The organism is Amycolatopsis halotolerans (assembly GCF_042647905.1).
GTDB lineage: Bacteria > Actinomycetota > Actinomycetes > Mycobacteriales > Pseudonocardiaceae > Amycolatopsis > Amycolatopsis halotolerans.
Map to the genome: position 1 here is coordinate 1 of NZ_JBHRWI010000052.1, position 55959 is coordinate 55959.

Consider the following 55959-nt stretch of genomic DNA (forward strand, 5'->3'; position numbering starts at 1 on the left):
AGGACTTGCCCACAAAGATCGCTCGCATCCACTCTACGGTTCTGAAACACCACACCGGACACCGCTCACCCCACGGGGTGGGGCTGGTGGGTGTGTGTTGTTTCGGAGTGTTTCGGTGGTTTTAGCGTCAGGGAAACGCCCGGTCCCATTCCGAACCCGGAAGCTAAGCCTGACTGCGCCGATGGTACTGCAACCGAAGGGTTGTGGGAGAGTAGGACACCGCCGAACTTAACATAGAAAAAGGGGCGGGGCCCCGGTCGAGAACCTGAAAAGGTTTTCCCGGAGCCCCGCCCCTTTTTTTCATGCCCAAAACAAGCGGGCCGGGAAAACGGCCCGCCATCCTCACTCTGGTCGACGAAGCAAATACGTGTCCATGATCCACCCGTGCCGCTCCCGAGCCGCGGCCCGCGTCTCCCGGATCTTCGTCGCCAGTTCGTCGTCCAATGGACCGGACAGCAGAATCTCGTTCGGAGTCCCGACGTACGCGCCCCAATAGATCCACAACCCCTGGCCCGCGTACTGATCGAACGTGGTGTGCGCGTCGAGCAGGACGAAGACGTCATCAGCGTCACTCGGCCAGCCGTCAGCCAGCCGGCGACCAGTCGTCAGCTGCACAGCACGGCCGATCTGATTCATCGTCGTCCGATGGCGTGCGACCAGTGCGGAGATGCTGCTGATCCCCGGCACGACCTCGTAGTCGAACGCCACATTCCCGCGCGCCAGCACGGCCTCGATCAACGCGATAGTGCTGTCGTACAGCGCCGGATCGCCCCAGACGAGAAACGCGCCGGTCTCGCCGTCGGCCAGTTCGTCGCGGATGAGCTGCTCGTAGACGTCGGTGCGGAGCTGGTGCCAGTCGGCGACCGCGGTGCGGTAGTCGGCAGGCTTCCGGTCGCGGTCCGGGTCCTTCGCGCTCACCACGCGATACCCCGGCCGGCTCACGAACCGCTCCAGTATCTCCTGGCGCAGCTGCACCAGGTCGGCTTTCGCGCTGCCCTTGTCGAGCACGAAGAACACGTCGACGCGGTTGAGCCGGTCGACTGCCTGCACCGTGAGGTGTTCCGGGTCGCCGGCGCCGATCCCGATCGCGTAGATCTTCCGCATCCTTGCAGTCTCTCCCGGCGGGTAACCCGGTTCACCACAGGGTCTCCTGGCGTACTGCTACCCCCTAGGGGTATAAAGGAGCTATCAGCAAGGAGCACGATAGGGAGTGTGGCGATGACTGAAGCGACCTACACCGTCGAGGGCATGACGTGCGGACACTGCGTCGGATCGGTGAAAGAGGAGGTAGGCGGCCTGACCGGGGTGCAGACGGTCGACGTCGATCTCGCCACCGGCGCCGTGAAGGTCACCAGTGCGGAGCCGATCTCGCGCGAGGCCGTCGAGGCCGCCGTCGCTGAGGCCGGCTACCAGGTCGTCGCGTAAAAAGGAGTGACATGAGCACCACGACACCAGCCCCCGTGCAGTCAGTCGAACTCGCCATCGGCGGGATGACCTGCGCGTCGTGCGCTGCTCGGGTCGAGCGGAAGCTCAACAAGGTCGAGGGCGTCAGCGCGAGCGTCAACTACGCGACTGAGAAGGCGCACGTCGAATACCCCTCCACCGTTTCGGTCGACGACCTGGTGGGCGTCGTCGAAGCGACCGGCTACACCGCGCAAACGCCGCGACCGGAGAAGCCGGAAGAGCCCGAGCAGGACGAGACGCGGCCGCTGCGCGACCGGCTGCTCTACTCGGCGATCCTCACGGTGCCGGTGATCGTGCTGGCGATGGTCCCCGCGCTGCAGTTCACGAACTGGCAGTGGCTGTCGCTCACGCTCGCCGCGCCGGTCGTGGTCTGGGGAGCGTGGCCGTTCCACCGCGCCGCGTGGACGAACCTCCGGCACGGCGCGGCGACGATGGACACGCTGATCTCGCTCGGCGTCTCGGCCGCCACGCTGTGGTCGCTGTACGCGCTGTTCTTCGGCATGGCGGGAATGCCCGGCCTGCGGCACGGCTTCGAGTTCAGCGTGTCCGGGGGATCCGGGACCGACAACATCTACCTCGAGGTCGCGGCGGGCGTCACCACGTTCATCCTCGCCGGCCGCTATTTCGAGGCGAGGTCCAAGCGCCGCTCCGGTGCCGCGCTCCGAGCCCTGCTCGAACTTGGCGCCAAGGACGTGGCGGTCCTTCGCGATGGTCGCGAGCAGCGAATCCCGGTCGAACAGCTGCGGGTCGGCGACACGTTCGTGGTGCGGCCCGGCGAGAAGATCGCCACCGACGGCGTGGTCACTGACGGTGGCTCAGCAGTCGACGTCAGCATGATCACCGGGGAATCCGTCCCGGTCGAGGTCGCAGTGGGTGACGGCGTGACCGGCGCGACGGTGAACGTCGGCGGCCGGATCGCAGTACGCGCAACCCGCGTCGGCGCGGACACGCAGCTCGCACAGATGGCCCGGCTCGTCGAAGAAGCACAGAACGGCAAGGCCGCAGTGCAGCGACTGGCCGACCGCGTCTCGGCGGTATTCGTGCCAATCGTCTTGGTCCTGGCCCTGGGCACGCTGATCACCTGGCTTCTGACCAGCGGAAACGTCACCGAAGCGTTCACCGCCGCAGTCGCCGTGCTGATCATCGCCTGCCCATGCGCCCTTGGCCTCGCGACCCCGACCGCCCTGCTGGTCGGCACCGGCCGCGGCGCGCAGCTGGGGATTCTCATCAAGGGCCCGGAGGTGCTCGAATCCACTCGCCGCGTCGACACCGTGGTGCTCGACAAGACCGGGACCGTCACGACCGGGCGAATGAGCCTGGTGGACGTCCACGTCGGGGAAGGCATCACGGAGCGCGAACTGCTGCGCTATGCCGGGGCAGTCGAGCACGCTTCGGAGCACCCGATCGCGAAAGCGGTCGCAGACGGTGCCCGCGAACGAGTCGGTGACCTCCCGACGGCGACAGAGTTCCGGAACACCGAGGGCCTAGGCGTCTCGGGCCTTGTGGAAGGTGCAGCTGTCCTAGCTGGCCGCGCCGCCTTCCTGGCCGACTGGAGTGTGAAGGTCGACGACGATCTCACCAAGGCCAAGACCGCAGCGGAAGACCAAGGCGCGACGGCAGTATTCGTCGCCTGGGACGGCGTGGCACGAGGCGTGCTGGTGGTCGCGGACACGATCAAGCCGACCTCTGCGCAAGCTGTCGCCGAACTTCAGGCGCTGGGGCTGCGTCCCGTGCTGCTGACCGGCGACAACGCAGGCGCAGCGCGTGCCATCGCCGACGCCGCAGGCATCACCGAGGTAGTGGCCGAAGTGCTGCCCGCGGAGAAGGTGGCCGTGGTGAAGCGACTGCAGGACGAAGGGCGAGTCGTGGCCATGGTCGGTGACGGCGTCAACGACGCAGCCGCCCTCGCCCAAGCCGACCTGGGCCTGGCCATGGGCACCGGAACGGACGCGGCCATCGAGGCAGGCGACCTGACCCTGGTCCGAGGCGACCTGCGCGCAGCAGTCGACGCGATCCGCCTGGCCCGGCGCACGCTCGGCACGATCAAGGGAAATCTGTTCTGGGCTTTCGCCTACAACGTCGCGGCTCTGCCGCTGGCGGCGTTCGGCCTGCTCAACCCCATGATCGCGGGTGCCGCGATGGCGTTCTCGTCAGTGTTCGTGGTCTCGAACAGCCTCCGGTTGCGGCGGTTCCGGGCTGCGTGATTTTCCCTGGGAACGGGCCAGTGGCGGGATTTCCGCTGCTGGCCCGTTTCGCGTTCGCTGCCTTTGGCAGCTACGGGTCGCCGCGCGCTGATCTGCTTGGTCACTGGGGAGCGTTGCTCCGTGCGCTGAGAACACCGGACTGCTCGGGCGCTGAGTACGCCAGGCTTACCGACAGCCGCGCACCATGGAACCAGCTGGGGCTTGCCTCAATAGCGCATCAAGCGGGCGTCGGTCAGCACTGTCCGCGTAACGGACTCCGGACTTGCTTCCCTCCGGCATTGGACACGTCGACGCACGGTCCCGAAACAACGTCCGATTACTGCCACCCCGCGCTTTGCGGAACCAGATGGGAGTTACGTCAGGAACGCACCAGCCGAGCGATCGCGTCGGAAGCTTCGCGCACCTTGAGGTCCGCTTCCTCCCCACCCGCGGCCGCCGCCTGGACGACGCAGGTCGCCAAATGCTCGTCGAGCAGTTCCAGCGAGAAGGACTGCAACGCCTTTGTCGCCGCGGACACCTGGGTCAGGATGTCGATGCAGTACTTGTCCTCCTCGACCATGCGCTGCAGGCCGCGGATCTGCCCCTCGATCCGGCGAAGGCGCTTGAGGTAGGCCTCTCGTTCACTGCCGTAGCCGGTCATCGCACATCGTCCCTTTTTCTCGACATCCCCGTTGGTTCACTACCGAGTATACCCACCCGGCGTATCCGAGTCCGGTGTTCAGCCGGTGGTGGTGACCTCAGTGACTCCGACGCGCGGAGCCGCGGCCTTGGTTAGTCACCGGGCGCTGTCCGGCCCCGGGCGGCACTCAGGCCCAGCGGCGGGTCCACGGCCGGGTTCACCAGGTGCGGATCATCCCGGTGACTTCTATAAGCGCGGACACGTGGAGGCACTGGTTCAGCGAGGTGGCATTCGCGGTGGCACCAGCCTTTCGCAACCCGCAGCGTGTCCAAGGCTGGTCTTAAGCAGGTGCCCTCGATGCCTTCGATAAGCGCGCACGTGCGGGGGCGCTGGTTCGGCACGAAGTGGCTTCAGCGATGACTGCCCGCCGAGTAGCCCCGGCGCTGACGAGGGCTGGTGGCCAGCGGGTAGGGGCGGCCTCGGCGGCTGGTGATGGCCGACGTCAGCCAGTCGGTCGGGGCGGCCTCGGTGACTGGCGGGGGCCGACGTCGGCCAGTCGGTCGGGGCGGCCTCAGTGACTGGTGAGGACTGGTGGTCAGCCGGTCGGGGCGGCCTCGGTGACTTCGGTGAGCGCGGAGGTCCGTCGTTGGTTCGGTACGGGTGTGCCGTCCGGGGCGAGGTCGGCGTTCGCGGTGGCCAGCAGTTCGCGCGCGCCGCGCAGTGCGGCCTTGACTCGATGCTGGACAGCGACGAGTTCGGCGACCCGCTGTTCGGCGTCGGCGACGATTCGGGTGGCGTGGTCGGTGGCTTGGCGGACGTGCGCGTCGGCTTCGGCGCGGGCGGTGGCGGTGCGGTCGGCGATTTCGCGGAGCGCGTCGGTGCGGCGGTCAGCCAGCGTGCGCGTGAGGTGTTCTTCGAGCCGTCGGCGTTCTTTCGCCGCAGCCTCGTCCGCGGCCTTGCGTTCTTCGACTGCGCTGCGCAGCAGATCTTCGTGTTCTTCCCGTTGCTGTACGCGGTCCGCGGAGACGGCTTCGACGAGCGCGCGTTCTTTTTCGGTGAGGCGAACGGCTTCCGCCTTGGCGTCGGCGATGATCCGCGCGGCGGTGTCCTCCGCGCGGGCGGTGATCTCCGCGGCTTCCTCGCGCGTCAGCTCGACCATCCGGCGGGAGCGTTCCTGCAATGCGTCCGGCTCGATGGGGGTGCGGCTGATCCGGTCGACCGTCGCGCGCAGTTCGCGATTGCGCTCGGCGAGTTCGGCCGCCTGTTGTGCCGCTGCGTCGCGTTCCGCGGCCAGGCGCCGGAATTCCGCCTCGACCCACGTGACGAATTCTTCGACCTGGCCGCGCTGATAGCCGCGCCACGCCGAGTCGAAGGACGGCCGGACGGACATCAGGTCCTCGCCACCGCCGGGGGCCATGCTCTCACCTCCCATTTGGATGGTTTCTCCTCGGCGCTCGTTTTTCTTGCCGCACCGGGGTTTCCGCACTGCCTCCAGTGTGCCTGAAGTCCGGCGATCCGTGTGAGCCCGGGGCGGGTCAATCTTCGAGCGGGTCTTCGGTGCCCGTCGCGGTGCTTCGCACGCCGGGCAATTCGGCCAGTTCCGCGGTGAGTTCGGGAAGATCGCCGCGCCCCTGCAACTGCAACGTGACGACCGCGATCCGTTGCCCCTCTTCGGAAACTGTTTCGCGGTCGACCGCCACCCGGTGGACGGCCCAGCCCCGATCGGTGCAAGTGGCGAGCACGGCCCGCAGCACGCCGTGCCCGTCGGCATAACTCAACCGGAGGATCGGCGGCTGCCGCCGATGGCGCGCGACGAACCGGGAAAGCGGCGGGAATCCGCGAGTGATCACCACGAGTCCGGCAGTCGTCGCGACGGCCAGCACCGGCAGCCCGGCACCGCACGCGACGCCGACGGCCGCGGCGAGCCAGACCGTCGCCGCAGTGGTGAGACCGCGCACCGCGTCGCGGCGCACGAAGATCAGCCCGCCGCCGACGAATCCGATGCCGGACACGATCTGCGCGGCGATCCGCGACGGATCGAGCGCGACGTGCTCGATGCCGAGCAAATCGGCGAAGCCGTATTTCGACACCAGCATGAACACTGCCGACCCGACGCCGACCAGCGTGTGCGTGCGCAGGCCGGCTTGCTTGTTGCCGACCTCGCGCTCGATGCCGATCACAGTGCTCAGCAGCAGGGCGAGCAGCACCGGCGGCAGCAGTTCCCACTGTTCGCCGGTGGACCAGAGAGCATGCACGGACGTACCTCCTCGTCCGTCACTGTGCCCGGCCCGCGGAGAGCCCGCGCGCCCGGCCCGGCGGGCACGCCTAAGCTCGGGCAATGGCCCGTTACTTCGACGTGCACCCGCAGAACCCGCAGCGCCGCGCCATCGCCCAGGTAGTCGACCTGCTGCGCGACGACGGGCTCATCGCCTACCCGACCGACTCGTGCTTCGCGCTCGGCTGCCGCATCGGCAACCAGCAGGGGATGGAGCGGATCCGCACCATCCGCAAGCTCGACCACCGGCACCACTTCACGCTCGTCTGCCAGGACTTCGCCCAGCTCGGCCAGTTCGTGCACATCGACAACGCGGTGTTCCGCGCGATCAAGGCCAGCACGCCCGGCGCGTACACGTTCATCCTCCCGGCGACGAAGGAAGTCCCGCGGCGGCTGCTGCACGCCAAGAAGAAGACCGTCGGCGTGCGGATCCCCGACCACGTGGTGACCCAGGAACTGCTCGGCGAACTGGGCGAGCCGATCCTGTCGAGCACACTGCTGCTGCCCGACTCCGGCGAGCCCCTCACCCAGGGCTGGGAGATCAAAGAAGAACTCGACCACGTCCTGGACGCCGTGATCGACTCCGGCGACTGCGGCGTGGAACCCACCACGGTGATCGACTTCTCCTCCGGCGAGGCGGAGGTCGTGCGGCATGGGGCGGGAGACCCGTCCCGGTTCGAGTGAGCAGGGTCGTCATCGGTTTCTTGCCTCCTGATGAGTTCTTGTTCGGATCCTGATTCGGGTGGTGCTTACGGGCCGCCCCGGCGCGGGGGCTTTTGACGCGGATTTCTCGGCTCGACGGCTCCCCAGGACAGCTTCTTGACGTGACGGTGCTTGCGACCGCGGCGGCGCAGCTGGACTGCGTGAGGTGAGGGCTGCTGACGACGGCGGCTCGAATCGTCTGCTCTCGGCTCGGAACGCCTGCGGTGACGTTGCAAGCGCAGGTCGCTTGATCCGACGGCCATCAGTTGCGGCCGCCGCAGATGCAGGCGCACGCTGGTGCATGCCCTCCCGAAGTGCCGATCGCAGAGCGGCAGCGGACGGTAGCGCGGATTGCTGGCGAGCGTCCTCCTAACGCAGGCTGTGGATGGTTGTGCGCGGTCCGAGACGGCAAGCGCCGCAGACGCGAGAACCTCGGCGGTGATCGCCTCCGTGGCGAGCAGCGCGATCCGCTGAGGCGCCCGGTGCGAAGCGCAGCTGGTCGCCGCTCCGGCGCTCTTCCTCGGCCCGGCCATGCCTCTCTGGCTTCCGGTTGGCGCGGGCCGCAGCAACGCTCGCTCCGCGTGCAAGAAGCAATCCTCGCTGTCGCTGTCATCAGCGGATGCAATCTCCGTCAGGCGCGGGCCGCGGGTGGGTGCGGGCTGGCACGGTCGCGCGGCTCAACCTGGAGGGACAGCGGCGGATCGCAACCGGTCGATGCCGAAGCGGGCTGGCAGATACCGGCATCGAGGGTCCGCGCTTCCAGATGTGTCCGATCAATGCTCCTCTCTCGCGCCGAATGTGTGGCAGGTCTGGCGCGCGGGGCGGGCGAACCCGGGCACCGCCGAAGTGATCACACGGTTGCCTCCACGGTGGTCTTGAGCAGGCGGGACAAGGCATCGGCAAGCGGGACCTCCGACGTGGAATGCCAGCCGACGACAGCGTCTGGCCGGAGCAGCAGCGCACCGTCGGCAGGCAGCTCCGCCTCGGCCAGCCACGCCTCGTCCGATATCGGAACGAGAGGGAGGCCCAGCCGGTCGGCTTCGGCTGCCCAGCGGACGTTGTCCGGTCCGGTGAGCAAGGCGAGGCCGGGGCCCGCCAAGTCCACTGTGGACGTCGTGGCGTCGAGCCAGGCGTGGGGCACTCGGGTGCCTGGACGACCGGCCGGACCGTACCGGTCTTCCGGTGCGGGACCGCGTCCGTCCGGGACGAACGCACCGTGTTCGTACTGCACGCCGAACAGCGCGGCGAGCGGGTCGATGCGCGGTGCGTCGTCGCTGGTGATCGTGGCGATCATGGTGCCGAGATGTCCGCTCGCCATGCTGGAGAACTCCGCCGTCGCGTACCCGATCGGGTATCGCTCGGCGTGGTAGGTGTCGAGCAGGGCGGGCTTCGCTGTGCCGGCCAGCACCGCGGCGAGCTTCCAGGCGAGGTTGGCTACGTCCGCGATCGCGGTATTCGCACCCGCGGCGGCCATCGGCGGCATCGCGTGCGCGGCGTCGCCTGCCAGGAAGACCCGGCCGGAGGAGAACTGGTCGGCCACGTACATCCCGGACTCCCAGTGCATCCGGCTCAGTACCTCGACCTCGAGGTCCGGCACGCCGACGACGGTGCGCAGCAACTCGCGCCAGCCGTCCTCGTCCAGCGATTCCGAGCCGGGGAAGTCGGAGGTGGAGAAGAGCCACCGGTCGGTGCCGTTGACCGACACGAAAGCGCCGGAAGCGGCGGGGTTTTCGATCTGGCACAGGTTGAACGGTTTGTCCCGGACGAGCTCGGCGAGATCGGCGCGGAAACAGACGTCGAGATTGTCGGCCAGGTGCCCGAGCCCGCTGCGCGTAATGCCGAGCGTGGTGCGGATCGGACTGCGCGCGCCGTCCGCCGCGATCAGGTATTCGGCGCGGACCTGGTACGGCTCGCCGTCGGCCGGGCGCAGTTCGGCGGTGATCCCGGCGTCGTCCTGCTCGAACGACACCAGTTCGGTGCCGAACCGGATTGACACGCCGCGCTCGACAGCGGCCTGCCGCAGCACCGGTTCCAGCACGTCTTGCGGGCACAGCACGCTCGGTGCGGGACTGAGGTCGGGCATTTTCGCGTGCTGGCTCAGCCGTTCGCGCAAGGTGTCGGTGACCTTTGGCCAGGTCGCGTCGGCCAGCGTCGTGCCGGAGAGCATCCCGGTGAACGACGCGAGCGGTGCGCTGGCCCGCTCGACCTCGTCCATGAGGCCGAGCAGGCGGAACACCTCGGTACTGCGCGGATTGAACCGCCGTGCTTTCGGCTGCGGGGACGTGCCGGCGTGTTTTTCCACCAGTACCGGCGCCGCTCCCTCGCGGTGAAGCAGCAGCGCCGCGGTGAGCCCGGCGATCCCTCCGCCGCAGATCAGAACAGGAATTCGTGCAGTCATTTCCCAACCCCCAGGGTCGTGTACGTTGTACATCTTGTGTACGTTGTACATGACGATGTACTATGTACGCAAGCGGGCTGGAGACAGGGAGATGAATGGGAGATCAAGGGCCGACGCCGCCGATTTGGCTGTTGCCTGAACCGCCGGAACGCGGATGGGGCCTCGGGCGAGTCGACATCGTCCACGCGGCCGTGCGCCTGGCCGACCACGGCGGTGCGGAGGCGCTCACGATGCGGGCAGTGGCGAAGGAGCTGGGCGCGTCCACGCCGATGTCGCTGTACCGCTACGTGCACAGCAAAGACGGTCTGGTGGACCTGATGCTCGACTTGGCGAACAGCGAGGTGCACACCCCGGAAGTCCCGGGCGAGGACTGGCGGGGCGAGCTGACGGCTGTCGCGGTCGGCACGTGGACGATGACGAAGCGGCATCCGTGGTACGCGCGGCTCGTGCATCAGCGACCTCCGGCAGGGCCGAACGCGAGCCGGCGGACCGAGTTCGTGCTGGCGACGTTCGACCGGCTGGGTCAGGACCTCTCGTCAGCGCTCGGGTACGCCCGGCTGCTCGACGGATACGTCACCGGCCAGGCGCTGCAGTGGGCGGAAGAGCGGGCGATGTGGCAGCGCAACGCGTTCGTCGACGTGGTGGACGTGCAGCGGCAGGCGCGGGCCTGGTTCGGCGACGTCGTGTCGGAGGACGCGCCGTATCCGTTGCTCGTGCGGGTGCTGGAGAGCTTTCTGGCCGAGCGGCACGACGCGGCTGACGAGACGGCCGAGGTCGGCGACGGTGGTGCTGGTGGTGCTGGTGGTGCCGGATCAGGCGCGGAGCCGGACGCGTCCGGCCGGGTGGCTGGTGGCGGTGGACCGGCCGTTGCGTCGGCCGCGGAGGCCGGAGAGGCTGAGCGGGCGGCTGAGGCGGGCCGCGACGTGGCTGGCTCTGCGCGGGCGACAGAGGCTCGCCGGGGCGGGGCCGGAGCTGGTCGAGGGGGCGGGAGTCGTCCCGAATCGGCTGGGCTTGGTCAGGCGGTCGCCGAGGCAGGCGGGACTGGAGCTGCCGGGGCGGGCAGAGCCGGGAGTGCCGCGACTGGTCGGGCTGGGGCTGCTGCTGGTCAGGCGGAAGGTGCTGCTGGAACGGGGCAGCCGGCGGGTGCGGATGCTGCTGCTGACGCGCGGAAGGTGGCCGCGGCAGCGGCTGAGGACGCACAGTTCGAGCTGGGCCTCGAATGTCTGCTGGACGGCATCGCCGCGCGGCTCCGCTAGGTTGGCGTGCCTGGACCGGGGCGATGGGCTCGGCGGAGGGCGGATCGACCGGGCGACCGGAGAAACCGGGGGACTCGGAACGAAATAGGTCCGGTCAGGCGGCCGGGTTTGTGCGTTCCAGGAGGAATACCCGGATTTCGCGGTGGGCGGCGCGTTCGGCGTAGCGGTCGTAGGCGGGCCAGTAGGAGGCGACGGCGTCCCACATTTCCTGGCGTTCGGCGTCTTTCAGGAGGCGGCCTCGGACGGGGAGGGTGCGGCCGTGGACGGAGACTGTCGCGTCGGGGTGGGACAGGAGGTTTGCCGTCCAGGCGGGATGGTGTTCTCCGCCCCAGTTGGAGCCGATCACGACGTACCCGCCGGAGCGCTCGACGTACAGCAGCGGGACCTGGCGCGGTTCGCCGCTGGTGCGGCCGATCGTGGTGAGCAGGAGGGTGCGCAGTCCGACTGCCGCGCCGACTCCCAGGCGGCCGCCGCTGATGCGGAGGAGCAGGCGGTCGGCGGGCATCATCGCTTGGCCGAACGCGGCGAATGCCTTGCTGCGGCCCAAACCGGCGAACATCCTGCGCAATTCCATGATCGGCAGCCTACGGGGCGGCGCGGGAACCTCTGGCGGGGTGGCATCTCGGGCGGCGGGGGAGGCCGGGCGGGCCGTGGCGAGGGCTTGGTTGGTGCCGGGGGAAAGGCGGCGCTGGGACAGGGTGCGGAGGCCGACGTTGGCGGACTGCGCCGACGGCAGGGCGGTTCGCGGCGGGGCGGGCGCGAAGAAACGGCTCGGGCCGGTGATGCACCAAGCGATGAGTGCTCGGCGGGGGTGGGTGTGAAGAGTCGGCTCGGCGCTAAGCGATGAGTGCTCGGCGGCAGTGGGTGTGAAGAATCGGCTCGGCACCAAGCGATGAGTGCTCGACAGGAGTGGGTGCGAAGAATCGGCTCGGCACCGGTGATGGGCCTGGCGATGAACATCCGGCAGAAGAGGGTGCGGAGAACCGGCTCGGGGTCTGTGGTGGGCCAAGGCAGGAGCCAGGCGGAAGTGGGTGCGGAGAACCGGCTCGGGCCAGTGGTGGGCCTAAGACAGGAGCCAGGCGGAAGAGGGGCTAGAAGCCGCTCGTTGTCAGCTTCAGGAGGGCGTCCGTGATCGCCGGAGCGTGGTCCACCAGGTAGAAATGGCCGCCCGGATACGTGGTCAGGGTGAAGTCGCCTCGGGTGTGTGCCGACCAGGCTTGGACGTCCGGCACTGGGGCGTGGGGGTCGGTGTCTCCGGTGTGGGCGTGGATGGGGGCGGCGAGCGGGCCTGGGCTCGGGCGGTACGTCTCGATGGCCGTGTAGTCCGCGCGCAGGGCTGGCAGGAACAGTTCTCGCAGTTCCGGGTCTCGCAGCACCTTCGGGTCGGTGCCTGCCAGGCCTTCGATTTCGGACAGCAAACCGTCGTCGTCTTGGAGGTGGACTTGGTCGTTCACCAGGCGGGACGGGGCTCGGCGGCCGGAGATCACTACTGCTTCTGGGGGTGTGCCTCGTTCCTCCAAACGGAGGCCCACCTCGTACGCGAGCGTCGCGCCCATGCTGTGGCCGAACAGGACTGTCGGGAGGTCCAGCCACGCCAGGAGAGCTTGCGTGATGCCGTCGGCCAGGGCCTCGATGGTGCGCAGGGCGGGTTCGGCCATGCGGTCCTGTCGGCCGGGGTATTGCACCGCCAGGACATCGACGGCTGGGGACAGCGCCTTCGACAGCGGGTGGAAGAACGGGGCTGCGCCGCCTGCGTGCGGCAGGCACACCAAACGGGCGGGGGCGTCGTCGGCGGGGTGGAAGCGGCGTAGCCACGGGTCCGTCATGCGGGCGATTTTACCGGGGAGAGGGCGGCGTCAAAGGGAAACTCGGCGGAATTCGATCTTTTCGTAGGCGCTGGTGTCGCCGGTTTCGAACAGGACGCCGACGGTGTTGCGGTCTGGTTGTACCAGGTCGGAGTAGCCGGCGGGGGCGTCGGCGAGAACCTCCGCCGGGTGCCAGGTTTTGCCGCCGTCGGAGCTGGTTCGGAGTTGCATGGTGTGGCGGACCGAAACATCGGACGGGCCTGAGTAGAGGAGTACGCGGCGGTTGACGGTTTGCAGGACGCTGCCTTCTACCTTCGGGCCGGACAGGGTTGGTTGCACTTGGTAGGGACGAGTCAGAGTGCGGCCGCCGTCGGTGCTGTACGCGTCTAGGCGGTGTTCTGGGGCGGAGCCTTGGTTGCGGCTGGAGAAATACACCGTGCCGTCCGGAAGCTCAGTGGCGGTGGTTTCGTTGGGGGCGAGGACGCCGTCGGCGGGGTCGTCGGTGAAGCCGATGTGCCAGGTGCGGCCGTTGTCATCGCTGTAGAGGTCGTGGCCGCCGTAGTACTTGGCTTCGGTTCCCACGTCGGCGGAACCCGCGGGGGGTGCGCTGGAGTGGTTGGCGGGGACGATGATTCGGCCTGCGTAGCGGCCGTGGTTGAGGAGGGTCGCGTGGCCGGGGGCGGCGGCGTACCAGCGCCAGGTCGGCAGTTTCGTCGTGGCGGTGATGTCGCGGGCCGGGGTCCAGGTGCGGCCGTTGTCGGGGCTGCGCTGGACGAAGACCCGGCGGGTGTCTTGCGGGGACACCGTGCCGGACATGATGGCTTTTTCGCTGACGGGTCCGTTGTGGACAGTCAGCAGCACCAAGTCGCCGTTGCGGGCCAGTACTGGGGTTGGGTTTCCGGCGGTGGCTTCGCCGTTGCTGTCTACTACGCGCAGCTCGCCCCAGGTGCAGCCGCCGTCTCGGGAGGTTTTGGCGACCGTGTGGATCGCACCGGAGTCGCCGGGGGAGTCGCGGCGGCCTTCGGCGAAGGCGATCAGCGTGCCGTTCCCGGCGCGGACTACGGCTGGGATGCGGAAGGTGTGGTAGCCCTCGGTTCCTGAGACGAACGGGGTTGACGACGTGCAGGTGCCACTCGCGCTGGCGGGCGGGGCCGGGGTGAGGCTCAAGAGGGTTGCGGCGAGCGCAAGCGTGACTGTTCTCGGGAGCACCGGGGGACCGCCTCTCGCTCCGGACATGGGATGTCCGACGTCCTATGTCCGGAGAACTTAGAGAGGCGGTCGCGCCGCGTCAAGACTCCGGATCGGTGGCGGTCGCGCGGATGGTTCCGGTCGCGGCGGTGGCGGCGATCTTTAGGGGGGAGGTGCCGGTGGGGCGTACGCGCATGATTTCCGCGGCTACGGGGGCGGCCAGGTGGGTGCGGAGGGTTCGGCGCAGGCCGCGGGCGCCGTAGATCGGGTCGAAGCCTTCGACAGCGAGGAGGTGGATGGCGGAGTCGTCAACCTGGAGGTCGACGCCTCGGCGGCGCAGCCTTGAGCGCAGCAGGTCGGTTTCCAGGCGGGCGACTTGTTCGATGGTGGTGCGGTCCAGTTCGTCGAAGATCACCGTTTCGTCGATGCGGTTCAGGAATTCCGGGTCGAAGAACGACTGCAGGGCTTTGTCGACGACGGTTCGGCGGGTGTGGCCGCGGTCCAGGAGCGAGCGCCAGCGGGAGCCTCGGCGGCGGGCCAGTTCTTTGGAGCCCAGGTTCGAGGTGAGGAAGACGTAGCTGTTGCGGAAGGAGATCTTCTCCTGGCCGTTCGCGAGGCGCAGGATTCCGTTGTCCAGTACGCCTAGGAGGGCGCGCAGGACGGTGGGGTGGGCCTTTTCGACCTCGTCGAAGAGGACGATTCCGGGGGTGTACGGGTCACCCTCCACAGTGGATCGATCGAAGACGGTGAAGGCTTCCTTGCTCCCGGCGTATCCGGGCGGGGCACCGTTGAACGAGGCGGCATAGTGTTCTTGGGCCAGGGAGTTCATGTCCACTCGACACAGGTCGTCCGGGCCGGACCGGAGCGCGGCGGCGACTTGGCGGACAAGTTCGGTTTTGCCCACGCCGGTGGGGCCCAGGAGCAGGACTGTCGCGGGTGGACGGTCGGGTTCGGTGGCTCCGGCGCGGGCCAGGGTGATGGCGCGGACGACGGCGTCGACGGCGGGGTCTTGGCCGAGGACGCGGCCGCGCAGGCGTTGAGCCAAAGAGTCGGGAGTGTCCGGGGTCGGCGAAACGGGGGCGGGGGCCGGAGCGGCTGGCTGCCGGTTCCGGTTCTGGTCGTGGTACCTGTCGGTGATGAACGGCATGGTGTCCTTTCCCTGAACCGAAAACCGAAAACCGGCAGCCAGCGAGAATCAGGCCTGTTTGGTCTTTTCGACCGGCAGCTCGCCCACCGGGCATTCGGCGACGCCGACGGTGCTGCGCGTGATGGCCTCGACGTTCTCCTGCGCCTTCTGCGCGTCGGTGACCCACGTGCGGTAGAACTCGAACGGGCAATCCGCGACGCCCTTGTCGCCGTCACCGGCCGCGTGCACGCCCGAGTAACCGCGGTGCAGCAGCTTGAACAGGTGGTTCTGCGACTGGTCGTACTCGCGTGCGTCGCGGATCGCCGAAAGCGACAGCTGGGCGAATTGGATGCCGTACTCCTCCTCGCCGGTTTCGCCGAGTGTCCGGCCGTCGAAACCGATGATCGAGGAGTGTCCGAAATACGAGTACACGCCGTCGAATCCGGCAGCGTTGGCGACCGCGACATAGCAGTTGTTGGCCCACGCCATGGCTTTCGCCATCAGCACCTGCTGGTCCTTCGCCGGGTACATGTAGCCCTGGCAGCGGACGATCAGCTCGGCGCCCTTCATCGCGCAGTCCCGCCAGATTTCCGGGTAATTGCCGTCGTCGCAGATGATCAGCGAGATCTTCAGGCCCTTCGGACCGTCCGTGACGTATGTCTGGTCGCCCGGGTACCAGCCTTCGATCGGGCACCACGGCAGGATTTTCCGGTACTTCTGCACGATCTCGCCGTGGTTGTCGATCAGCACCAAGGTGTTGTACGGCGGCTTGTCCGGGTGGTCCTCGTGCTGTTCGCCGGTGATCGAGAAAACGCCCCAGGTGTCGGCCTCGCGGCAGGCGGCGGAGAAGATCGCGGTCTCCTCGCCGGGGACGGTCGCGGCGGTGTCGTACATTTCCTGCTCGTCGTACATGATCCCCTGCGTCGAGTATTCGGGGAAGACGACGAGGTCCATTCCGGGAAGGCCGCTCTTCATGCCGACCACCATGTCGGCGATCTTGCGCGCGTTGTCGAGCACCTCGGCCTTCGAATGCAGCCGCGGCATCTTGTAGTTCACGACCGCGACGCCGACCGTGTCCGGGCTCGAGGAAATGTCACCGTGTCGCATGGGATTTCTCCTTCTGATGGGATGGTCAGGCCGCGGCCGCTGCGCGGTCGTGGACGGAGCGGGGCTGGCCGCGGAATCCGAGCACCGCGGCGAGGGCGACGAGCAGGACGGCGACCGCCGCGGCGATGAGCGCGGCGGTGGCGGTGGAGCGGTAGCCGCCGGTGAGCGCGAGGAACGCGGGCAGCGTGCAGGTCGGCTGGCTCAGCAGGACGGTCGTCCAGCCGGTGAACCGGGTCAGCTCCTCGCGGCCGAGCCCGAGCACGAGGAAGAACAGGCCCCACAGCAGGGCCCAGGAAAGCCAGATGACGCCGAACACCGGATCGTGCTGCCGCCAGAACGCGATGCCGGCGTAGACGATCGCGGCGCCCGCGACGAACAGCGAGAACCAGCCGATGCCCTCGGGTTCGAGCCCGGCGAGATTCGCGATGCCGACGTACAGGTAGGTGAAGCCGAACAGGAACAGCCCGGACGCGCCGAGGATCGCTTCGGAATCCCCGTGCGCCTGGATGATCAGCACCGTCGGCGTCACGCACTGCAGCCCGCCCACGAACAGATTCAGCGCGGCGGCCGACCGCGCGGGCACTCGCCCGAGCAGCATCAGCCCGTTGACCAGCAGTACCGCCCCGACGTAGAGCAGGCCGACGTTGTTCATCGCACGCTCCTCAGTTGGTACCAGATGAAATACTGTCAAGTGAAAATAAATGGACGGACGGCGGCCGTCAAGACCGGAACGCCGGCGGGTCAGAGCCGGGTGATCGGATCGAAGTCGCAGCCGCTCGCGGCGGCGAGGTGCACGTGCTGGGCGGCTTGCTGGCCGTGGAATTCGACGGTGCCGCGCGGTCCGTCGTAGGCGACGCCGTCGATGGCGGCGTTCAGCGCGCGCATGTCCGGAGTGCCCGCGCGGCGGGCGAGTTCGGCGAGCGTATGCAAGCCCTCGTAACAGGATTCGGCCGCGTTGTTGAGCGGCGGCGCGGCCGGGCCGTGCAGGCGGACGTAACGGCCGAGCAGGTCCATCGCGTCCGCGGTGACGAGGGAACGGAAGTACGCGGCGGACGCGAAGAGGTTGCGGGTCGCCTCGGCTCCGCTGGCGAGCAGCATGTTCTCTTCCATCAACGGGCTGAAGCGCAGCATTTGCTCGTGGAGGCCGCGCGCGGCGAACGTGCGGTTGAAGCGGACCGCGTCCTGCCCGACGAACAGCATGAGAACGCCGTCGCACGCCGACGTTTCGACCCGGCGGACAAGCCGCGCCATGTCGCCCGAACCGAGTCCGACGAACGCTTCTCCGGCGATCTGGAGATCGAGTTCCCTTGCGTAGCGCCGGATCGCGTTCGCGGAACCGCGCGGCCACACGTAGTCGTCGCCTGCCACGAACCAGCTGCGCGCGCCACAGTTGTCGCGCAGCCACCGTAACGCGGGCTGGATCTGCACGCGCGGGACTTCGCCGGAACAGTAGATGCCAGAACGACTTTCGCCGCCTTCGTACAGCGACGTGTACACGTACGGCACGCGGTCGGCGAGCACCGGCGCGAGTGCGTTGCGGACTGAGGAAATGTGCCAACCGGTGACCGCGTCGATCTCGCCCGCGTCGACCAGGCGGCGCACGGACGACGCGACCTGGGCGGGGGGCGCACCGCCGTCGACGACTTCCAGCGTCACCTCGCGGCCGAGGATTCCGCCCGCGTCGTTGAGTTCCCGGACCGCGAGTTCGCTGATCGCCTCGCACGAAGGCCCGAAAAGGCCCGCCGGTCCCTGCAGCGGGACGACCAGCGCGACGCGCAACGCGCTCGCGCGGCTGGCGACTCCGAGTCCCATGCCGGCTCCGGGCTTCTTTGCCGGTTGACTTGCTTCCATTTGGAAGTCTTACAATGCGGAGGCATTTGCGCAAGGGCGGGAACGAGGACGGGTGCGATGAGGCAGGCACAGGCGGCCGAGGCGTCGTTGATCCGCGCCCTCACCCGCACCGCACGCGCGGTCACCCTGCGGATCGAGCCGCTGCTCAAAGAAGAGGGACTGTCCCTCGACGGCTGGCTGGTCCTGGACGCGCTCGCCGGGGGCGACGGCCTCACGATGACCGAACTCGCCGGGCACACGCTGGTCACCGGGCCGACGCTGACCCGCGTGGTCGACCGGCTGGTCACCACTGCGGCGGCGTACCGCGAGGTCGACGCGGAGGACCGGCGGCGGGTCCGGGTGTATCTCGCGCCGCGCGGACGCAGCGCGCATCAGCGGGCGACGGCCCGGCTGGCCGAGGTGGAACGCGAACTGGATCCGGACGGCGGCGTGCTGGCGAAGCTGTCGGACGTCGAGGTCGAGTAAGGCGGTCAGTCCCGGCGTTGTGCCCACGGTGTCCGGAAGGCGACGAGACTGCCGAGCAAGGCCAGCGTGAGCAGGGCCGCGCCGCCGTCGGTGATCACTGACGGGAGGATTCCCGCCGGTCCGTAAAGGGTTATGGATGCGTCGAAGACCGCGGGTGGGATCGCGAAGACACCGGCGGCTTGGGTGACGTTGACGGCCACGACGACCCAGAACGTCCACGTCCTGCCCCGCAGCGCGAGCAGGCCGACCGCGTTGCCGACGATGTAGAGGCAGCCGACGGTGCGAAGCCCGATCAAAAATCCCGGCGCGTCGGACGCGCTGGCCCCGGCCGACTGCAGCGCGAGGCGGAGCATGTCGAGGTCGATAATGAGAAAGTTCTGCAGGATCGTGCCGACGGTGAAGACCAGCGAGCAGACGACGGCGGCGATCTGCAGCGGACGAGTCCACGCGGTCGGGCGGAGCTTCCGGACAAGCAGGTGCGACATGCGTCCAGCTTTGTCCGGTTCGTGCTTGAAGACATCCGGCACAAGCCCCGAATGACGACCCCGGAATTCCCTGAGGCTAGGGCCGTTTCCGCCATTCGCGCCGATGCCGGGTCAGCACCTCGATCAGCTCGTCTTTGCGTTCGGCTACTTCGGCGTGGCTGCCCATGATCCCCACCGCGGCGACGGTTCGGCCGTCCTCGACCACGGCGACTGACACGCCGTCCGCCTCGGTCGAAGCGCTGGGCGCGGCGACCAAGCCCTCGGAACGGATCCGCGTCAGGTCCTGCACGAAACGCTCGACCAGTTCGGCATCCGAGGGCGGCAACGCGCCGATCTGCGGCCACAGATCGCGGTTTTCCATGGCTGCCAGCAGGATCCAGCCAGTCGACGTGCGGATCGGCGAGCGGCGCACGAAACCTTCGGCGAGGTAGGCGTAGCGCGGGTCGTGCGAGGCGTAGTCGACGTAGTAAAGGTCGCTGCCCACCATGATCGCCAGCACCGCGGTCATCCCGGTTTCCTCGTGCAGCGCTTCGAGATCCTCGTGCGACACCGTCGTCACCGTGGGGCGGCCGACCAGCCGGATAAGCAGGAACGGGGCCGGGCCGAGGGAGTAGCGGCGGTCGTGCTCGTCGAGGTATCCGGTCGCGACCAGGCCGTTGACCAGGCCCTGGATCGAGCTCATCGGCGCGTCGAGCTCGCGCGCGAACTCGGTGAGCGTGACCCCGTTCCGGGAGCGCGCGGCCCGCTCCAGGATGGTCGACACCCGGTCGATCATCCGGTGGTGCGGCCTCGGGCGGCCGTCCGGCGTGGGGTGCGTCGGCATCGGTGCTTTCTCTCCTCGGGTGATCGGGAACTCTACCCGGACCTGCGGGTTGCGTAAATACGTATTTTGATGCCAGTATGCGTAGCGAGGAGGTGCGCTCGTGAGCATGCCACTGGACGGTGTCGTCGTCGCGGATTTCAGCCGGGTGCTGGCCGGTCCGCTGGCGTGCGTGAACCTGGCCGACCTCGGGGCGACGGTGATCAAGGTCGAGCGGCCCGGTTCCGGGGACGACACCCGCGGCTGGGGACCGCCGTGGACCGAACACTCCAGCTCGTATTTCGAATGCGCGAACCGGTCCAAGCAGTCCGTGGTGCTCGACCTCGGCGATCCGGACGACCTGGTCTTGGCGCGCGAACTCGCCGGCCGCGCCGACGTGCTCGTGGAGAACTTCCGGTCCGGCGCGCTGGGACGGCGCGGGCTCGACTACGAATCCGTCCGCGTGGGTAATCCCGGCATTGTGTACTGCTCGGTTTCCGGCTTCGGCGGCGACGCGGACCTGCCCGGCTACGACTTCCTCGTGCAGGCGATGGGCGGCTTGATGAGCATCACCGGCACCGACGAACCGGCGAAGGTCGGCGTCGCGCTGGTCGACGTGCTCGCCGCGAAGGACGCCACCATCGGCATTCTCGCCGCGTTGCGAGCCCGCGAGAAGACCGGACGCGGCCAGCGGGTCGAGGTGAACCTGCTGTCCAGTTTGCTCGGTTCGATGGCGAATCAGGCTTCCTCGTACCTCACGACCGGACGCGCGCCGCGCCGGATGGGCAACTCGCACCCGTCGATCGCGCCGTACGAAACGTTGCGCTGCAAGGACGACGTGCTCGCGCTCGCTTGCGGCAATGACGGGCAGTTCCGTCGGCTGGCCGAGGTGCTGGGCGTTCCGGAGCTGGCCGACGACGAGCGGTTCGCGACGAACGCCGAACGCGTCCGCAACCGTCCGGAGCTGAGAGCCGCGCTCGAACAGCGGCTCGGCACCGACACTGTGGTCGCGTGGGCCGCGAGGCTTACCGAAGTCGGCGTGCCCGCCGGTCCGGTCGGCGATCTCGCGGACGGGTTCAAGCTCGCGGAATCGCTCGGTCTCGCCCCCACCGTGCCGGTCGGCGACTCGCCGCCCCAGGTCCGCCATCCGATCGGCTATTCGGACACGCCGGTCGCCCGCTATTCCGCCCCGCCCCGGCTGGGGCAGCACAGCGACGAGATTCGCCGCTGGCTCGCAGAGGAGAAGAAATGAGCGCCACGAAGTCCCTGCCGCCGCTGGACCCCCGCGACCCCGCCGGGCTGGGCGACCTGTTCACCGAGGACGAGAAGGCGATCGCGGCCGCGGTCCGCCGGGTCTGCTCCGAGCGGATCGACCCGTACGTCGGCGACTGGTTCGAGCGCGGCGAGCTGCCCGACGTCCGCGGTCTCGCCAAGGACCTGGGGTCGCTCGGGGTGCTCGGCATGCACCTGGAGGGCTACGGCTGCGCGGGGATGTCGGCGACCGAATACGGGCTCGCGTGCCTGGAGCTGGAGGCGACCGACTCGGGCATCCGCTCGCTGGTGTCGGTGCAGGGATCGCTCGCGATGTTCGCGATCTGGAAGTGGGGTTCGGAGGAGCAGAAGCAGCAGTGGATCCCGTCGATGGCGGCGGGCGAGGCGATCGGCTGCTTCGGGCTGACCGAACCGGACGCCGGCTCGGACCCGGGCAGCATGCGCACCCGCGCGCGGCGCGACGGCGACGACTGGGTCCTCGACGGCCGGAAGATGTGGATTACCAACGGAAGCGTCGCGGACGTCGCCGTGGTGTGGGCGCAGACTGACAAGGGCGTGCGCGGCTTCGTGGTGCCCACGGACACTCCGGGCTTCTCGGCTCCGGAGATCAAGCACAAGCTGTCGCTGCGCGCTTCGATCACCAGCGAACTCGTTCTCGACGGCGTGCGGCTGCCCGCCGACGCGGTGCTCCCGGAGGTCACTGGGCTGAAGGGGCCGTTGAGCTGTCTCAACGAAGCCCGCTTCGGCATCGTGTGGGGTTCGGTCGGCGCGGCGCGTTCTTGCTTGCAGGCGGCGATGTCGTACGCCGAGGACCGCACGCAGTTCGGGAAGCCGATCTCCGCGTTCCAGCTGACGCAGCAGAAACTTGTCGACATGACGCTCGAGTACACGAAGGCGTTGCTGCTCGCGATCCACTTGGGACGGCGCAAGGACGCCGGGGTGCTGCGGCCGGAGCAGGTCAGCCTCGGCAAGCTGAACAACGTCCGCGAGGCGATCGAGATCTGCCGCACCGCGCGCACGATCCTCGGCGCGAACGGGATTTCGCTGGAGTACCCGGTGATCCGGCACATGAACAACCTCGAATCGGTGCTCACCTACGAGGGCACCGTCGAGATGCACACGCTGGTGGTCGGTCAGGCGATCACCGGGCAGTCGGCTTTCCGCTGAGGTTTCCGCCGAGGGGCGGCCATGGCCGCCAGTGCGGCGGCCGCGGCCAGCATCCCGAGCCCGGCGAGCGTCCAGCCGAGGAAGCCGAACGTCAGCACCAGCGGGACCAGCACGATCGGCCCGGTGATGCGCGCGAGCGCGGTGCTGGTGGCGAACAGCGCTTGGTATTGGCCCTGATGTCCTTCGGGGGCAAGGCTGAACGCGAGATGCCAGGCACCGGCGGAGGCGGTCGTTTCGGCGACGGTGAGCAGGAGTGCGCCCACTAGCGCCAGGACCACCGGGTGCGCGGAAGCGCCGAGCGAGCCGAAGACGGAACAGGCGGCGATCAGGAAGATTCCGGCTACGGCAAGGGATCGGCGGGCCGTGCGGGCGTCGCGGACCTGTCGGCTGATCGGCAGCTGGAGGAGCACGACGAGGACGGTGTTGGCCAGCAGCACCACCGCGGAAGTCCATTGTGGAGCTGAACTGCGCATGACTATCCACAGTGGCAGGGTGACGCTGAGGATCGGCATGGTCAGCTGGGTGATCGCGGCCAGCAGCGTCAGGGTGACGTAGCGGCGGTCGCGCAAGGCCGGCCAGCCGGTCTGGCGTTCGGTGGGTGCGTCTGGCCCGGCGTGCAGGTAGAGCGCGGTGGCGAAGACGAACAATCCGGCGTCGACGAGGAAAACGGTCACCGCGTTGGTTCCTGCGGCCAGGACGAGCGCGCCGATTCCGGAGCCCGCGCCGATGCCGATGTTGACGGCGGTGTGCAGCAGTGCGCGGGCCCGGACGCGGCCTTCGGGAGCCACCACGGTGGCGACGACGGCTTGGCGGCCCGCCGCGAGCGCGCTCTGCCCGCAGGCGAAGAGCGCGCACGCGGCGATGTACAGCGGAACAGTGTGCGCGACGGCGAAAAGCAGCAGGCCCGCGACTGCGGCGACGGTCGCCGCGGCGAGTGCGCGGCGGGCGCCGATCCGGTCCAGCAGCGTCCCGAACGGAACGGTGGTGGTCAGGCTCGTCGCGGCGCCGAGCGAGAGCCCGAGCGCCACGATTCCCGCCGGCAGGCCGACCCGGGTGGTGAAGTGGACGGCGGACACGGCCAGCACCGCGCCGTCGCCCGCCGAGGTCAGGGCTTGTGCGGTGGCGAGCCGCCGGATCGCCGTGCGCGCGGTGGTCATGCCGGGCTGACCGACCAGCAGCGGGTCGTCACGCCGACCGTGTTCCACATGGTGATCGCGGTGATGAGCGCGATCACCGCCGCCGCGCCTTCCTCGCCGAGTGCCGTGACGGCGTCGGAAACGGTCGACTCGGGCACGTGCGTTTCGGAGAGGCGCGTGACGTCCTCGGTGAGCGCGAACGCGGCCCGCTCGGCCGCGGTGAACAGGCCCGATTCCGCCCAGACCGCCAACGCGTCGACCCGCTGAGCCGTGACGCCTTCCTTGCGCGCGGCCTGCGAGTGCATGTCGACGCAGTACGCGCAGCCGTTGATCTGGGAGGCGCGGAGGCGGACCAGTTCGCGCAGGCCCGGCTCGATGCCGGCGTGGTCGAGCTGCTGGGTCGCGGCGTCGTCCAAAGTGCTCATCGCACGGGAGAAAATCGGGGCCAGAGCGTCGAAATCGAGGCGCTGGGGGATCGGGACCAGAGTGGGGTTCGTCGTTGTCATGGACCTAGATTAGGTCGCGAATGGACCGAATTCCCGGCCAATCTGTCGCTAGGAACTCAGTCCATTTGCCAGCGCGTCGGCGGCCAGGGCGAGGGCGCGGCTGGCCCGGGCGGAGGACACCGCGCCGTAGCCGATGACGACCCCGGCACGGTCCGGATCGCCGCCGGGCGCGCGGTAGTCGGCGAGACCTTCGAGAGCGACGCCGAACTGACGGGCGGCGGCGAGGGTGCGTTCTTCGGCGGCCGCGTTCGGGAGTTCGACCAGGCATTGGAGACCGGCGGCGAGACCGCCCGGTCGCAGGTCTGGTGAGCGTTCGGCGAGGAGTTGGGCGAACAGTTCGCGGCGGGTCCGGAAGGTGGCCCGGCGTCGGCGGACGGCGCGGTCGTACTCGTGGGAGTCGAGGAAGCGCGCGAGGACCTGCTGGTGGAGTCCACTGGGCGTGACGCCGCTGAGGTTGCGCTGCCGGAGCAGTTCGGGGAGAAGCTCGGGCGGGGCCACGGCCCACGCGACGCCGACGGCCGGGGCCAGGGCTTTGCTCGACGTGCCCAGGTAGACGACCCGGTCCGGCGCAAGGGCTTGCAGCGCGCCGATGCTGCGGCGGTCGTAGCGGAACTCGCCGTCGTAATCGTCTTCCAGGATCAGCGCGTCGCGGGAGTTCGCCCATTCGATCGCGGCCCGGCGGCGTTCCGGCGAGAGCGGCACTCCGGTGGGGAATTGGTGGGCCGGGGTGAGGAAGACCGCGTCCGCCTGGGTGTTGGCGAGGTCGGCGCCGTCGGAGTCGACGGGGATCGCGACGATCTCCAGCCCGGACTCGGCGATGATGCGCCGGTGCCGTTCGTGCCCGAACTCCTCGACGGCGATCCGCTTGCCGCCGCGCGCCCGAATGCTTCGGCAGGTCAACGAAAGCAGGTCGCCGAAGCCGCTGCCGATGAGGACTTCAGCCGCGGTGACCGCTACGCCGCGGGTCCGGGCGAGGTAGCCGGCGAGGGTGTCGCGGAGTTCGGTCGCTCCTTCCGGCGGCGCGTAGGCGAACGCGGAGACCGGCATTTCCGACAGCGCCCGCCGGGTTTGCGCGCTCCACTGGCTGCGCGGGAAATCGCCAGCGTCGGCGAGGCCGCCGCGAAGTTCGTACTCCGGCGGCGATTGTCGTTGGGTCGCAACAGGTTGCGCCTGTCGAGGGAAGCCAGCGATCCACGTTCCGGCTCCGACGCGGCTCTCCAGCCAGCCTTCGGCGGCGAGCCGGGAGTAGACCTCGGAAACGGTGCTGCGGGCGATCCCGAGGTCGGTGGCGAGCGCGCGCGAGGCGGGCAGGCGGGTGCCTACCGGGAGCCGACCGTCAACGACCGCCGCGCGCAGGGCGGTTTCGAGCGCGTGCGCGGGGCGGGTCGTGGAGACGGGCAGGTAGAGGTCGAGCCCCTCGGCCACCGATGCGCGCTTCATGGCCGGACTCTAGCCTGGTGCGTCCACAGTGGGCAGACGTCAGCTGAGCAGAGCCTCGACTTCGCGGTAGCGCTCGGGGGAGACCGTCTTCAGTCCAGCCGCCGCGGCCAGCGGGACGGTGCCGAGATCGGTGCCGCGCAGCGCGACCATGACCCCGGACTCGCCCGCGTGCACCGCGTCCGCCGCGCGCAGGCCGAATCGCGTGCCCAGTTCGCGGTCGGCTGCAGTCGGCCGTCCGCCGTCCTGGCTCACCGCGACCGCGCGGGCTTCCTTGCCGGTGTGCCGGGAAATCTCCTCGGACAGCCAAGCCGCGACGCCGTTCGGCACCGGGGATCCTTGCGGGAGCGCCCCTTCGGCGATCACGACGATCGGCGCCCGGCCGCGCTCGAACCGGCGCGTCACCCGGGCCAGCACCTGGTCCAGGTCGAACGGGTGCTCCGGGCCGACGATCACGTCCGCGCCGCCCGCGAGCCCGGCGTGCAGGGCGATCCAGCCGGAATCCCGGCCGGAGACCTCGACGACCAGCGCGCGCTCGTGCGATTCGGCCGTGGTGCGGCACCGGTCGAGCGCGTCGGCGGCGATCTGTACCGCGGTGTCGAAGCCGAAGGTCGCATCGGTCGCCATGACGTCATTGCGGACGGTCGCGGGAACGACGACGACCTGGACTCCGTCGGCAGCGAGCTTCGCCGCCCCGGCAACGGCATCCTCCCCGCCGAGCACGACCAGTGCGTCGAGACCGTGCAGCGAATCGCCCGGCTTGACCGGGCCGTGCGAGGCACCGAGAAACGGACGGTCGCGGGTCAGCGTCTCGTCGATGTCCCGCGACCTGATCGGCACGGTGCGGTTCTCCCGTAACCCGGCCCACCCGTCCCGGATGCCGACGATTTCCCAGCCGTACACCTGAATGCCTTTGCGAGCGAAGGCCCGGACCACCGCGTTCGATCCGGGGCAGTCGAGGTCGCCGGCCAGCATGCCGATCCGCATGAGGCGAGAGTGGCACGACTGAATCGATGAAGCAAGCGGGATGCGGAAACGCCCGGCAGGTTCCACCCGGCCGGGCGTTTCCGTTCTCGTCAGTGGTCTTCCCAGGGGATTACCGTCGCGGACCGGGGTCGCTGAAGCTGGGACGGCCGGTCTCGTTGTGCCCGGCGAACCGGCGCAGGTAGCCCGGCGCGGCGGGGTCGGTCAGCGAGATGTCGAACCAGCCGAACGCGGACGCCGTTTCGCACGGCACCCGCCGGGTTTCGCCAGGGCCGAGCACGATCGTCCGGGCGGCACCGCGGCTGTAGTCGTTGCGCAGCTTGAGTTTCCGGCGCTGACGGCCCGGGTTCGTGACGGTCAGTGTCAGCAGCGGGGCGCCGTAGTTGTTGGTGGACACCGAAACCTCGGGTTCAGTGGTGTCCGCCGTGGTGCCGGTGAACTGGGCGAGGTAGCCGTTCGCGCCGGTCACGCGAAGGTCGTAGTTGCCGTGCTCGTCGGTGCCCGGCGCACCTTCCCAGATGTCGCTGACGGTGTCGTGCGCGGCGACCGTGTAGCGGCGGGGCGAATCGCCGTGCGCGTAAACGTAGAAGTACGCGCCCGCGGTGCCGTTGTTGGTGAACCGCACCGAAATCGAGTGCCCGTCGCGCTTCCCGGCGAGTTCGGAAGTGAACCGGTACGGCAGCGCCCGCGCGGGGCGGACGCCCGCCTCCTGCGTCGGCATCGTCTGCGGCAGCTTCACCGAGAACGGCTGGTTCTTGCTCGGCAACGGAGCGGGCTTGGGCGTCACGACCGGTTTGGTCTGCGGGCGGGAGAAGTCGAACGCCGAGGTGAGGTCGCCGCAGACAGAACGGCGCCACGCGCTGATGTTCGGCTCCGCCACGCCGAAGCGCGCTTCGAGGAAGCGCAGCACCGAGGTGTGGTCGAAGGTTTCCGAGCAGACCCAGCCGCCGCGCGACCACGGCGACACGACGAGCATCGGCACGCGGGAACCGAGTCCCGCCGGGTGCTTGCCGGTCAGCGGGACGCCGGCCGGTCCGCCGCCGGTGCCCTTCGGGAGCTTGTCGAAGTCGAGCGTCTCGTCGGGGAGGCTCGCCGCGAGCGACCGGGAGACGAGCCCGTCCGTGCCGGGCCGGTTGACCAGCGGCGGCATCGGCGGGACGACGTGGTCGAAGAGGCCGTCGTTCTCGTCGTAGTTGATGAAGAAGACGGTCTTGCTCCACACCTCGGGGTTGGAGACGAGCGCGTCGAGGACGAGGTTCAGGTAGTACGCGCCGTCGCTGGCGGACGCGGCGGCGTGCTCGCTGTACTGGTACGGCGGGACGATCCAGGTGACCTGCGGCAAGGCGCCCGCCTGCACGTCGGCACGGAACTCCTTGAGCGTGTGCGTCGAAACGCCCTGCTCGACCAGCGGCCCGGACGCGCCTTCCTGCCGGTGGTACTTCGCGAAGAACTCGAGCGAGTTGTCCGTGTAGTTGTCCGTCGGCTCGCCGGGAATGCCGCTGCCGCCCTGGTAAAGCTTCCAGCTCACGCCGGCCTGCTGCAGGCGCTCGGGGTAGGTCGTCCAGCTGTAGCCGTTGGTGTCCGGCCGTTCCCAGAGCCCGGGCCCGTTCTGCTTGCTGCCGAGGCGGTTCTGCGTGTCGATCGTGCCGGACCACAGCAGGATCCGGTTCGGCGCGGTGTCCGCGGGGACGGAGCAGTGGTAGGCGTCGCAGATGGTGAACGCTTCGGCGAGCGCGTAGTGATACGGCAGCTCGGACCGCTGCTGGTAGGTCATGGTGAACACGTCCTGCTTCTCGTTCACCCAGCCGTCGTAACGCCCGCCGTTCCAGAGCGGTTCGCCACTGCCCCAGCCGTGGTGCGTGCCGGCGATGTGCTCGCTGGTGCGCAGCGCGTCGAGCGGGAACGGCAGCACGTACTCGGCGTCATTCGGCAGCCCGCGCCCGTTGTAGCCGGAAGTGCGCACCTTCGCCGGCGGCTGGTAGAACACCGGCCGCCCGTTGGGCAGCAGGTGCGGCCGGGGATCGCCGTAGCCGCGCACGCCGCGCATGGTGCCGAAGTAGTGGTCGAAGGACCGGTTCTCCTGCATGAGGACGACGACGTGCTCAACGTCCTCGATAGTGCCCGACCGGCGGGCCGGTTCGACCGCGAGAGCCTTCCCGATAGACCCGGGCAGCAGCCCGCCGGCCGCCGCGCCGGCCAGCGAAGCCCCCGCCATGCCGAGAAAATTCCGGCGACTCGTACCCGCCATGGTTCGTTCCTCCACGTGTTCGCGGCGAGACAGCGGTCACCCGGATTTACCGGCCGCCGCCCGCCCGGGAGAGAGCATGAACGAGCTTGGTGTCCCGGATCTGGCGCGCGGGTGAATACTTCCGGAGGGGAACTGGGGGCAGACTTGAAGCAAGTCTGGAAGAAGGTTCTGCCGGTGCGAGAGCCGTCGGCGGGCGCATCTTTGGTGAGCTGGGTTGCCTGGCCGCGCGAGCGGATCGCGGAAGAACGCGTCCTTCGAGCCGTTGCGCAATTTCGCCGGGCGTGGGCAATTGCTCCGGAGTCGAAGGTTTTCCTTGCCGGACAACGGCATGAGCTACGTTGAAATGATGGGTTCCCTGGTTCTCGACGAACTTGACCGCCAGTTGGTCCATGCGCTGCAGATCGACGGCAGGGCTTCGTTCAGTCAGGTCGCCAAGGTCCTCGGCACGTCGGATCAGACGGTCGCCCGCCGATATCGCCGACTCCGCTCGGCGCGGGCGATGCGGGTGCTCGGCCTGCCGAACGTCAGGCGGTTCGGCCACGTCGAACGGCTGCTTCGCGTGCGATGCACACCGGATGCGGCGGGTGCGGTCGCGGCGGCGCTCGCACGCCGGGACGACACGTCGTGGGTCAGCCTCACCGCCGGAGGCGCGGAGATCGTCTGCATGACGCACGCACTTCCCCGCGGGGAAGGGGAAGCGTTGCTGCTCCGGAAGCTTCCCCGCACCCCGCGCGTCGTGGGCATCAGCGCGCATCATTTGCTCCATACGTTTTCCGGCGGCCCGACAGGCTGGCCTGGGAAATCCGCCGCGCTCGCTCCGGAACAGGTCGCGCACTTGCGCGCCCCCGGTCCGGACGGGTCCGGACCGGGGGCGGCGCTCGCCCTCTCGGACAACGACCTGCGGCTGCTGGGAGCGCTTGCACTCGACGGTCGCGCGGCGTACCTGGAGCTGGCCGCGGCGACGGGCTGGTCGGAGTCCACGACCAAGCGCAGGCTGGAATTCCTCCGCCGCTCGGGCGCGTTGTTCTTCGACGTCGAGATCGACGCTGCTCTCCTCGGGTTCGAGATCGAGGCGATGCTGTGGATGTCAGTCCCGCCCTCGGACCTGGAAGAGACGGCCACCAGCCTGACTCAGCACCGAGAGGTGGCCTTCGCCGCGGCGATCACCGGGCCGGCGAATCTGGTGGCTTTCGTGGCGTGCGAGAACACCGAGGCCTTCTACACGTACCTGACCGAGGGCATCGCCTCGTTGCGTGCCGTTACCCGCCTCGAAACCGCGCCCGTGATCCACTCCGTGAAGCGAGCGGGAGCGCTGCTTGACGCTCAACAGTTCTCGAAGGCGTACCGGGGACAGGACCTGGGCACGGACTAGCGGCGCCCGTGGCGGAATCGTTCACGGTCAGCACCTCCGATGTCGGATTCCGGGCGGCTCGTGCCTGCTGAGCCCCTCCGCCGCGACCCGGTGAGACCTTGATCGGGATTCGCTTCCGAGGAGGGACTCGCATGCGCACGTGGGGGCCGTTGATCGCGATCTGTCTTGGCACTTTCCTGCTCCTGACGGACGTCACGATCGTCACCGTCGCTTTGCCCGCCATCGCGAAGGACCTGCACAGCGGGATGGCCGACCTCGAATGGGCAGTCGACATCTACGCGCTCGCACTGGCAGCGCTTCTGCTAGGGGTCGGTTCGTCGGCTGATCGGTTCGGGTGCCGGAAGATCTACGCGACGGGACTGGCGACTTTCGCCGGGGCGTCGCTGGCCTGTGCGCTTTCGCCGGACATTGCCGCATTGATCGTCGCCCGCGGAGTACAAGGCGTCGGCGCGGCAGCGATGCTCGGGACGACGATTGCCTTGCTGGGCACCTGTGTTGAAGACAGCGAACGCGGGCTGGCGTTCGGGGTGTGGGGAGCCACGAGCGCGTCCGCAGTGGCGGTCGGGCCGATTGCGGGCGGGTTGCTCACCGAGCACGGTGACTGGCGGTGGATCTTCCTGATCAACCTCCCGATCAGCGTGGTCGCGGCGGTCTTCGTGATCCGATACGTCAAGGAAACGCCGAAAAAGCGGACCGGACGCCTGGATGTGCTGGGAGTGCTCGCCTTCACCGTCGCCGCGGGCGCGGCCACCTGGTTGCTGATCAGGGTGCATGGCAACAGTTGGACGTCGGCCACGACGCTCATCCTCGGCGCGGTGGCTGTCGGCGCGTTCGTCGTCTTCGTCGTTGTCGAACGGCTGCATCCGGATCCGATGCTTGACCTGAGCCTGTTCCGCAGTCCGGCGTTCAGCGGGATCGCAGTGGCCGGCTTCTTCATGCAAGCCGCTGCCTTCGCGTACCTGCTCTTCACTTCCCTCTGGCTGCAGTCGGTGCTGAAACTCGGCCCTGTCGACGCTGGACTGGTCTTCCTCCCGCTGAGTCTCGCCGCATTCCTCACGGCGATCCTTGCCGGCAGATTCGGTCAGCGTTCGCCGTACCTGTTCATCGGGGCAGGCCTGCCGCTCATCGGGGCCGGTGCCCTGGCGCAGACCTTCCTGACCGCGCGATCGACCGCGTCGGCTGTGCTTCCGGGGATGATCGTCGTGGGCATCGGCGTCGGACTCGCGACACCGACGATGTCGGCCGCGGCGTTGAGCGCCGCGCCCGCGGATCGCGGCGGGATGGCAGGCGCGGCGGTGAACACATTCCGGCAGTTGGGCTATGCGGTGGGCATCGCGCTCTTCGGCGTGGTGTTCGACGCCCGCGTCCGGTCCGCTGTCGACCGTCACGGCCTTGCCGACGCTGACACCGTCGCGGCTGCACTGGGCAGCGGGCAGGCACAGCCCTTGATCGCCCGCGCTCCTTCGCTTGAGGGCGTGGTCCGGGAAGCGTTCGCCGCTGGTCTCGACGCGACCTGCTTGGTCGCCGCGATCGCCGGCTTCATCGGCGGTGCGTCGGTCCTGGGTCTTGCGCTGGTGCGGGCGTCCGCCGATCCGAAGCGACCGCGGCGAGTTCCTCCATGTCCGTGACAGCAACGCTCAAGTCCGGCAGGGAGAGCATGTCCCGCTTGGCTTGTGCCGCGCGCCGGCCGACCTCGCGATCGGCGAGAAGGCTCGCGCATGCCTCGGCGAGCACGTCGGCGTCGACGTCGAACCTGACGCGACCCAGCCCCAGTTCCTCGACTCGTCTTCCGTTCAAGGGCTGCTCGGCCATCCGGGGGTGCACCACCATGGGCACGCCAGCGCGGATGGCCTCTCGGACGCTGCTGTAGCCGCCATGCGTCAGGAAGAGGTCCGCGACCTCCAGCAGGAGCGGCTGCGGCACGTGGTCGGCGAGCCGCACGTGATCGGGTACGGCGACTCCGTCCGTCGGCACGCCTGAAGTTGACACGACCGCGTAGCAGTCCAGTTCGGACACGGCGCCGATGACCGCTGCGAGACCGGCCCGCGGGTCGAGCCACGCCGAAATTTCGTCCCGCCGTTCGGCCACCATCGGCAAGGCGGTGCCAATGGCGGCCAGGACCAGGGGGCGGTCGGTGCCGAGGTCTGCCAGCCACGCGGGCAATCGCTCGCCCGGGGAGGTCAGCACCGGCTGCTGGTAGGCCCTGGCCGCGGGCAGCCCAGTCGCCGCGAACGAGAAAGAAGGCGGCATGTAGTCGATCCGGCCGTGCCGGTACAACCCGCCCGTCGTCCGATCGATACCGAGCGCTTGATGGTGCACGGCCAACGGGTCCGTCGCGGTGGCGAGATCGAGCACATTCGAAACGCCGCCCGGCACCGGGAGGTGCGCGATCTCCAGCGCCTCCGCTACCAGGTACCCGGAGAACTCGAAGTCGTCTCGCAGCACGAGGTCCGGCTGGAATTCTTGGGCGACAGGAAGCAATTCTGCGGCACCGTCGGCCCAGAGCGGAGATTGCACGGACGCCGAGACGCGCGCGGACGCGTACGCAGCGGTGCATTCTTCGGGAGCGAGTGGAGGCAATGCGTTGCCTTTGGCGGCGATTCGTTCGGTGACGAACCGTTGAAGACTGGGGAACACGGGTGCGATCTCGACGTTTTCGCCCGCGAGACAGGCGCTCAGTTCCGGCGGAACAGCAACCAGAACCCGGTTTCCCGCGGAACGGAGGCCGCGGATCAACGGGAGCAGGGATCGGACGTGCGACGGCGATCCGGTGACTGTGCACAACACGCGCACTGGAGGTCTCCTTCATTCGGTCAGCATTTGCCGTGACCGTAAGTTCCGGAGTGCAACCGGACTCGCGACAAGCCGCAGATCGCCGGCTTTCGACACCAGACGTCAGCCGCCTGACGAAAATCCACCACCCGCTCGCACTTTGCGGGCACTGTCCGTCGGGGACGGCACGACGCTCTCCGAGCAGAGTGCCGACCCGCTCGGTCTTTCACTGCTCGACTCGATGGCCAGCCGGAGCCTTCGGGCAAGCGGGCCGCAGCGGGAGAATGCAGAAGAGGTACGGAAGGCTGTCCGCAAGTTCGGCAGCCGAAACTAGGCGGACAAATGGCCGAGGAAGGGCGCACAAGGATGTACGAAGTGACCACGTTGCGAGCCGATCTGACCGTCTTGTTCGAGGCGGCCGGGCTGACCGACGTCGAGGTCGACGCGGCGGTCGCGGACGAGCGCGTCCGCTCCGCCGCCTACCGTCGCGTCATCTCAGCGAGCGGCAGGGCGGATCCTCGCGAGCTGGCGGCGGTGTTGGTGCGAGATCCGGAACCGCTGACAGCCAAGACGGCGGTAGTGGATCTGGTCGACCACGTCGCGGGGGAGACCGCCGATCCGGCGGAGTTTCGGCGTCGGGCGGCGGAAATCGTCGAGGAGGCGGACCGGCTTGTGCCGGTGAAGGACCGCGAGTTCGTCCGGCAGCGGGTGCGGGATTGGGAATTGTGGTTGGAGACCGAAAACGGCCGAGTCCCGGACGTCGCCGGCCTTGCCTCGTCGAGCGACTGGATGCAGCGGCGGCTGGCCGATTTCTCCGCTTCCCCGCAGTTGCTGGCATTGCTGGCCGAGCACGGCCGCACCAGGAAGATCCGGAACACCGCGGCGAACCGTGCCAGCTCCCAGTAACCCCGCAACTCAGTTTCGGTTACGCCGAGGGACCGGCTTCGGCTTCCTCGACCAGTTCGACTAGCTCCGCGATGTGCTGCCGAGCGCCCTCATGGCCCGGATACCACTCTTCGACCGCGGCCGGCAGCCTCTCCCGGATCACCTTCATGATCTCGGCGCCCTGCTCCGCGCTGTAGCTGCTCAGGGCGATGAACGCGTAGCCCCGGGCCACGAACTCGCGCAGATCCGCGGCCAGGGCCTGATCCTCGACCTCGTCGGCGATGAACCCGAGAACCTGCACGAGCAGGCCGCGGGAAGGGTTCCAGTCGAGGAATCCCAGGTCGCGCTTGCCGCGAGGATCGATGATGACCACAGCGGACACGGGTCACCTCAAGAGCTTCCGGATGTGCCGAGGGATCGCATCGACCGAGGCGCACGTCTACGCTCAGAAGCGGCAGGGTTGCTTCCCCGAAAATCACGAACGGCCTGTCGATGAAGATCATCGACAGGCCGGGTGACCAGAACAACCACACTGTGGGCGATACTGGGATCGAACCAGTGACCTCTTCGGTGTGAACGAAGCGCTCTCCCCCTGAGCTAATCGCCCGTTGTGCAACGCACCAGTCCGGGGGTGGACTGGTGCGCGATACTGGGATTGAACCAGTGACCTCTTCCGTGTCAGGGAAGCGCTCTCCCGCTGAGCTAATCGCGCTTGCTGCTGTGCAACGTGTCGTAAACATTAGCGGACGCCTCGGCGACGCCGCACGGGGGTCCCGGTTTCGCCGACACCGCTGGTCACTGTCCTGCGTGGACAGTCATGCGCACGCCTTCGGCCAGCCGGTACGGGCGGGTGTCGACGATGGCGCCCAGCAGGCGGCGCAGGCGCGACACTTCGGCGCGGACGGTGACGAGGTGTTCGGCGTCTCCGTAGAGGGCGTGGCTCAGCGCGACCGCGGACAGGCCGTCGCGGCCGGCTTTCTCCAGGCGGACCAGGATCTCCGCGTGTCGTTTCGTGATCGGGCGGCGCCAGCCGGTGTCGCCTGCTTGGAGGCTGAGCAGGGGAGCGGGCGTGAGGTCCAGGTCGAGGCGGACGGTGCGGGCGGTATCGGCGGGGCGGACGAGCCAGCCGTCGGCGATGGGTTCGGGGAGGCAGGCTCCGAGGCCGGGGACGGCGACTACCTGGCCGGGTTTGGGGGCGGCGATGCGTTCGCCCGCGGAGACGCCGACGCTGTGCGCGACCCAGCCGTCCTCGTCCACGACCAGGGCGGGGCCGGAGGACAGGACAGGTTCAGCCATTTGGCGCAGTCGTTCGAGGCGCTGGCGGTGCGTGCGCCACAGTTCGGATTCGGCCAGCCGCTTGCCGGTTTCGACTAGGGCGCCGATCGCGGGATGCAGGGTCAAGGCGGGGCCGCTGATGTCGATGACGCCTAGCAGTTCGCCGGTGCGCGGGTCGTGGATGGGCGAGGCGGTGCAGTACCACGGGTGCTGGTTCTGCTCGAAGTGTTCGCCGGCGAGCAGCTCGATGGGCGCGGCTTCGGCGAGGGCGGTGCCGATCGCGTTGGTGCCGACGCGGGATTCGGTCCACTCGGAGCCTTCGGTGAAACCCAGGGTGTCCGCTTTGCGCCGGACGGCGGACGAGCCCTCGCGCCACAGGATGATGCCGTCGGCGTCGGTGACCACCAGGAGCATGTGCGCCGAATCGGAGGTCGCGCCGACGACCTGGCGGAGGTCTTCGATGACGTGCCGCAGCGGCGAGTCGTGCCTGCGGCGTTCGACCTCGTCGCCGGGCACCGAATCGCGGGCGTTCATCCCGTCGGCGGTGAGGCCGAGGCTCAGCACGCGGGACCAGGAGCGCGAGACGAGCGGGCGCGGCGGCACGGCGGGGCGGCTGCCGCCGATGACGGCTTCGTGCATGCGGACGAGGTCGCGGGCGTGGGTGGGCAGGTTGCGGCCCGGAGGCACCGCACTGTGCACCACCACAGTCACCTCCCGCACCGTCGCGTTAGCCGCCCAGCATAGGTGACCTGCGCCGATGTTTCCATGCACCGGGCGCGTGCAACTCGCTGCAACCCTTGCCGCGCCCGTCGTCCGGAGAGTGTGATCGGCGCTACACCACGACAGCGACGTCCGAGGAGTAGCGATGACACAGACAGTCGACCGGATCGCGGAGGCGAGTACGCCGCAGGCCCGGGTCGAGGACTGGCTGGCCCGGTTCGAGGCCGCGCTGACCGCCCGCGACGTCGAGGCCGCCGCGGCGTTGTTCGCCGTCGATTCCTACTGGCGCGACTTGGTTTCGTTCACCTGGAACCTCAAGACCGTCGAGGGCCGGGACGGGGTCGCGGGCTTGCTCGGCGGCTGTCTGGAAGCGACGGACCCGAGCGGATTCCGCACCTCCGAACCGGCGGCTGAAAGCGACGGCGTCACCGAGGCGTGGATCGAGTTCGAGACCGCCGCCGGACGCGCGAAAGGGCATCTGCGGCTGAAGGAGGAGGGCGCGTGGACGCTGCTCACCAGCCTGCGCGAGCTGAAAGGATTCGAGGAGTCCCAGCGGGAACGGCGGCCCAAGGGCGTCGAGCACGGCGTGGTGCGCGGCCGCCGGTCGTGGGCGGAGAAGCGGGCCGAGGAGCGGGAGACGCTCGGCTACGGCCAGCAGCCCTACGTGGTCGTGATCGGCGGCGGGCAGGGCGGGATCGCGCTCGGCGCCCGGCTGCGCCAGCTCGGCGTGCCCTCGCTGGTGGTGGAGCGCAACGACCGGCCCGGCGATTCGTGGCGCAAGCGGTACAAGAACCTCTGCCTGCACGACCCGGTCTGGTACGACCACCTGCCCTACCTGCCGTTCCCGGAGAACTGGCCGGTGTTCGCGCCGAAGGACAAGATCGCGGACTGGCTGGAGATGTACACGGGCCTGATGGAGGTGCCGTACTGGACGCGCTCGGCGGTCACTTCCGCGGTCTGGGATGACGACGCGAAGCAGTGGCACGTCACGGTGGACCGCGACGGCGAAGAAGTGGTTCTCACGCCGAAGCACGTGGTGTTCGCGACTGGCATGTCCGGCAAGCCGAATCTGCCGTCGTTCCCCGGAATGGACGAGTTCGAGGGCGACCAGCACCATTCGTCGCAGCACCCCGGACCGGACGCGTACGCGGGCAAGAAGGCGGTCGTCGTCGGCTCGAACAACTCGGCGCACGACATCTGCGCGGCGCTGTGGGAGCACGGCGCGGACGTGACCATGGTGCAGCGCTCGTCCACGCACATCGTGAAGTCGGATTCGCTGATGGACCTCGGCCTCGGCGACCTGTACTCGGAGCGCGCGCTGGCCGCGGGCGTCACCACCGAGAAGGCCGACCTGATCTTCGCGTCGATCCCGTACCGGATCATGCCGGAGTTCCAGATCCCGGTGTACCAAGCGATCCACGAGCGCGACGCGGACTTCTACGCCCGGCTCGAGGCGGCGGGCTTCAAACACGACTGGGGCGACGACGGTTCCGGCCTGTTCATGAAGTACCTGCGCCGCGGCTCGGGCTACTACATCGACGTCGGCGCTTCGGAACTCGTCGCCGACGGCAGCATCAAGCTCGCGCACGGCCAGGTCGACCACCTGACCGCGAATTCGGTGGTGCTGTCGGACGGCGCCGAGCTGGAAGCCGACGTGGTCGTCTACGCGACCGGCTACGGCTCGATGAACGGCTGGGTCGCCGACCTGGTCGGGCAGGAAACCGCAGACCGGGTCGGCAAATGCTGGGGCCTCGGCTCGGAAACGACCAAGGACCCGGGTCCGTGGGAGGGCGAGCAGCGCAACATGTGGAAGCCCACCCAGCAGGAGGGATTGTGGTTCCACGGCGGGAATCTGCACCAGTCGCGGCATTACTCGCTGTATCTGGCGCTGCAGCTGAAGGCGCGGTTCGAAGGTCTTGAGACGCCGGTGTACGGGCTGCAGGACGTGCATCACCTGTCTTGACGCGGTGCGGGAAACCCGGTGGCCGCCTCGAGTGCGGTCACCGGGTTTTTTCTTGCAGGCCAACCAGGACGATGCGCATTCCCTCGGCGAACTCGGTTTCCGGATCGCTCGCCGCGGCGGCCTGCGCGATTTCCAGGAGCCCGGCGAACTGGTCTTGATGCAGTTCCGCGATCCGGTCGGCGGTCTCGGCGGCGTCCGCGTCGCGCGACAGCGGACCGGCCAGTTCGGCCTGGGCGGAGCCGGTCACGAAGGCGGAAACCGTGCGGAACGCGACCAGCAGTCCGGCCCCGGACCGTCCGCTGCGGGCCAGCGCCCGCACCAGGGCTTCGGCCGGTCGGAGCGTCGTCAGGTCGAAGCTGCGGCGGGTCAGGATCAGCGGGATGGCGTGCGGATGCGCCCGCACCGCCCGCCACATTCCCTCGGCGACCGCGTGCACGTCGGCGCGCCAGTCGTCGGACGGATCCGGCCAGGTCGCCTCTGCCATCACCGCTTCCGTGACGAGCTGCTCCAGCCCGTCCCGGCCGTCGACGTAGTTGTAGATCGTCATCGGCCCGGTGCCCAGTTCGGTCGCGAGGCTGCGCATCGTCAGGCCGTCCAGGCCGGCGGCGTCGACCAGGGCGAGCGCGGCGGCCTGCAGCCGTGCTCGCGTGAACTTCCGCGGTGCGGGCATGATTCTCCTTGATTAAGTACAAGGTACGTGTTTAACTGGGTTCACGTACAACGTACTTGAAGGGAGGGTCATGCGCACCAGCTTCCGTTCCGGCCGCGACCAGTGCGCGGCCTGGCTGACGGTCCCGGACGGACCGGGGCCGCATCCGGCGGTCGTGCTCGTGCACGGCGGCGGCGCGACGCACGAGATGATGCTCGGCCAGTACGAAACCTGGTTCTCCGCGGCGGGTTTCGCCGTGCTGGCGTTCGATTTCCGGCACCTCGGCGAGTCCGGCGGCGAACCCCGGCAGCTGGTCAGCCAGCGCCGGTATGCCGAGGACGTCGACGCGGCGCTGGCGTTCGCCCGCACGCGGCCGGACATCGACGCCGGCCGGATCGCGTTGTGGGGCACGTCGTTCGGCTCCAGCCACGTGCTCGCCGCCGCGACGCGGCATCCGTCGGTGGCCGCGGCGGTCGTGCAGTGCCCGGTGTTCAGCGGCCGGGCTGTCGTGGCGCGGGCCGGGCTGCGACACCTCGCGCGGTTCACCGTGCCGATCGTCTCCGACCTGCTGCGGTCTGCGCTGCGCTTGCCGCGCCGGTACGTTCCGCTGGTCGGCAGTCCCGGCGAGCTGGCGTTCGTGAATCAGCCCGGCGCGCTGGAAGGCTGGGAATCGGTCACGCCGGACGGCTGCCGGTTCGACAACCGGATCACCGCCGCGTCCGGGTTGGACATGGTGTTCTACCACGCCGCCGCGCAGGCCTCGCGCGTCCGATGTCCGTTGCTGATCTGTGCTTGCGACCGCGAGAACCTCATCGATCCGTCGATCGCCGCCCGCGTGGCCGACGACGCGCCGCGCGCGGTCCTGAAGCATTACGACGCGGATCACTTCACGGTTTACCATCCGCCTGTGGTCGAAAAGGTCGTCGCGGATCAGCTCGACTTCCTTGCCGTCCACCTGACCCAGTGAGGACGAGCGATGACGCGTATTCACGACCTGCTCCGCACCGCCTCCGCGGACGCCGTCGGCTGGACCGCCGGTTCGCGTGACCTCCGGTTCGCCGAGATGGACGCGTGGTCGGCCCGGATCGCCGCCGACTTCCTGCGGCGCGGCGTGCGGCGCGGCGACCGGATCGCGGTCAACGGGCGCACGACGCCGGAATGGCTGGCGGTGTACTTCGCCGCCGCGAAAATCGGTGCGGCGGTGGTCGGGCTGAGTCCGCGATACCGGGAAACCGAATTCGCGCACATCCTCACCGATTCCGGCGCGCGGCTCGTGGTGACCGAACCGTCGGCGGGTGACGTCGATTTCCTTACCCTGCTGGAAAAGCTTGACCTGCCGGCCGTTTCCGTCGTGACGTTCGCCGAACTGGGTTCAGCGGAGCCTGATGAAGCGCTGGCCGCGGCGTCGGCGGCGGTCGAAGACGACGACCCGGTGATGATCATCTACACCTCCGGCACCACCGGCCGTCCCAAAGGCGCGACGCTGACCCATCGCGGCCAGCTGGCGTCCGCCGCCGCTGAGGCCGACCACCTCCAGCTGAGCCCCGCCGATGTGCTGCCGGTGGCCGTCCCGCTGAATCACGTCAGCGGCATCACCTGCTGCGTCCTGTCCGCTTTGGTCGCGGGCAGCCGGACGGTGCTGCTGCCGTCCTTCGACGCCGGTGCCGCCGCCGACCTGTTCCGGACCGCTGGCCTGACGATGTGGGTCGGCGTCCCGACAATGCACACGCTGCTGCTGAACCACGAACGTTTCGCCAGCGTCGACACGTCCGCGATTCGCGTCGTGGTCACCGGCGGCGCGAACGCGGAACCGGCTCTGCTGCAACGCCTTACGGCCGCGTTCCCGAAGGCGACCGTGATGAATCTGTACGGGCTGAGCGAGGTTTCCGGCGCGGTCGTGATGACGCCGTGGGGTGCCAGCACGGAAGCGACCGAACGCTCCATCGGCGTTCCGTTCCCGAGCGTGGAAGCAAGAATCGCCTCCCCGTCCGGAGAAGCGCTGCCCGTTGGCGAAACTGGCGAGTTATTGTTCCGGACCCCGTCGATCATGGCTGGCTACCACAACCTGCCAACGGAAACCGCGGCGGCGGTCGACGCGGACGGCTGGCTGCACACCGGCGACATGGCTCGCGCGGACGAGGAGGGTTACCTGACGCTGCACGGCCGCGCCAAGGACATGTTCGTCCAAGGCGGATTCAACATCTACCCGATCGAGGTGGAGAACGTCCTCGCCGAGCACCCCGGCGTGCTGATGGCGGCCGGAGTCGGCGTTCCCGACCCGGTGCTGGGGGAGATTGGCCGGTATTACGTTGTCCCAGCACAAGATTCGACGGTCACCGAGGCGGAGCTGAAGGAGTTCTGCGCGGGAAAGGTGGCCGACTACAAGGTCCCGCGCCAGATCGTGCTCCGGCCCGCTCTGCCGCTGACGCCGTCCGGAAAGGTGCAAAAAGCTGCTCTGCGCTCGGAAAACTAGGCGTTGGCCGTGACCGCTTCCTGGATTACTCGCGCGGCGTCGGCGAATGCGCCGGGGTTCGGTCCGGCGTAGTTGAGGCGGATGAAGCGTCCGGTGGGTTCGGCGGGGAACCATTCGTCGCCGGGGCCGATGATGACGCCGGCGGTTTCGCAGTCGCGGACGACGTGTGTCAGGTCGACCGTTGCGGGCAGCCGGGCCCAGAGGTTGAGTCCGCCCTGTGGCACGGATTCCACGTGCACCGCGGGCGCGTGGTCGCGGAGCCCGGTGAGCAGCAGATCCCGGCGGGTCTTGAGCTGATGCCGGACGCGACGCAGGTGGGTGCGCCACGCGGGCTGGGTCACGACGTCGAGCGCGACGGTCTGCAGCACCGTGCTGACGTACATCGACTCCGCCAGCGTGTCGACGAGAATCCGGTCGCGCGCCGGGCCGCGGGCGATCAGTGCGGCGACGCGGATCGCGGGGGAGACGCTCTTGGTGAGGGAACGGAGGTAGACCACGTGGCCGTCGTCGTCGCGTCCGGCGAGCAGTTGCGGTTCCGCGGTGATGCCGAAATCGTGCGCGGAATCGTCCTCGATCAGGAACGCGCCGTGCTGGCGGACGGTGTCGAGGACACGGCTGGCCAGGTCGGGAGGCCACAGCGCGCCGGTCGGGCTGGCGAAACTGGGCTGCGCGTAAAAAGCCCGCGCGCCGGTCTGCTCGAACGTCCTGGCCAACTCGTCGGGATCCGGTCCGTTCGGGCCGCTCGGCACCGGCACCACCGCGACTCCCGCTTTCTTCGCCGCGAGGATCGCGCCCCAGTACGTCGGCGATTCCAGCAGCAGCGGCTGTCCCGGCCCGACCAGCGCGCGGAACGCGGTGACCAGGCCGCTCTGGCTGCCCGGGGTGATCACGACGTCCCGAGGCGTGACCGGCGCGATCCCGGCCAACGTCGCCGCGCGGAGTTCCGCGGCGAACCAGGCCTGCAGTTCGGGAACGCCCGCGGTCGGCGGCCGTCCGACCAGCGCGGCCGTGCGGGCGGCCCGGGAGAACGCACTCCGGACGAGACGTTCCGGCAGCAGCTCGGGGTCGGGATAGCCGGAGTGAAGCGCTACTGAGTTTGTGGAAGCTGGTTGCAGTGACGCGGGCTGTTTGAGCAGCCCGTGCCCTGGGCTTCCGAGCGCGGCGGTCTGCCAGCTGTAGTCGCCGGACCCGGTGGTCGGCGCGGCACGGACGAACGTGCCGACGCCCGGCAGACTCTCCACCAGTCCTTGGGAAGACAGGCTGCGCAGTGCTTTCTGGACAGTCACTGGACTGGCCGAATACCGCGCGACCAGCTCCCGCGACGACGGCAGCTTCGCTCCGGCCGGCGCGGTGCTGATCCACTCGCGCAGTGTCGAAGCGATCCGTGAGCTGCTATCGTCGGACATGAAACTGAAGGATAGCGCTACTCTCCCGGCGGCACCGGCGCTACCCCGGGCCGGTCTCTGGTGGGGTCTGCTCGGTGTCGTGGCGTTCTCGTTCACGATGCCGTTCACCCGGCTCGCCGTGGAAAACGGCGGCCTCTCGGCGATGTTCATCGGCTCCGCCCGGGCAGTGGTCGCCGCGGTGCTCGCGACCGTCGCGCTGATCGTCACCAAACAACGTCTCCCACGCGGCACCCAATGGTTCCGCCTCGCCGTCGTCGCGGGTGGCGTGGTGATCGGCTTCCCGCTGCTGACCTCCTACGCCCTCACCACCGCCTCCGCCAGCCACGGCGCGGTCGTCATCGCGCTACTCCCCGCCGCGACGGCCGTAGTAGCGGTCCTCCGCACGCGCGAACGCCCACCCGCGACGTTCTGGGCCCTGGCCGCGGTGGGTGCCGTCGCCGCGATCGGTTTCGCCGTCCTGCAAGGCGGTGGCCTCAGCGGAGTGCAGTGGTCGGACGCGCTCTTCTTCGGTGCCGTACTGGCCGCCGCAGTCGGCTACGCAGAAGGCGGTCTGCTCGCGCGGGAATTGGGCGCGTGGCAAACCGTTTCGTGGGCTCTCGTGGTCGCTTCGCCATTGATGGTCGGGTTGACCGTCGTGTCAATGGCGAGCCACCCTCCACATGCGACAGTGGGCGAGTGGGCCGCCTTCGCGTATTTGGCGGTGGTGAGCATGTATCTGGGTTTCTTCGCGTGGTACCGGGGACTGGGGCTGGGGCCGATGACTCAGGTCAGCCAGGTGCAGTTGGTGCAGCCGGTGCTGAATCTGTTGTGGGCAGCGGTATTCCTGGGCGAAGAGCTGACCTGGCAGACCATCCTGGGCGGCGTCGCGGTGGTGGTGTGCGCGGGGAGCGCGGTGCGGGTCCGGACTGCTCGGCCTCCGGTGCAGGCGGCAGTCGAGGGCGCGAAGTGATCACAGACCCACGCCAGGACCGTTCAGCTCCAGTAGTCGCGGTCGGGCAACCGGATCCAGGCGTCCGGCGGTCCGATGACCGAGCGGTTGTCGACGGGCCGCAGCCCCGCGTAGGCGAAGCAATAGGCGAGTGCTTCGTCCTCGTATAGGCAGGCCAGCAGATCGTCGTCCGGCTCGCCGCCGCCGGGGTGCAAGTCCGAGCCGATGATCTCGCCGTCGCGGACGATGCTGCCCTGGTTGCCGCTCTTGGGATTGGCGTACATGCCGTAGCAGGTCGTGCCCGCCGACAGGGCCTTGGTGACGCCAGGCATTTCCGGCCCGTATCCCCACGGCTGGGCGAGGACGCATCCGCCCGGCACGTCGGTGGCCCACATGGTCAGGATGGTGTTGCCGTCATTGAACGGGTCTTCTTCCCACGCGGCTTCCAGCTCCTCCCGGTCGCCGAGGACCTCGGCGGAAAGCCTGCGCACCGCTTCGGCGACGTCGATGCCCGCGACGCAGGCGATGCCCAACCCCTCGAGGTACGGCTTGCCGAGTGCGGCGATCAGCCGGTGACTTTCCTCGACGATCGCGTTTTCCTCCGGCGTCAGCGAAGCTTCGCCGCCAGGCGACTCCAGCCCGCTCCGACCCCCATCGCTGCTCATGCCGGACAGCATGCCGGATCAGCCGTGCGCCCGATACTCCCGGCCGAGATGATCCTGAAGCCGCGCATGGCGAAACTGATACACCGCCCCCGCCTGCCGCAACACCCCGCGCCGATACGCGTCGTCGAGAAACTCCGTCACCGCCCAAGGCAGCCGACCGGTCAGCGGCAGCCAGATCCGCGCCAGCAGCACCCACTGTCCCCAAGCCGTGAACGCCAGCACATAAGAAAGCCCGCCACCGAGCCCGCCGACCGCTCCGATGAGCAGGCCCGACGACAGCGGCCAGCGAAGCGGACCCAACGGACCTTGCAGAAGCTCAACCAGCAGCCACCCGCCGAAAGCGATGGCGAGGGCGACTGTCGGCACCAGAATCAGCAACTGCCGCACCGCGGTAGTGCGGTTTGTGGCCAGCAGGCCGAGCGGGGTGGCGGCCGAGCCGACGTCCAGCGGGATCTCCAGGGCGGCCATCAGTCCGAACACGAGACCGGCGGCGAGCCCGAAGACGAGTCCGTAGACGAGCGTAGGGACCAGCATTTTCTCGACCAGGGACTTGCCGTCCGGCGGGAATCCGAAGAGCAGGCCGTGCAAAGCGGTGTTCACCGGGCCGTATCCGAGTCCGATCACGAAGCCGCCCAGCAGGGCGGTGCCGAGCCGGGCGGCGTAGGTGCGGATGAACTGCCGTCCGGTCCGATGTCGTCCCCGCACTCGGATCTGGACGCGCGACGGCTCGATCGTTCTCCCGCCGCACACGATCATCAGGCCGTAGACCAGTCCGAAGGCCAGCCCGACCATCGGCCCGATCAGGAGCCCGTCCATCAGGCCCGCGCGGAAGGTGAACGCGGTCCCGCGGCCGATCAGGTCAAGCGGGACGAAGACAAGCCAGTTCAGCACGGCGATCGCCAGCGTCGAAGCGACGACGACGGCGAGGATCCGCGACGACCGGCCCAGCGAAGTGCCCAGCTGCCACCAGGCCAGGTCGTGGTCGTCGAGCTGGTCCACGTGCTGGGCGAGATAGCCCAGCCACCGCTGGGCGCGTCCGGGGTCCCAGCTCCGGAGCGGGCGCGTCAGATGCGTGGGCCGGTGTTGGTACACAGTGGGCACGAAGCTGGCTAGCAGGTGGTCTTCGACGGCGTCCGAGGTCGGAAACCGGGTGGTGTCCAGCAAAACCGCCGGGTCCCGGCCGGGGACGTCGCTGTAGACGGTCCGCGCGAGGCCCACCATCAGCGGCGTTCTCAGCGCCGTCGCCAGGTGACCGTCGGGACGGTCGCGCACCTCGGCGAGCACCGGGCCCCACAGATTCCCGTCGCGAGAGGTCGTGCGGGGCAGGTAATTCGCGACATCAGCCGGGGTCAGGTCGAGCAGTTCCACGCCCGCGGCCGAAGTCGGCACGTCGGTCGCGGCGACCGCTGTCCCGTATTCGCCGGGACGGCTGGTCAGCAGGAACGGCAATGACGTGGCGCTGAGCGCGGCCAGTGCGGCGGCGTGCAATCCGCCGGAGATCTCGTCGAATCCGTCCAGAACCGGGAGGACGCACCCGGTTTCGACCAGTTCGGCGGCGAGGGAAGCGGTCAGTCCGGGATAGTCGGGGTAGTCCTGCGGCAGCCGTTCGATCAGCCAGTCCCGCAGCGTGCTGGCCGTCGGATCCCACGCGCTGACAGCGAAGATCGTCGGCACCGGTTCGCCGGCGGAGCGCGTCCGGAGACGGCTCAGCACGAACCGCAGCGTCAGGATCGTCTTCCCGGAACCGGCTCGTCCCAGGACCACCAGCCGTCCGGACGGGATCCGCCGGTAGACGTCCGCGACGTCGTCCAGTTCGCCGTCCAGCTTCAGCGGTTCCGTCGCACCGCCGGGCGGGACGCCGCGGATGTTGTCCCAGCGATCGGTCAGCCGTTCGGACGCCAGATGCCATCGGACCGGCAGAGGGAAGGGATCGTGGACCCGGCGTTGCTCTTCTTCGCGCTGCCAGCGAGAAGCGACCACCTGCGCGAATTGGTCCGCGGCGTCGGAAAGCGCGCTCCGGATTCGCGGCGGCTCAATCTCCTCGGGCGCGGGGGAGACGCCGAACTCGGCCAGCAGCGCGCGACGTTCGGCCGTCGTGCTTCCCAGCGCGTCGGCCAGCAGCTTGACCGTGCCCATCCGCGGATCGATGGGTTTGCCGTTCTCCAGCCGCCGGATCGTGCTGACGCTGACCTCGGAGCGTTCCGCCAATTGCTCTTGCGTCAACCCGGCCTGCCGCCGCATCTCCCGCAGCAGATCGCCGGCCCGGCTCGTCACCGCGGAGACCCCTCACTGTGCGCCCGCTTTCCCGCAAATGACCTTACCGCGCGGGCCGGTCATCTTTGACCGGCTTGTGCTCTGGCACCCCGACCTGCGCGAACGCGACCATGATCGGCACCGGCTCCCCGCCCGGTCGCCTCGTCGGAAGAGAGAGAAGGAACCCGGGTATGGCCGCCGACTACCGGTACTGGTGCGGCGAATGCGGCTACCGGACGCCTTGGCTCACGCGGGCCGGCAGCGCCGAGCAGCGGACGCGGCACTACGCCGAGTGCCATCCCGGGGTTCCGCCAAGGGGGCAGGCGGAGCGCCGCCGGTCGGCCAGCGGCGGGGTCGGGTGCCTCGTGCTGGTGGGCATGCTGCTGCTGATCGTCGTGGCGGTGGCCGTCTGCCGGTACCAGTTCAGATAACTCCGGAACCCTTCGAGCGAAGGAGAGATTTTGTGCGCACACTGAGACGGACGGCTTCGGTACTGGCGACTGCCGCCGTCGCCGTGGCGCTGGCCGCACCGGCGTCCGCGGCCGACGCCCACGCCGACACCCAGGCTGTCCTCAACGGCTACCAGTCCCACGCCGGACCGGGCGCGGCCGTCTACGCGGGCAACGCGGCCGGGTCGTGGCACCTGTCCGCCGGCAGCGCGACGATCACCGGACCGGCGCGTCCGCTGCAGCCGGACGAGCACTTCCGCATCGCCAGCCAGACCAAGACCTTCACCGCGTCGGTCGTCCTGCAACTGGTCGACGAGGGCAAGGTCGTGCTCGACGCGCCGATCGAGCGGTACCTGCCCGGCCTCGTCGACGGCAACGGCTACGACGGCAGCCGGATCACCGTCCGCCAGCTCCTCCAGCACACCGCCGGAATCCCCGCCCCGGACGTGGTGGCCTGGGCGCGGAAAGCCGCCGGGTTCGTCAAACCGGACGGCAGCATCGGCCTTCGCGACCTGGTCCAGGTCGGGCTGCGCAACTTCCCGCCCGCGTCCGAGCCGGGCACGAGCGTGTTGTACTCGAACCTGGGCTACCTGATCAACGGCCTGCTGATCGAGCAGGTCACCGGAATGTCCGTCGGCGACGCGATCACCGCCCGGATCATCGACCGGCTCGGCCTGACCCAGACCAGTTTCCCGCACGCGGGCGACCGTTCTCTGCCCGCGCCGTACCTCCCCGGGTACCGCGGCGTCCGGGCGGGTCCGTTCTTCTTCTGGACCGAGACGACCTCGGCTCCGGTCATCTCCGAACCGTCGATCGAAAGCTCGGCAGGCGCGGTCGTCTCGACGCTGTCGGACCTGTCGGCGTTCTACCGCGCGCTGCTCGACGGCAAGGTCGTCTCCCCGGCCGCGCTGGCCGAGATGCGCCGGACGATCCAGGTCCCGGTGCACGATCCGAACTACGTCGGGCTGGGCCTCGGCCTGCAGGCGATCACGCTGTCCTGCGGCGGGGAAGCGTGGTTCCACAACGGCCTCGCGGCGTCCGGCTACAGCTCGTTGACCGCGGTGACCGACGACGGCCGGTACGCCTCGATGATGACCAACGCGTGGGAGCTGACGAGCCTCCGGCCCTCGCCGGTCGACGTGATCGACTCCGCTCTCTGCGGCAGCAGGCAGTGAACCCTACGAATCAAGGAGCGTGTGTGCGCACCCGAAGTTTCCTGGCCGCGATCGCGGTCGTCGTCCTGGCGGTCACCGGCGCGGCCAGCGCCTCGGCCGAGACGGCGAAACGGGTCTTCAACTCGATGCAGATCCTGTTCGACCTGAACAGTCCCGACCATTTCTGCACGATCGGGGCGGTCGGCACCGACAAGTACGACCGGAGGATCGCCGTCTCGGCGGGGCATTGCCTGCAGGATCCGCCCGGGCAGAAGTACTCCGACCGGGACATCCCGGAGAACATCCAGCCGGTCTACGACCGGGGCGACACCGGGTTCGGCCCGATCGGCTATGTGCGGTACTTCAAGAGCCGGGAAGGCTCGATGACCGGTCATCCGACCAAGGACTACCTGATCATCGAGCTGGTTCCGTCGGTGACGCTCTCCTCGCAGGGGCCGTACCTGAAGCAGACCGGCGAAATGGAAGTCCCCGACGGACAGCCGAGCCCCAACGCGCTCACCCCGTCGCTGGCCGACGAACGCCTCCTCGGCGCCGCGCTGAACAACAACAACGAACTCGTGGTGTCCGGCCAGCTCGGCGTCTGGTACGGCCGGATCACCAGCAATGCCAACGGTGTCTACCAGTCCTGGGCCAAGCACCAGGGCGGCGACTCCGGCGGCCCGGCGATCTGGCACGTGCCCGGCACCGAATATCCCGGGCAGGGCAACAACTTCCAGGCGGCCGGACCGTGGGCGGGCATCACCAAGGCCGTCATCCTGGGCGTCCCGCAGTACGCCTACACCAGTTCGGCGAACATCCTCGCCGACCTGCGCGCCCGCGACGCCGCACACCCCGGCACCTACGGCGCCGGCTTCCACGTGACCCAGAACCCGTGACTCCCGCTACCGAGAAAGTGACCATGAGACCGTTGTTTACGCGTACGCGCGCCCTGGTGTCCGCTGTCGCGGCGGTGCTGGCCTTCAGCAGCCCCGCCCACGCCGACACCCCTGCTGTGCCAACCTTGACCGACGGCTACGGCCTCACTCAAGTCGGGACCCCGCAAGGAACCGCGACCAACTTCGTCCTCACCGTGACGACTCCGGCGGTCGCGGGTCAGCACCACATCCGCGTCATCGTCCCGAGCAGCTATTACACCGACACCGCCAAGCGCTACCCGGTGTTCTACTTCCTGCACGGCGTTGGCGACGATCCGAGCAACCCATATCTGGCGTACCCCGCGATGCTGGCGAGCCAAAAGATGATCACCGTGATCCCGGACGGCGGGCTCCGCGGCTGGTACACCGACTGGGTCCGCCAGGACACCGCGGCCGGGGCGCAGAACTGGGAAACCTTCCACCTCAACCAGGTGATCCCGTTCATCGACGCCAACTTCCGCACCGTCGCCGCGAAGCCGGGCCGGGCCATCGGCGGGCTGTCCATGGGCGGTTTCGGCGCGCTGCATTACGCCGAGGATCGGCCTGAGTTGTTCAGCCAGGCTGTTTCGCTGTCCGGCGCGATCGACTTCAACCTGTACTGGGTCCGTACCGCGATCCGCGGCACGTTGTCCAACGCCGGTTTCGCCATGTCGGGCACGTCCGGCTCCGGCGAGACCACCGGCGGCAGCGGGTTCGGCCCGGCTGTGCCAACCGACTCCGCGTTCGGGCCGCTCAACGAGGCGGGCGACATGTCCGCCGCGCTGGCCCACGGTCCGGTCGTGAACGCCGGGAAACTCGCCACGGTCGGCGTTTCGCTCTACACCGGCTCCGGCAACGGCAATCCGATCAACGTCCTGCTCGACGAACCGGCGTTCGCCGAGTCGGTCACCGAGGCCGCCCAGCAGAACCTGAGGGCGGCGCTCGACAAGGCCGGACATCCTTACTACGCCGTGGATTACGGCAACGGCAAGACCTGGGGACCGAACTGCCAGGGCAAGCACACGGCCGGGTGCTGGGGCCAGGACCTGGCGGACTACCTGCCGCGGCTGGAGCAGGCTTTCGCCGCCGCTGGGGTCGCCTAAAGTACGTGAGGGGAACCCTGAGGGAATCAGATTCCCTCAGGGTTCCCCTCACGTACTTTAGGCGAGGAGCGGTGCTAGAGGCTCAGTCGGGCGGCGTCGTCTGGGCTGACTGAGACGGCAAGCTCTGCCGGTCGCAGCTCGACTGTTTCCGGTGCGCCGTCGAGGAGTTCGAGCAGTCGCGGCAGATACTTCGTCAGCACGCCGGTGTTGTGCGCTTCGAGGGCAGCGCGCGAGGGATACTTCTCGACCACCGTCACCCGCGACGGATCCTGCTCGACGTAAAAGGCATACCGCAGCGTCTCAGGCTCATCGCGCAGCACTTCGGGAACCAGTTCGGAAAACAGCGCGAGCATTTCGGCACTGCGGTCCGCCTTGGCCTTGAGGCGGGCAATAACAACGATCTCAGACAAAGGAAGCTCCTGGTCGCTTATGCGCCGAGCACCGGAAGGCGCAGCGCGGATGGACAACTTTCGTTGTGGTGCAAGGTGTGCCGCGCGACGACCGCCTCGTCGAGAGTGCCGAACTCCGGCACCGTGCGGGTGTGCAGATTGCGACTGAACCGCGGAAAACTGAACCCGGCGATCTGCACCCGAATGCGATGTCCGCGGCCGAATCGATGCGCGACGTCGTGCAAAGTAACTGTCACGCGGCTGGGTTCTTCCGCGTCAAGCCAGTCAGTGTCGCCGCCGTCGCGATATCGGGCCCGCTGCGCACCCTCGGCGACGTTGAGCGCGAAACCATCCGGCTCGACGTCCACCAGCGTGACGCAGATGTCGGCGTCCGGTGCGGTGCTGGTGACGTACGCGATCAGCTCGGCTTGCCCGGCGATCGTCACGTCCTCGGCCAGCGGGGCGCTCGTGTAGCGGAGCACGTCCTCGCGCCCGTCGACCGCACGCTGATCCTGAATTCCGCCCGGAGCCGCGGCCGCATCGCCCTCGAACGCGATTACCCCGCCGTGGGTGGGAAACGGGTCCTGCGGATCGGCGATGAACGTATCCGCGCCGTGGCCACCCTCGCGGTTCAGCAGGCCGTCTGAGGAAAGCGTCCATTCCTCGACCGTCGACGCGGGCGGCCACGCGGGCGCTTTTGCCCACGTATTCGATCCGCCGACGAAATAGCTGACTCGATCGGACAGATACCGCTCAGCCGCAGGGTAGTCCGAGCCGTCGCTGCCGCGCAGGTGCCGGTCGAAGAACGCGGCGAGCACCGGACTCCACGTCGGCACCCCGGCCGCCGCGTTCGGCAACACCCGCGCGCCGACGTCGCCGAACGCGCTGTAGGTGCCCGCGTGAGTCCACGGTCCGGCGATCAGGCCGGCTTTTTCGTTGCCCGCCAACCGGGTCGCGAGCCGGAACTGCGTCGGGCTCGTGAAGTCCCGGTACCCGCTGATCTGCAGAAACGGAATGTCCACCCGCTCGGGCTCGGTGAGCAACGTGGGCCGGTCCCAGAACGGATCGTGCGGCGACCGCAGCCAATCCGCCCACGACGGCGCGACCCGGCTGTCGTCAAGCGGAGCGATGCTGGTCAACGGCAACTGGCCCACCACCGCACGACGGTCCGCGAAAGCCTCCTTCAGTTGTTCGCGCACCTGCTCGCGCTCGGCCGCGCTCAACAAGGCGTGGTCCAGACCTTCCTCTGCCATTCCCAAGGCGTACATCGTCAGGAATCCCAGCTCGAACAGCCCGCCCGGCCGCGCGGTGTGCCGCATGTCAGCGGTCCCGATCATCCCGACCGCCGCCTTGAGCCGCGGATTCTGCGCGGCGACGGCCTGCAGCACAGTCATGCCCAGGTAGGACGAGCCGTAAATGCCGACGTTGCCGTCGCTCCAGGGTTGTTCGGCGGCCCAGTCGATCGCGTCGGAGGAATCGTTGTATTCCTGCGTGATGAAGTCGAATTCGCCGCCGGACCCGAACCGCCCGCGACTGTCCTGCACCAGCACGGCGAAGCCTTGCCGGGCCAGCCACACCGGATCGGCGACGAGCCCCGACACCCGGAAAACGCCCGTGCGGTCGTAAGGCGTCCGGTGCAGCAGCACGGGCCAGCGACCGTCCGCGGCCGGGCGGTACAGGTCGCCGACCAGGGTGACGCCGTCCCGGGTCTTCATCTGGACACCAGCGTCGATGCGCGGTGGATACACGGTTACTCCCATCAGGATAGGAGCCAGCTCGGTGCCGCCGACCGTAACACTAACCGTTGCAAAACACTAACCGTTGTTGTTAAGTTGGCGGCATGAAAGCAGTGCGCTTCGCCGCATACGGCGGCCCCGACGTCCTTGACCTGGCAGAAGTGCCCGAACCCCACGCCGGCCCCGGCCAGATCCGCGTCGCCGTGCGAGCGGCGGGCGTGAACCCGCACGATTGGCGCACGCGAGAGGGCCAGTTCCAGCGGATCCGCCCGATCGACCTGCCCTCCGGCGTCGGCCAAGACGCCTCCGGCGTGGTCGACGAGGTCGGCGAAGGCGTCACCGACATCGCGGTCGGGGACTTGGTGCTGGGCCGAGGCTCGAACACCTACGCCGAGTTCGCCGTCCTGTCGTCCTGGGCGCGCCTGCCCTCGGGCTTGACCTTCGCCGAAGCGGCCGGGTACCCGTCCGTGGTCGAGACCGCGCTCCGCGTCCTCCGGCTGGTCGGTGTCCAAACTGGACAGACGCTGCTGGTGAGCGGTGCCGCGGGCGGAGTCGGCTCAGCGGTATTGCAGATCGCGCGCGACCGGGGAATCAAGGTCATCGGCACGGCCAGCGCCGCGAACCAGGACTATGTGCGCAGCCTTGGCGCCATCGCGACTACCTACGGCGAGGGCTGGGTCGACCGGGTGCGCCAGCTAGGCCAGATCGACGCCGCCCTGGATCTCAACGGCACCGGGGTGATCCGCGGCCTGCTCGACCTGACCGGGGATCCTTCGCGAGTGATCACCATCGCCGACCTGGAGGCCCCGATGCTGGGGATCCGGTTCGCGGGTGTCGGCGGGAACATGATGGACGCGCTGGCCGAGACGGTAGACCTGATCTCGCAAGGAAAACTCCATATCCCGGTCGAGAAGTCCTACCCGCTGGCCGAGGCTTCGGCGGCGCACGCGGACAGCCAGGCCGGACATACTCGCGGGCGCCGGGTCCTTCTGGTCTGACCGAAGGGGCGCCGCCGGACTCGACCGGCGGCACCCCGCCGCGGCTCAGGCCATGGCGGTCTGAAGCGCCAGGGTTCGGATGCAGCAGGACCCGTTAGGCGCGCCTCGGGTGCCGACCGCCCAGGCGTTGCCCGCGACCGTCGACACTCCTGCCAACGCGCTGCCAGCCGGGCCCGGGGCGGGCACAGCGGTCCACGCGGTGCCGGTGAAGTGCTGGATCATCGTGGTGCCCAGGCCTGCCGGCGACGGATGCTGGTCGCCGACCGCCCAGATGTCGCCAGCGGACCGGGCCACGATGCCGAACAGCCTGCTCGGCAGTTTCGCGTTGGCTGGCACCGCGTTCGTCCACGAATGCCCGTCGAAATGCTCGATGAGGGGAACGTCGGTGGCGTTGTTCGCGCCGCCGTCACCCACCGCCCACACGTTGTTCGGCGCGATGGCCACGACCGCGGACAACGCGTTGGCTGCTCCGGGGATCGGGTTGACGGTGGGCACGACGGACCAGACCTTGCCGTTCCAGTGCAGGGAAAAGGTGCGCACGATCTCGGTCGAGGTGTTGTCGGTGCCCACTGCCCAGACGTCGTCGGCGGCCCGGGCCGAAATCGCCCGGGGCAGCAGCCGCGCGGTCCGACCTTGCGCCGGAGGAGCCACGATGCGCCACGCGGTTCCGTTCCAGTGCTCGAACAGCGGCACGATGCGGCCGCGGTTGTCGTTGAACCAGCCGGTGGCCCACACGTCCGACGGCGAGACCGCCGATACTGCGGTGAGTTCGGTGAACTGGCCGGATCCGGTGGGCGGGTCCGGGTTGGGGCTGGGCACGGGCACGACGGACCAGGAAGTCCCGTCGAAGTGCTCGACGAGCGGGACCAGCGTGTTGAGCGTGGGACGGGACAGCCCGACCGCCCACACGTCGGTGCGGGTCAGCGCCGCGACGCCCAGCAGGTCGGAGTCGCCGTCCGGATTCGGGGTGGCGACGATCTGCCAGCTGCCGCCGTTCCAGTGTTCGGCGAGGGTGCGGTCCAGGCCGCCGGTCTGGGCGCCGGCGTCGTGCCCCACCGCCCAGACGTCGTCGGCTGTCACGGCGGAGGTCGCCTGCAGGAAGTCTTCGGCTTGCCCGGCGCGATCAGCGGTGGGCACGACCCGCCACGTCGCAGGGGCGAAAGCCAGGGCCAGTGCGGTGAAAATGGGGAGAATGATGGGCATCATGAGTCCTTGAACAGATGACGTGGACACCGGCGGACGCGTTTCGCACAGCGGTCTTTCTGCCGTAGGACAGAAAGCTGGATCGACTCGCGGCGGCGCGTCCGGCTCTGTCGTGCTGTCGCCCAGCACGATCGGTGCGCCCTGTGCCGCGGCACAGGGCACACGCGGATCTTCCCGAGGTCAGTCTTCGCCGCCCCTGCCGCAGCCCGGAGGCGCGACCGGCAGATCGACGGCGCCGTCGATGACCTCCCCGGTCTTCTCGTTCTTCGCGTGTGCCGCCACGTGCGATTTCCCGCCGAGGTACCGGGTCATCCGAACCTCCCGGATCCCGCTCGGCTTCGAGGTGTCCTTGCCGGTGAAGAACGGTTTCCGGTTGTAGGTGAAGACGAGGTCCCACACCTGGCCGGAAACCTGGGTCAGGATCTCGAACTCCTCGCCGACGACCACCACGCCCTCCTGCGGGCCATCGTCGTCGTACATCGATTTGAGCGTGAACGGGGTGCCCTTCGTGCCGTGGCCCTTGGTCGCCGCCGGCGGTCCGCACGGGCGCAACGGCACCGCCGTCGCGGGCTGGGACGTCAGGCTCATCGTCAGCGCCGCGACGCTCGCGGCCACCACGGGCAGGACAACGTTCTTTCGCATCTCGCCACCTTTCTCGTGTTCGCACAGGAGAAATCCAGGAAAACGGGGAACTTTCCGTTCTTCCGACGTCGGCGGAAACGATTGTTGCCGAGCCGCGTTCCGGTGTCACGGTGACGCGGTCACCACGACGGCACGAGGGCAGGGAACCCGCCACCCGCACGGGCCGTTATTCGTGCACCCACACGGTAGTGAAGGACGCGCCGCGCGGCCCGAGCGGCAGTGCGGTCTGCTTGGTGACGCCGCTCGTCGGGCTGACCTGGTTGACATGCCCGAGATCCCAATGGGCGTTGTCGAGAGAGCCGACGTGCCCGCTGGTGTCGGTCACGGACACCTGCTCGTATCTCACGGCCCCGTAGTTGGGCAGGAAGAAGACGCCGTCGCCGGCGTTTCCGCCGAGCGGCGTCTCGGTGATCGCCTCGGCGTTGACCCGGGGGCATCCGCCCATCTCCGGATAGCAGGGCTGGACCTGGATCAGCGTCTGCCCGGTCGTCTGGTCCTTGACGACGATGCGGAACTTCTTTGTCGCGGCTTCGTAGGTGACGCTGGCGTCGATCAGGTCGCCCGGCCTGATCGGGTTCGCGAGCTGGATGTCGTTGTGCGGGAACATCTCCCACCAGAGCGCGTACTGCGGGACGCCGTTGACGCAGCGCGCCGAAGAGCCGCCTTGCTCGACGACGTCGTTCCACCAGCCGTCCATGCCGACCCAGGAGACGACCCAGGCGTCCTTGTTCGCCGGACAGGCGACCTTGGGCTGGATCCACCGCGCGTGCACGGAACGGAAATCGGTCGTGTGGGCCGCGTTGGTGGTGAAGTAGCCCGACCAGTTCCTCGAGGTGAAGTTGGTGACCGTGGTAGTTCCGTGCGGCCGGACTGGCGGCCCGACTTGTGTCTGGTCTTGGGCCGAGGCTGCGTTGGCGGACAACGGTTTCGCGGGCAGGTGCGGCGCGGACAGCGGAAGCAACGCCCCGGCGGCGAGCACTGTGATCGTTCTCGCCAGGTTTCTCAGCGGTCGGTTTGTCGGCACGGGATTCCTCCTAGTCGGCGGATTTCGTTGGTGCGCCAGGGGATATGCCGCCGCGGACCGCGGGGAGATCCGGACCGAAGGCCATGAATCCCGCCTCGGCGGCCAGGACCCATTCCGGGGTGCGCTGGCGATTCAGCCGCGGAACGGCACCGGTTCCGCGGCTCAGTCGGTCCGGTAGCGGTAGAAGTAATACCAACCGGCCTGTCCGCCGCCGCTCGGGCTGCGCGGGTCGCTGGTGTGGTATTCGCAGGGATAGGTCAGGAGATCCGGCGGGTCGTTCCGGCTCGCGCTCGAGGCGTCGCAGTTCGCCTTGACGCTGAACACTCCCGCCCACGCGCCCCGATAGGTCGCGGCACCCGCGAGGCCGCCGGTGAATACGAACAGGGCGGTCCCTGTCGCCGCCAGCGTCATTGAACGATTTTGCGGACTTGTCATTGATCCGCCTCTTTTCGAGACTCTTGATCGTCATTTCGAAAACGATCTCGGTTTTAA

General features: G+C 68.8%; 51 protein-coding genes, 2 tRNA genes and 1 rRNA gene. 20 read left to right on the top strand and 34 right to left on the bottom strand.

All coding sequences use genetic code 11. The features are described 5' to 3' along the window. The first annotated feature begins 111 nt into the window (after positions 1 to 111). Positions 112 to 228 (top strand): 5S ribosomal RNA (gene rrf, locus ACFORO_RS35900). A gap of 114 nt (positions 229 to 342) precedes the next feature. On the opposite strand, the gene cobF is transcribed toward rrf, so the two are convergent. Continuing rightward, positions 343 to 1104: a precorrin-6A synthase (deacetylating) gene (gene cobF, locus ACFORO_RS35905; RefSeq protein WP_377871886.1), complete on the bottom strand. Its 762-nt coding sequence runs from the start codon at positions 1102 to 1104 to the stop codon at positions 343 to 345. Positions 1105 to 1218: 114 nt separating this feature from the next. Here cobF and ACFORO_RS35910 point away from each other — a divergent pair, with 114 nt between their 5' ends. Together ACFORO_RS35910 and ACFORO_RS35915 are read left to right on the top strand one after the other, a co-directional pair. Then, entirely contained in the window at positions 1219 to 1425 is a 207-nt protein-coding gene (locus ACFORO_RS35910; protein ID WP_354750865.1) for a heavy-metal-associated domain-containing protein, read from the top strand. Positions 1426 to 1436: 11 nt separating this feature from the next. Beyond that, complete coding sequence (locus tag ACFORO_RS35915) at positions 1437 to 3668, top strand: heavy metal translocating P-type ATPase (RefSeq protein WP_377871885.1); 2232 nt, start codon at positions 1437 to 1439, stop codon at positions 3666 to 3668. Between the two features lie 358 nt (positions 3669 to 4026). On the opposite strand, the gene ACFORO_RS35920 is transcribed toward ACFORO_RS35915, so the two are convergent. The 3 genes from ACFORO_RS35920 to ACFORO_RS35930 form a co-directional block, all read right to left on the bottom strand. Continuing rightward, complete coding sequence (locus ACFORO_RS35920) at positions 4027 to 4308, bottom strand: metal-sensitive transcriptional regulator (protein ID WP_009081418.1); 282 nt, start codon at positions 4306 to 4308, stop codon at positions 4027 to 4029. 574 nt (positions 4309 to 4882) lie between these two features. Then, the gene (locus ACFORO_RS35925; protein ID WP_377871884.1) at positions 4883 to 5704 is read right to left on the bottom strand and encodes a DivIVA domain-containing protein; all 822 of its coding nucleotides are present in this window, start codon (positions 5702 to 5704) and stop codon (positions 4883 to 4885) included. 118 nt (positions 5705 to 5822) lie between these two features. Next, positions 5823 to 6542 (bottom strand): MgtC/SapB family protein, encoded by a 720-nt coding sequence (locus ACFORO_RS35930; RefSeq protein ID WP_354750862.1) that lies wholly within the window; start codon positions 6540 to 6542, stop codon positions 5823 to 5825. Between the two features lie 83 nt (positions 6543 to 6625). Here ACFORO_RS35930 and ACFORO_RS35935 point away from each other — a divergent pair, with 83 nt between their 5' ends. Then, the gene (locus ACFORO_RS35935; protein ID WP_377871882.1) at positions 6626 to 7246 is read left to right on the top strand and encodes an L-threonylcarbamoyladenylate synthase; all 621 of its coding nucleotides are present in this window, start codon (positions 6626 to 6628) and stop codon (positions 7244 to 7246) included. A gap of 868 nt (positions 7247 to 8114) precedes the next feature. Here the strand turns inward: ACFORO_RS35935 and ACFORO_RS35940 are convergent. Continuing rightward, on the bottom strand, positions 8115 to 9662 hold the full coding sequence (locus ACFORO_RS35940; RefSeq protein WP_377871881.1) for an FAD-dependent monooxygenase: 1548 nt from the start codon (positions 9660 to 9662) through the stop codon (positions 8115 to 8117). Positions 9663 to 9757: 95 nt separating this feature from the next. Between ACFORO_RS35940 and ACFORO_RS35945 the strand changes: the two genes are divergently transcribed. Beyond that, complete coding sequence (locus tag ACFORO_RS35945) at positions 9758 to 10918, top strand: TetR/AcrR family transcriptional regulator (protein ID WP_377871880.1); 1161 nt, start codon at positions 9758 to 9760, stop codon at positions 10916 to 10918. 94 nt (positions 10919 to 11012) lie between these two features. Here ACFORO_RS35945 and ACFORO_RS35950 read toward each other — a convergent pair whose 3' ends face one another. From ACFORO_RS35950 to ACFORO_RS35980, 7 genes are all read right to left on the bottom strand, one after another. Further along, entirely contained in the window at positions 11013 to 11492 is a 480-nt protein-coding gene (locus ACFORO_RS35950) for a nitroreductase family deazaflavin-dependent oxidoreductase (RefSeq protein WP_354750858.1), read from the bottom strand. A gap of 517 nt (positions 11493 to 12009) precedes the next feature. Continuing rightward, a complete protein-coding gene (locus tag ACFORO_RS35955) occupies positions 12010 to 12744 on the bottom strand; it encodes a thioesterase II family protein (protein ID WP_377871878.1) in 735 nt (244 codons plus the stop codon). Between the two features lie 30 nt (positions 12745 to 12774). Next, complete coding sequence (locus ACFORO_RS35960) at positions 12775 to 13932, bottom strand: sialidase family protein (RefSeq protein WP_377871876.1); 1158 nt, start codon at positions 13930 to 13932, stop codon at positions 12775 to 12777. A 79-nt stretch (positions 13933 to 14011) separates the two neighbouring features. Then, positions 14012 to 15058, bottom strand: a complete 1047-nt coding sequence (locus ACFORO_RS35965) for an AAA family ATPase (protein WP_377871875.1) — start codon at positions 15056 to 15058, stop codon at positions 14012 to 14014. A gap of 48 nt (positions 15059 to 15106) precedes the next feature. Then, the gene (locus ACFORO_RS35970) at positions 15107 to 16144 is read right to left on the bottom strand and encodes an aliphatic amidase (RefSeq protein ID WP_354750854.1); all 1038 of its coding nucleotides are present in this window, start codon (positions 16142 to 16144) and stop codon (positions 15107 to 15109) included. Between the two features lie 25 nt (positions 16145 to 16169). Continuing rightward, entirely contained in the window at positions 16170 to 16796 is a 627-nt protein-coding gene (locus ACFORO_RS35975) for an AmiS/UreI family transporter (protein ID WP_377871874.1), read from the bottom strand. Between the two features lie 89 nt (positions 16797 to 16885). After that, positions 16886 to 17956: a substrate-binding domain-containing protein gene (locus ACFORO_RS35980; protein ID WP_354750852.1), complete on the bottom strand. Its 1071-nt coding sequence runs from the start codon at positions 17954 to 17956 to the stop codon at positions 16886 to 16888. Between the two features lie 96 nt (positions 17957 to 18052). On the opposite strand from ACFORO_RS35980, the gene ACFORO_RS35985 reads away from it, so the two are divergent. Beyond that, the gene (locus tag ACFORO_RS35985) at positions 18053 to 18460 is read left to right on the top strand and encodes a MarR family winged helix-turn-helix transcriptional regulator (RefSeq protein WP_344282990.1); all 408 of its coding nucleotides are present in this window, start codon (positions 18053 to 18055) and stop codon (positions 18458 to 18460) included. Positions 18461 to 18465: 5 nt separating this feature from the next. On the opposite strand, the gene ACFORO_RS35990 is transcribed toward ACFORO_RS35985, so the two are convergent. Together ACFORO_RS35990 and ACFORO_RS35995 are read right to left on the bottom strand one after the other, a co-directional pair. Further along, positions 18466 to 18945, bottom strand: coding sequence for a hypothetical protein (locus ACFORO_RS35990; RefSeq protein WP_377871873.1), 480 nt, complete (start codon positions 18943 to 18945; stop codon positions 18466 to 18468). A gap of 76 nt (positions 18946 to 19021) precedes the next feature. Continuing rightward, on the bottom strand, positions 19022 to 19768 hold the full coding sequence (locus ACFORO_RS35995; protein WP_354747579.1) for an IclR family transcriptional regulator: 747 nt from the start codon (positions 19766 to 19768) through the stop codon (positions 19022 to 19024). A gap of 106 nt (positions 19769 to 19874) precedes the next feature. On the opposite strand from ACFORO_RS35995, the gene ACFORO_RS36000 reads away from it, so the two are divergent. Both ACFORO_RS36000 and ACFORO_RS36005 read left to right on the top strand, forming a co-directional pair. After that, positions 19875 to 20996, top strand: a complete 1122-nt coding sequence (locus ACFORO_RS36000) for a CaiB/BaiF CoA transferase family protein (RefSeq protein ID WP_354747674.1) — start codon at positions 19875 to 19877, stop codon at positions 20994 to 20996. After that, on the top strand, positions 20993 to 22183 hold the full coding sequence (locus tag ACFORO_RS36005) for an acyl-CoA dehydrogenase family protein (protein WP_377871872.1): 1191 nt from the start codon (positions 20993 to 20995) through the stop codon (positions 22181 to 22183). The genes ACFORO_RS36000 and ACFORO_RS36005 overlap by 4 nt, the downstream gene beginning before the upstream one ends. Here the strand turns inward: ACFORO_RS36005 and ACFORO_RS36010 are convergent. The 5 genes from ACFORO_RS36010 to ACFORO_RS36030 form a co-directional block, all read right to left on the bottom strand. After that, positions 22150 to 23340, bottom strand: a complete 1191-nt coding sequence (locus ACFORO_RS36010) for an MFS transporter (protein ID WP_377871871.1) — start codon at positions 23338 to 23340, stop codon at positions 22150 to 22152. The two genes, ACFORO_RS36005 and ACFORO_RS36010, sit on opposite strands and share 34 nt — an antisense overlap. After that, positions 23337 to 23825 (bottom strand): carboxymuconolactone decarboxylase family protein, encoded by a 489-nt coding sequence (locus ACFORO_RS36015; protein ID WP_377871870.1) that lies wholly within the window; start codon positions 23823 to 23825, stop codon positions 23337 to 23339. Before ACFORO_RS36015 ends, ACFORO_RS36010 begins: the two co-directional genes overlap by 4 nt. Before the next feature lie 48 nt (positions 23826 to 23873). Further along, positions 23874 to 25265: a MocR-like pyridoxine biosynthesis transcription factor PdxR gene (pdxR, locus tag ACFORO_RS36020; protein ID WP_377871869.1), complete on the bottom strand. Its 1392-nt coding sequence runs from the start codon at positions 25263 to 25265 to the stop codon at positions 23874 to 23876. A gap of 39 nt (positions 25266 to 25304) precedes the next feature. Continuing rightward, positions 25305 to 26249, bottom strand: coding sequence for an ATP-dependent 6-phosphofructokinase (locus ACFORO_RS36025; protein WP_377871868.1), 945 nt, complete (start codon positions 26247 to 26249; stop codon positions 25305 to 25307). 109 nt (positions 26250 to 26358) lie between these two features. Next, complete coding sequence (locus ACFORO_RS36030; protein WP_377871866.1) at positions 26359 to 28494, bottom strand: phosphocholine-specific phospholipase C; 2136 nt, start codon at positions 28492 to 28494, stop codon at positions 26359 to 26361. Between the two features lie 328 nt (positions 28495 to 28822). Between ACFORO_RS36030 and ACFORO_RS36035 the strand changes: the two genes are divergently transcribed. Both ACFORO_RS36035 and ACFORO_RS36040 read left to right on the top strand, forming a co-directional pair. Next, on the top strand, positions 28823 to 29866 hold the full coding sequence (locus tag ACFORO_RS36035) for an Lrp/AsnC family transcriptional regulator (protein WP_377871865.1): 1044 nt from the start codon (positions 28823 to 28825) through the stop codon (positions 29864 to 29866). Between the two features lie 131 nt (positions 29867 to 29997). Further along, positions 29998 to 31494: an MFS transporter gene (locus ACFORO_RS36040; RefSeq protein WP_377871864.1), complete on the top strand. Its 1497-nt coding sequence runs from the start codon at positions 29998 to 30000 to the stop codon at positions 31492 to 31494. Here the strand turns inward: ACFORO_RS36040 and ACFORO_RS36045 are convergent. Then, on the bottom strand, positions 31406 to 32659 hold the full coding sequence (locus ACFORO_RS36045; protein WP_377871863.1) for a glycosyltransferase: 1254 nt from the start codon (positions 32657 to 32659) through the stop codon (positions 31406 to 31408). The two genes, ACFORO_RS36040 and ACFORO_RS36045, sit on opposite strands and share 89 nt — an antisense overlap. 345 nt (positions 32660 to 33004) lie before the next feature. Here ACFORO_RS36045 and ACFORO_RS36050 point away from each other — a divergent pair, with 345 nt between their 5' ends. Beyond that, complete coding sequence (locus tag ACFORO_RS36050) at positions 33005 to 33544, top strand: hypothetical protein (RefSeq protein WP_377871861.1); 540 nt, start codon at positions 33005 to 33007, stop codon at positions 33542 to 33544. A gap of 19 nt (positions 33545 to 33563) precedes the next feature. On the opposite strand, the gene ACFORO_RS36055 is transcribed toward ACFORO_RS36050, so the two are convergent. The 4 genes from ACFORO_RS36055 to ACFORO_RS36070 all read right to left on the bottom strand — a co-directional run bounded on the left by ACFORO_RS36055 (position 33564) and on the right by ACFORO_RS36070 (position 35509). Next, positions 33564 to 33905 (bottom strand): hypothetical protein, encoded by a 342-nt coding sequence (locus ACFORO_RS36055; RefSeq protein WP_377871860.1) that lies wholly within the window; start codon positions 33903 to 33905, stop codon positions 33564 to 33566. Between the two features lie 153 nt (positions 33906 to 34058). Continuing rightward, positions 34059 to 34130, bottom strand: a tRNA-Val gene (locus ACFORO_RS36060). 30 nt (positions 34131 to 34160) lie between these two features. After that, positions 34161 to 34235, bottom strand: a tRNA-Val gene (locus tag ACFORO_RS36065). Positions 34236 to 34318: 83 nt separating this feature from the next. After that, positions 34319 to 35509, bottom strand: a complete 1191-nt coding sequence (locus ACFORO_RS36070) for a transcriptional regulator (RefSeq protein WP_377871859.1) — start codon at positions 35507 to 35509, stop codon at positions 34319 to 34321. Positions 35510 to 35663: 154 nt separating this feature from the next. Here ACFORO_RS36070 and ACFORO_RS36075 point away from each other — a divergent pair, with 154 nt between their 5' ends. Further along, positions 35664 to 37481, top strand: a complete 1818-nt coding sequence (locus tag ACFORO_RS36075; RefSeq protein ID WP_377871858.1) for an NAD(P)/FAD-dependent oxidoreductase — start codon at positions 35664 to 35666, stop codon at positions 37479 to 37481. Positions 37482 to 37518: 37 nt separating this feature from the next. Here ACFORO_RS36075 and ACFORO_RS36080 read toward each other — a convergent pair whose 3' ends face one another. Further along, positions 37519 to 38151, bottom strand: coding sequence for a TetR/AcrR family transcriptional regulator C-terminal domain-containing protein (locus tag ACFORO_RS36080; protein ID WP_377871857.1), 633 nt, complete (start codon positions 38149 to 38151; stop codon positions 37519 to 37521). Positions 38152 to 38221: 70 nt separating this feature from the next. Between ACFORO_RS36080 and ACFORO_RS36085 the strand changes: the two genes are divergently transcribed. Beyond that, positions 38222 to 39097 (top strand): alpha/beta hydrolase, encoded by an 876-nt coding sequence (locus tag ACFORO_RS36085; protein ID WP_377871856.1) that lies wholly within the window; start codon positions 38222 to 38224, stop codon positions 39095 to 39097. Between the two features lie 9 nt (positions 39098 to 39106). Beyond that, entirely contained in the window at positions 39107 to 40603 is a 1497-nt protein-coding gene (locus ACFORO_RS36090) for a class I adenylate-forming enzyme family protein (protein WP_377871855.1), read from the top strand. Here ACFORO_RS36090 and ACFORO_RS36095 read toward each other — a convergent pair. After that, on the bottom strand, positions 40600 to 42009 hold the full coding sequence (locus tag ACFORO_RS36095; RefSeq protein ID WP_377871854.1) for an aminotransferase-like domain-containing protein: 1410 nt from the start codon (positions 42007 to 42009) through the stop codon (positions 40600 to 40602). The two genes, ACFORO_RS36090 and ACFORO_RS36095, sit on opposite strands and share 4 nt — an antisense overlap. Between ACFORO_RS36095 and ACFORO_RS36100 the strand changes: the two genes are divergently transcribed. Beyond that, positions 42008 to 42958, top strand: a complete 951-nt coding sequence (locus tag ACFORO_RS36100) for a DMT family transporter (RefSeq protein ID WP_377871852.1) — start codon at positions 42008 to 42010, stop codon at positions 42956 to 42958. The two genes, ACFORO_RS36095 and ACFORO_RS36100, sit on opposite strands and share 2 nt — an antisense overlap. A 23-nt stretch (positions 42959 to 42981) precedes the next feature. Here the strand turns inward: ACFORO_RS36100 and ACFORO_RS36105 are convergent, their stop codons facing one another. Together ACFORO_RS36105 and ACFORO_RS36110 are read right to left on the bottom strand one after the other, a co-directional pair. After that, on the bottom strand, positions 42982 to 43602 hold the full coding sequence (locus ACFORO_RS36105; RefSeq protein ID WP_377871851.1) for a hypothetical protein: 621 nt from the start codon (positions 43600 to 43602) through the stop codon (positions 42982 to 42984). Between the two features lie 18 nt (positions 43603 to 43620). After that, positions 43621 to 45876, bottom strand: coding sequence for a helix-turn-helix domain-containing protein (locus ACFORO_RS36110; RefSeq protein ID WP_377871850.1), 2256 nt, complete (start codon positions 45874 to 45876; stop codon positions 43621 to 43623). 170 nt (positions 45877 to 46046) lie between these two features. Between ACFORO_RS36110 and ACFORO_RS36115 the strand changes: the two genes are divergently transcribed. Genes ACFORO_RS36115 through ACFORO_RS36130 form a run of 4 tightly spaced genes read left to right on the top strand, consistent with a single transcriptional unit; the run spans position 46047 to position 49475 of the window. Then, positions 46047 to 46286 carry a hypothetical protein gene (locus tag ACFORO_RS36115; protein ID WP_377871848.1) on the top strand — a complete coding sequence of 80 codons (240 nt, stop codon included), beginning with the start codon at positions 46047 to 46049 and terminating at the stop codon, positions 46284 to 46286. 32 nt (positions 46287 to 46318) lie between these two features. Further along, positions 46319 to 47479 carry a serine hydrolase domain-containing protein gene (locus ACFORO_RS36120; RefSeq protein ID WP_377871847.1) on the top strand — a complete coding sequence of 387 codons (1161 nt, stop codon included), beginning with the start codon at positions 46319 to 46321 and terminating at the stop codon, positions 47477 to 47479. A gap of 23 nt (positions 47480 to 47502) precedes the next feature. Continuing rightward, on the top strand, positions 47503 to 48354 hold the full coding sequence (locus ACFORO_RS36125) for a hypothetical protein (protein WP_377871846.1): 852 nt from the start codon (positions 47503 to 47505) through the stop codon (positions 48352 to 48354). Positions 48355 to 48377: 23 nt separating this feature from the next. Beyond that, entirely contained in the window at positions 48378 to 49475 is a 1098-nt protein-coding gene (locus tag ACFORO_RS36130; RefSeq protein WP_377871844.1) for an alpha/beta hydrolase, read from the top strand. Between the two features lie 74 nt (positions 49476 to 49549). On the opposite strand, the gene ACFORO_RS36135 is transcribed toward ACFORO_RS36130, so the two are convergent. Together ACFORO_RS36135 and ACFORO_RS36140 are read right to left on the bottom strand one after the other, a co-directional pair. Next, entirely contained in the window at positions 49550 to 49885 is a 336-nt protein-coding gene (locus tag ACFORO_RS36135) for a putative quinol monooxygenase (protein WP_377871842.1), read from the bottom strand. A gap of 17 nt (positions 49886 to 49902) precedes the next feature. Next, positions 49903 to 51612, bottom strand: a complete 1710-nt coding sequence (locus ACFORO_RS36140) for a CocE/NonD family hydrolase (RefSeq protein ID WP_377896717.1) — start codon at positions 51610 to 51612, stop codon at positions 49903 to 49905. Positions 51613 to 51704: 92 nt separating this feature from the next. On the opposite strand from ACFORO_RS36140, the gene ACFORO_RS36145 reads away from it, so the two are divergent. Further along, positions 51705 to 52598, top strand: coding sequence for an NADP-dependent oxidoreductase (locus ACFORO_RS36145; protein WP_377871839.1), 894 nt, complete (start codon positions 51705 to 51707; stop codon positions 52596 to 52598). A 45-nt stretch (positions 52599 to 52643) separates the two neighbouring features. Here the strand turns inward: ACFORO_RS36145 and ACFORO_RS36150 are convergent, their stop codons facing one another. The 4 genes from ACFORO_RS36150 to ACFORO_RS36165 form a co-directional block, all read right to left on the bottom strand. After that, on the bottom strand, positions 52644 to 53801 hold the full coding sequence (locus tag ACFORO_RS36150; protein ID WP_377871838.1) for a hypothetical protein: 1158 nt from the start codon (positions 53799 to 53801) through the stop codon (positions 52644 to 52646). Between the two features lie 180 nt (positions 53802 to 53981). Further along, positions 53982 to 54443: a hypothetical protein gene (locus ACFORO_RS36155; protein ID WP_377871837.1), complete on the bottom strand. Its 462-nt coding sequence runs from the start codon at positions 54441 to 54443 to the stop codon at positions 53982 to 53984. 166 nt (positions 54444 to 54609) lie between these two features. Then, complete coding sequence (locus tag ACFORO_RS36160) at positions 54610 to 55467, bottom strand: G1 family glutamic endopeptidase (RefSeq protein ID WP_377871836.1); 858 nt, start codon at positions 55465 to 55467, stop codon at positions 54610 to 54612. 162 nt (positions 55468 to 55629) lie between these two features. Continuing rightward, complete coding sequence (locus tag ACFORO_RS36165; RefSeq protein ID WP_354747656.1) at positions 55630 to 55878, bottom strand: hypothetical protein; 249 nt, start codon at positions 55876 to 55878, stop codon at positions 55630 to 55632. Positions 55879 to 55959 lie beyond the last annotated feature (81 nt).

Coding starts and splice junctions, on each gene's coding strand:
- cobF (WP_377871886.1), bottom strand. CDS start 1,104: ATGCGGAAGATCTACGCGATCGGGATCGGCGCCGGCGACCCGGAACAC.
- ACFORO_RS35910 (WP_354750865.1), top strand. CDS start 1,219: ATGACTGAAGCGACCTACACCGTCGAGGGCATGACGTGCGGACACTGC.
- ACFORO_RS35915 (WP_377871885.1), top strand. CDS start 1,437: ATGAGCACCACGACACCAGCCCCCGTGCAGTCAGTCGAACTCGCCATC.
- ACFORO_RS35920 (WP_009081418.1), bottom strand. CDS start 4,308: ATGACCGGCTACGGCAGTGAACGAGAGGCCTACCTCAAGCGCCTTCGC.
- ACFORO_RS35925 (WP_377871884.1), bottom strand. CDS start 5,704: ATGGCCCCCGGCGGTGGCGAGGACCTGATGTCCGTCCGGCCGTCCTTC.
- ACFORO_RS35935 (WP_377871882.1), top strand. CDS start 6,626: ATGGCCCGTTACTTCGACGTGCACCCGCAGAACCCGCAGCGCCGCGCC.
- ACFORO_RS35940 (WP_377871881.1), bottom strand. CDS start 9,662: ATGACTGCACGAATTCCTGTTCTGATCTGCGGCGGAGGGATCGCCGGG.
- ACFORO_RS35945 (WP_377871880.1), top strand. CDS start 9,758: ATGGGAGATCAAGGGCCGACGCCGCCGATTTGGCTGTTGCCTGAACCG.
- ACFORO_RS35950 (WP_354750858.1), bottom strand. CDS start 11,492: ATGGAATTGCGCAGGATGTTCGCCGGTTTGGGCCGCAGCAAGGCATTC.
- ACFORO_RS35955 (WP_377871878.1), bottom strand. CDS start 12,744: ATGACGGACCCGTGGCTACGCCGCTTCCACCCCGCCGACGACGCCCCC.
- ACFORO_RS35965 (WP_377871875.1), bottom strand. CDS start 15,058: ATGCCGTTCATCACCGACAGGTACCACGACCAGAACCGGAACCGGCAG.
- ACFORO_RS35970 (WP_354750854.1), bottom strand. CDS start 16,144: ATGCGACACGGTGACATTTCCTCGAGCCCGGACACGGTCGGCGTCGCG.
- ACFORO_RS35975 (WP_377871874.1), bottom strand. CDS start 16,796: ATGAACAACGTCGGCCTGCTCTACGTCGGGGCGGTACTGCTGGTCAAC.
- ACFORO_RS35980 (WP_354750852.1), bottom strand. CDS start 17,956: ATGGGACTCGGAGTCGCCAGCCGCGCGAGCGCGTTGCGCGTCGCGCTG.
- ACFORO_RS35985 (WP_344282990.1), top strand. CDS start 18,053: ATGAGGCAGGCACAGGCGGCCGAGGCGTCGTTGATCCGCGCCCTCACC.
- ACFORO_RS35990 (WP_377871873.1), bottom strand. CDS start 18,945: ATGTCGCACCTGCTTGTCCGGAAGCTCCGCCCGACCGCGTGGACTCGT.
- ACFORO_RS35995 (WP_354747579.1), bottom strand. CDS start 19,768: ATGCCGACGCACCCCACGCCGGACGGCCGCCCGAGGCCGCACCACCGG.
- ACFORO_RS36000 (WP_354747674.1), top strand. CDS start 19,875: ATGCCACTGGACGGTGTCGTCGTCGCGGATTTCAGCCGGGTGCTGGCC.
- ACFORO_RS36005 (WP_377871872.1), top strand. CDS start 20,993: ATGAGCGCCACGAAGTCCCTGCCGCCGCTGGACCCCCGCGACCCCGCC.
- ACFORO_RS36010 (WP_377871871.1), bottom strand. CDS start 23,340: ATGACCACCGCGCGCACGGCGATCCGGCGGCTCGCCACCGCACAAGCC.
- ACFORO_RS36015 (WP_377871870.1), bottom strand. CDS start 23,825: ATGACAACGACGAACCCCACTCTGGTCCCGATCCCCCAGCGCCTCGAT.
- pdxR (WP_377871869.1), bottom strand. CDS start 25,265: ATGAAGCGCGCATCGGTGGCCGAGGGGCTCGACCTCTACCTGCCCGTC.
- ACFORO_RS36025 (WP_377871868.1), bottom strand. CDS start 26,249: ATGCGGATCGGCATGCTGGCCGGCGACCTCGACTGCCCCGGATCGAAC.
- ACFORO_RS36030 (WP_377871866.1), bottom strand. CDS start 28,494: ATGGCGGGTACGAGTCGCCGGAATTTTCTCGGCATGGCGGGGGCTTCG.
- ACFORO_RS36035 (WP_377871865.1), top strand. CDS start 28,823: ATGAGCTACGTTGAAATGATGGGTTCCCTGGTTCTCGACGAACTTGAC.
- ACFORO_RS36040 (WP_377871864.1), top strand. CDS start 29,998: ATGCGCACGTGGGGGCCGTTGATCGCGATCTGTCTTGGCACTTTCCTG.
- ACFORO_RS36050 (WP_377871861.1), top strand. CDS start 33,005: ATGTACGAAGTGACCACGTTGCGAGCCGATCTGACCGTCTTGTTCGAG.
- ACFORO_RS36075 (WP_377871858.1), top strand. CDS start 35,664: ATGACACAGACAGTCGACCGGATCGCGGAGGCGAGTACGCCGCAGGCC.
- ACFORO_RS36080 (WP_377871857.1), bottom strand. CDS start 38,151: ATGCCCGCACCGCGGAAGTTCACGCGAGCACGGCTGCAGGCCGCCGCG.
- ACFORO_RS36085 (WP_377871856.1), top strand. CDS start 38,222: ATGCGCACCAGCTTCCGTTCCGGCCGCGACCAGTGCGCGGCCTGGCTG.
- ACFORO_RS36090 (WP_377871855.1), top strand. CDS start 39,107: ATGACGCGTATTCACGACCTGCTCCGCACCGCCTCCGCGGACGCCGTC.
- ACFORO_RS36100 (WP_377871852.1), top strand. CDS start 42,008: ATGAAACTGAAGGATAGCGCTACTCTCCCGGCGGCACCGGCGCTACCC.
- ACFORO_RS36095 (WP_377871854.1), bottom strand. CDS start 42,009: ATGTCCGACGATAGCAGCTCACGGATCGCTTCGACACTGCGCGAGTGG.
- ACFORO_RS36105 (WP_377871851.1), bottom strand. CDS start 43,602: ATGAGCAGCGATGGGGGTCGGAGCGGGCTGGAGTCGCCTGGCGGCGAA.
- ACFORO_RS36115 (WP_377871848.1), top strand. CDS start 46,047: ATGGCCGCCGACTACCGGTACTGGTGCGGCGAATGCGGCTACCGGACG.
- ACFORO_RS36130 (WP_377871844.1), top strand. CDS start 48,378: ATGAGACCGTTGTTTACGCGTACGCGCGCCCTGGTGTCCGCTGTCGCG.
- ACFORO_RS36145 (WP_377871839.1), top strand. CDS start 51,705: ATGAAAGCAGTGCGCTTCGCCGCATACGGCGGCCCCGACGTCCTTGAC.
- ACFORO_RS36150 (WP_377871838.1), bottom strand. CDS start 53,801: ATGCCCATCATTCTCCCCATTTTCACCGCACTGGCCCTGGCTTTCGCC.
- ACFORO_RS36155 (WP_377871837.1), bottom strand. CDS start 54,443: ATGCGAAAGAACGTTGTCCTGCCCGTGGTGGCCGCGAGCGTCGCGGCG.
- ACFORO_RS36165 (WP_354747656.1), bottom strand. CDS start 55,878: ATGACGCTGGCGGCGACAGGGACCGCCCTGTTCGTATTCACCGGCGGC.